The organism is Streptomyces sp. A18 (genome assembly GCF_059026065.1).
Genome location: NZ_JBWLKL010000046.1, coordinates 1 through 50,602 on the forward strand (window position 1 = coordinate 1; position 50,602 = coordinate 50,602).

A 50,602-nucleotide genomic window follows, 5' to 3' on the forward strand; every position below is an offset into this window, starting at 1 on the left:
ACCAGCCGTACCGATCCGGCCGAGTTGCTTGAGCCTCATGAGGTTCCCTTCCGATGTCCCGCGGCCGTTGGACGGCCATCGGGTCTCCAGCGCTGGCGACGGGAACGCTAGCCGGAGATCCGGGGTGAACCGTGAGGCGTGCGGTGCTGTTGCGCAGCCGTGACAACGTCCCGATTCGGCTGCCGCGGCCATGGCCGTCACCGGGTGGCTCACCGAACAGTGTTCTTCCCTTGGAGGATTGTTCTCCGGTCCTCCGGCGTTGTGCACCCGGCATGGTGATCGATCGGGCGTCGGCGAGCCCAAGTAGCCGTTGCCGGTAGGCGGTTCACGGCAGGTGGAGGAGCCGCTTCGGCCGGTGAGTATTCTGGACCGAGTTCTGTCGCTGCCTGTGCGTGTCCCCTCGGGCCAGGCCCGGACATTCGGGGATGTGAAGGACCGGTAGGTGAGTGACGCGCTGTCGGTGGCTTCTTCTACTGTTGCCTTATGGGGAATTACTTTCAGACAGTCGTCGATCTCGACGCCACGCATGCGGACGCCCGGACCCTGGCAGATAGCGGACTCGACTGGCTGGTCAGGGAGGGGATAGTTCGGGCCGAGCTCACCGACTGTGTTCTCGGGGCGCCGGCGGGGCATCCGCCCGGTCCCTCCTGGGCCAAGGCGGTCGGTCAGGAGGACTGGGAGCCCAGCGACGGACTCAGGATCGAGACCGGCCGCACCGTATTCAACTGCGGTCAAGGTGAACCCATGTTCGCGGTGTGCCCCCATTGTGCCGGGCGAGCGGATTTCTACACCGACCGGCTGGAGGAGATCGAGGGTGCGTGGGAACCCTTCGGTGAGGCCATCGGCGACTGGAGCAACACAGGCAGCGCGGCAGTCGCCTGCCTGCGTTGTCAACGCCGTGGAGACCTGACTGCGTGGGCCTGGTCGGATGACTACTTCGCCTTCGGGTATCTCGGTTTCGAGTTCTGGGACTGGCCCGACTTCAGCCCTGGCTTCCTCGCAGGTCTCTCCCGCGCGCTCGGGGGGCATCGCACGGTCCTCATGGAAGGCAAACTCTGAGGGCCCCTGCCGGGGGCGGCGCCGGGCCGGTAGAGGCCCTGATGGCGGACGTAAGTGCGGCCGGCGTGATGGGTGATTGCGCTATGCCGGACTGCGCGGGGGCAGCCGCTGGGTGATCCGGTTGAACAAGTCCGTCAGCGGTTCGCTGACGTCCTGCCCGAACTCGCTCAGTTCATAGGTGACTTGGGGCGGCGTCGTCGGCTCCACCGCCCGCCGGTCGACCATGTCCCGCGCGGGGCAGTCGGTGTGAAACACCTCATACCGGGGGCCCGCTTCGGCCAAGCACGGAAATCTGGCTCAGCACCCGCTCAAGCTGAGGGCCGTCACCGTAGTGTCCAGGTGTCAGGACGAAGGTGAGGGGTCTGGATCGTCCGGCGGGCCCGGGGGCGGCAGGCCGGCCCCGCAAGCCGCTGACCGCGTCGAGGGTGAGACCACCGGAGCCGGTGGTGGTCGACGGGCCTGATCCGCGGCCCGGAACGGTGGTGGTCGACCAGATCACTCCGTTACGGGCAGGCACTCGGCGAGCAGGTCGACGACGTCGCGCCAGGCTCGCTGCGCGTGCTGTGGGTGGTAGCCGACACCGGGGACCGCGGGGTGGTCGACCGGCGGGTGGTGGAAGGCGTGCAACGCGCCGCCGTAGACCACCAGGCGCCAGTCGATGCCCGCAGCCTGCATCTCGGCGGTGAATGCGTTTCGTTGCGCGGGCGGCATGATCGGGTCTTCGGACCCGACCCCGGCCCACACCGGGCAGCGGATGCGCGCTGCCTCGCCCGGTCGGCCCGTGGTCGTTGCGTTGACTGTCCCGATCGCGCGTAGGTCGACGCCGTCGCGCCCGAGTTCCAGCGCGATGGCGCCCCCGGTGCCGTAGCCGATGGCGGCGGTCCGGTCGGGGTCGGTCCGGGGCTCGGCGCGCAACACGTCGAGCGCCGCATGACCGATGCCCCGCATTCGGTCGGGGTCGGCGAGCAGTGGCATGCAACGGGCCAGCATCTCCGCGGGGTCGCCCAAGTAGCGCCCGCCGTGAAGGTCGAAGGCCAGCGCCACGTATCCCAGCTCGGCGAGAGCATCGGCCCGGCGACGCTCGACGTCGCTGAGCCCCATGCCCTCTGGCCCGAGCAGCACCGCGGGCCGACGATCGAATCCGGCCGGGAGTGCGAGGTGCCCGATCATCGTCAGACCGTCGGCCGGGTACTCGACCGTGCGCGTGGTAATCGTCGTCATGCCACTGGACCGTAGTGATCGGAGAGTCCGGGCGGGCCACTGTTCTGCCGCTGGCAGAACAGCGCGGGTGTTCCTCTGAAATGCGGCGATGGCCCACGATCCGCCGACCAGGCCGACGCCGATGGTGCGACCCCGGGCCGGGCATCCTGTTCGGGACCGGCACAGTGGTTGAGCCCCGTGTGACCGCATCGGTGGTGTCCGCCGGCTTGGCACAGCACAGGGCGCGGATGCCTGTCTCGCCCGCGATGGCTTCGGCACCAGCGGCCTGCATCACTGCGACACGGCCACCTCGACCAGGAGGTTTGCGCATGTGTGACGGCGACTGGATCGTGGGCAGCACGTTCGCGGTGGCCGCGGACCGGATCGAGGCGGCCACCATGGTCTTGGCCGCCGCCGCGACCGGCGGCACCAGGCTAACCTTCGAGCAAGTCGAAGCCGTTGAACTCGGATCGGTATGCGGGGTCATTGGTCCATAGGACCGCTGCGCCGTCCGCCGCCGTGCTGGCCGGACCGGGCAGAGGGCCGCGCCCTGGCCCGGTGCCGACGCGTTCTGACTTCGTCGGTCACCGCACCGCTGCCGGCCATCTCGACGAATCCGCCGGGCCTCGCCCTCAGCAGGTCAAGCGACGTTCGGCGCTTTCGTAGGTGGCGAGGTTGGAGTTACAAGATCAAGCCAGTGCCTCCACACCGTCAAACTCGCGCGCGATCCGCGGTGACTTGACGTCGACCACGCCCGTCAGCCCTGTCTCCTGGCGTATTGATTGTTTGGTCCCCGCGTCCCTCGGTCAGCACCCGGCCTGCGGCTTGCCCCTTGGACCGGACGTCGCCGGGCTCTCGCGGGCCCGGGGCTGTGGGGCGGTCTGCGGGGCGCAGCGTGAAGGCCCGCCCCGGTGGTGACTGGGGCGGGCCTCCTGCTGGGCGTTGGCGAGGGCCTGGGCCGCGTGCGCCGGTACTGGGCAACAATCTTCCACCAGGTCCAGCACAGCGTCGGCGAAAGCGGCTGCACAGGCTGTGATCAGGCGGCCTCGCCCCTCATCGTGCCAAGGGTCTTCAGTAGTCGATCAAGCCCGTGGCGCGGGTCGTTCCCTTGAACTGCACGAAGAACTTGGTGCCATCGAGCACGTCGGTGGCAGCCAGCCCCCAACGGCCCGCTGACAGCCACCGCCAGCCGTTGCAGTTCCAGCCCGACCCCTTCTTGAAGCAGGTCCTCACCTCACGGGTCGCGTCCAGCTTCAGGTTGATGTCCACGCACCTGGTGGTGGTGGTTGCGTAGGTTCCCCTGGCGGGCCAGAACGCGGGATCGTTGCTGCCTGTGCCCGGCGATCCGGTGAAACGCGGCGCGTTCTCGGCGCAGGCTCGGGCAGTGCTGACAGGTGTGTCGGAGGCTGCGGCTTGCCCTGCTGTCGCGGCCGTCATGCCGCTTCCGAGCAGCAAAGCAGAGGCCGCCAATGCTCCAAACTTGGCCTTTCGCACAGTGTTCCCCCTGTCTCATCACGGGTGTTGCGGTCAACACGGGAAGCTACCGACGGAGCCACTCGTCTCGCGTCCGGCGGTCGTATGGCTTTCGGCTCCGCCCAGCGCGGCAGCGGGTCAACCACAGCGGTACCCGGCGGCGGGCCATCCAACGAGCGCTGTCCTGGCAGGAATTCGAGGCGTACGTCGCTGATCCGTGCCGCAGGGACGGCTGAACGAACGTTGTCGCGACTGCGGTTGAGCGAGCGGGGGATGATGAGGCTTTGGGCCGGGCCGATAGCATCGGACGCCCAGGGGGAGGAACACAGTGATCATTCTTGATACGGGGGTCCTGCGCGGACTCGGGCTGAAGAGCAGCCTCGCGGAACTGCTGAGGGCGATCAAAGAGTCCGGGGTCGAGCGCGTGGCGGTGCCCTGGATGGTGCTGGAGGAGCTGGCAGCGCAGCAGGCGCTGAAGTATCTCGAGGCACACAACAAGGCTCGGGAGGCAATGGAACAGCTCATGAAGGCGACACCGTGGCCGACCGCGCGCACTCCCAAGGCGGATGTGGATGCGGTACGCGAACACTGGCGCCAGGAGTACCGCTCGCTGGTCGAGGTGGTCGAGCCGAGCCCGCAAGCTCTGCGGGACGGGCTGTACCGAGAGGCGAATCTGCTGGCTCCCGCGCATGCGGTGACGGCGAAGAACCGGCCGGTGAAGATCGGGGCACGCGACAGCGTCATCTGGCTGTCAGCCGTCGAGTACGCGCGCCGCCACGAGGACGAGACGGTCTACTTCGTCAGTGGCAACACCAGGGATTTCGGTGACGCCGAGAGCCGGCCATCTTTGCTGGACGATGACCTGGCTGGTCTCGAGGGTCGTTTTGTCCATCTGACCACCATCGATGAGGTGGCCCAGAAGTTCGCTCTGCCGGTCAAGCCCGACACGGCCTGGTACGAGGGAGCCCTGCGCCAGGACAGGCTGCGCGAGGCGTTGGGACTGGCCGCGATGGACCTCCTCGCCGGTGCGAGCGACGAAGTGATGTTGCAGCGGGGGCCTTACACCGGCATCCGAGAATCCCCCTGGGGCGGCCGCGCAGCCGACCCGTGGGAGCCGGAAGCGCCGGAGACTGACCAGGGTCAGCCCATCGAGTGGAGGGCGTGGGCTGACGCCCCGTCAGTTGACGCCTTCTCCGTGTCGGACGCGAAGTCGTATGAGATCGGCGGGCAGATCGGGCACATATGGTCAACCGCTGACGTTCGCCTGCTGCTCAGCGGCACGGTCTTCGACCGGACATACGACACCCAGCTGGTCTCGTGCCTGTGGGACACACGCATCATGTTTTCCTACGACGAGACCCCCGTCGTACTGAGCCACTCCCGGCCGCGTGCGTACACCGACGAGGAACGCTCGGAGACCACCGACATCTTCCCGCTGCCGTTCTGAACCTGGCGCACCTGTTCGCGAGAACCGGGCTGGCTGCGCTGGAGGCCAGCGCATGCCGCCGGACGCTAAGCAACTCTGGTGCGAGCGGCTGTTCTGCCGGGTCTGCAGCCGCGTCTACGGTCGCGCGAAAGGCGCCGGGCGATTCCGTCCGCCGGCGTTGGAGGGACCCGTGTCGTACCTCCGTGGTACTCATGTCCCATGAGTCAGTTCCGCGACTTCAACCTCAAGCTGCTCGTCATTGAGGAGCTCATGTACGGCCCCGAGCCGCTCCTCCCGGTTTACGACCTGCCCGCGCGGCTGGCCGAGCGGGGGATCGGCGACCCCGCGTCCTACGTCCTGGAGAACGGCTTCCACACGGAGGTGCTGCCGGAGCCCCGGGCCCATTTCGAGGCCCTGGAGATCCCGGCCTACCTTCTCGCCCGCGTCGAGGAACTGTGCTTCGACGCCGGGGCGGATGTCTTCCGGCACTGCGCCCCCGCCTGGGACGGCGAGGACGACCTGTTCGATGTCCGCTCGCTCGACGACCTCGCCCTGCTGCCCAACCTGCGGGAGGTCACCTTCATGGAGGACGGCGTCCTGGCGGTTCCGGACGCGGCGGAGGTCTTCGCGGCGCGCGGCATCGAAACCGACTGAGCGCCGGCAACCAATCGTTGCCCGCCGCCCACCGGTTCGGCGTCCGCCGCCTTAGCGGGCCGCGACAGCGCCCGCCTCAGCGCCACGTACGGGCGGCGCAGCCTCGTCCGATCGTCGGGCTTGCCCCTTCGCGCCGGAATGAATCATCTCGTCGACTCGTGCCGGGAGTTACGCAGTATCCACGCGGCTCACACACCTGCGAAGCGTGGCCCTCCTCCGATTTCCGACGCGTCTCGCTGGCCTGCCTACCCGAACCGCCCTGGCCCATCTGTCGACGCATCCGACGAAAGAAGGCCGGGCCACGGGAACGTCTCCCGTGGCCCGGCCTCATGACGTGGCTGATGGGCCTGCCATGGGTGTAGGACGCCTCGTCACTGAGCGAGCCGGTACGCGTTCGTGATCGTTTCAGTCACGGTGTTGCCGGCCGTGTCCTTCACATACACGCGGTATGACACGGCTTTGGCCGCAGCCGGGAGCTTTACGCGCGCGGTGCGCGCCCCTCTGGTGCCGGTCGTGACGGGGGCCGACTTCCAGGTGCTGCCGCCGTCGTAGGAGACCTTGACGGTGAGGGTGGCGATCCCGAGAGGTCCGGCTGCCGCGCCGGCCACCTTCAGCGGCACCGTGAGCGTGCTGCCTGCCGGGGTCGTGCCGTCCAGCGCAAGTTTCGGCGCGAGGCGGACGGTGGACAGGGGTAGCGCGGTGGGCGGGTCGTCGGGCGTCTTCGCCGACTTGAACGTCCAGACCGCTGCCACCTTGGTGCTGGTGGTGGCGATCGTAGCGGCACGGGCGGTCTCCATGATCAGGCGGTAGGGGGCGGAGCGGCCGGGAGTTCGGCGTTCACCGCGCCGGGGCCGCCCTCCGCGATGGTGCGGCCGCCCGACTCCAGACGGGTGAAGCCACCGGTCGTCAGGGAGCTGCCCGCGTGCCCAGCGCCGTCGCTGAAGAGCTGGACGTACGCGTCCATGGCGTTGCCCGCGCGACGTGCGCCCTGCCCGCCATCGGCGTTGAGGTTGGGGCGATGATGCCGGTGTTGAAGTTCAGCGTGTAGCGCTTCCCCGCCTTGTAGGCGACCGTGTCGGCACCGTAATCGATGGTCGAACTCCCCGTGCCGTCGAGCTGCGACATGGGCCAACTCCAGCGCACATCCTTGGTGTTGACGTAACTCGTGCCGGAGGCCGGAAGCAGCGTGGACTTGGCGAGCCCTTGACGTCGAGCCTTAGGGTGCACGCCAGGCGCAGGTGCGACCTTGTCCGTGGCGCGCCATGACCCTCTTTCCCGGGGTGGGGGGCCGGGCGCGGCCCCGCCGTGCCTCACGTGGGGGCGGGGCCGTACCTCCGGTGCGCGGGGCCCGAGGGCACACCTCCGGTGGGCAGGGTGGTTTCTTGGGCCCGGTGGTCTCGCCCGGAGCGATCCACGTGGCCCGTGGAGGAGAGAGCGGGATCGGGCGGGAGTTGAGCCGGTAGGTTGGGCGGGTGGATGTGGCATGGAATGCGTTTCGGGAGAGGCTGCGGCAGGCGGTGGCCGGGATGGATGCGGGGGAGACCTTGGTGGTTTCCGAGCCCGATCCGGAGCCTGATGCCGGGACGGGGCCAGGGCCGGGGAACGTTGCCGGTGAGTGGCGTCGGCTCTGGTGGAGGCTGTCGAAGTCCCGGCGACAGGTCGGGCGTTACGTGCAGTTCATCAGGTGGGACGAGGGGATCAGCGCGGAATGCGTGTCCCGTGCCCATCGGGACACGAGTGACGAGCGGGAGCGACAGCTGCTCGCGCTCGGCTGGTCCGACCCGAGGGCGCATCCGCGTCGTAGCGGGCGCTCGGAGAACCACGAGATGGTATTCGGCATCGACGAGGTCGACCGCCTCGCGGACATCTGCGCTCAGTCTCTTCGCGTACTGGATGAGGAACCGCCGGACGAGCGCTGGACTTGGCGGAAGGATCCGCCGGTGGGGGCTAGCTGAGGGCGGCGGGGGCGGCTTGAGTACCGTCCCCGGATCCCCGTGGTGGCGCGGAGACGTGAGCCCGTCGCGGTCAGGCGGCGTCAAGTGCTGCACGCAGGGCGGTCGCGAACGCCGCCGGGCGCTCGACGAAGCCCCTGTGGTCGCCTGCATCCTCTTGTCGGCACGCCGGATCTGCTCGCCAGAATTGGTCATCGAAACGCCGTCTGGGGCCTGTTCGGGCGGATCGGTGCAGACCTGTGCGTTGGGCGCTCTGTGGCAGGGCTCTGCCGATGCGGGGGTGAGCATCAACCGAAGGGCTCCCGATGGGGGCCCTTCGGCGTTTCCAGGACTACTCGGCGAAAGGCCGGCTGACGCCAGGGGACGCAGGTGTGACCACCGCGTGCGCCGTTCACGGAGCCGCCGCAGCTCAGCTGGCGGCGCAGTCCGGGGCGGGTGACGCGGCGGAGCAGGGCGGGCAGTGCGTCCGCGAGGGCCTTGGGGGTGCGGCGCTCCTCACCTTGCCTGTCGACGCCGTAGGGGCGAGGGAGGTGGGCACTCGGAGAGCGTCAGCTGGAGATGCGGACCGGCGGGGTACTTGGTTCGTTCCGGGTGTTGTGCACTGGTCGTGCCGGAGCAGGGTCGGCGGTATCACCGTGGCCCTTTGCGGCTGCCTCGGGCGCTCAGTGAGCGGATCGGTCCGATCAGCGCCCGGTAGACCGGCCGCACCGCACGGCCGGGAAGGTGGCGGTGACGTTCCTCCTGCCAGACCCTCGCCCTGTGGTGCGACGCGATGGGCGACCACCGGTCGGGATCCGGGGGTGGGGACGTGTGGAATTCGATGCGGCAGAGGTGCTTTGTACTGACGAAGCCGTACTGGCTGGGGCTGACCAGCCGCAGCGGAGCGCCGTGATCGCCATCGAGCGGCCGCCCGTCGAGACGGTCGGCGATGAGCACGTCGTCGGCCAAGGCGTCCTTGAGCAATACGATCGACCGGTAGGAGTCGAGCCCTTCGAAAACGACATGGCTGATCGACGCGTCGGCCTCGAGCAGCGGTTCGACTTGCGCGCGGTAGAGGGTCGCGAAGGCGACTCCTTCCCACAGCAGGTCGGTTGCCGACCATCCGGCGACGCAATGGAAGTCGGCTCCGACCTCTTGCCGTGGCAGTTTTGCGAGGTCGGTCACGGACAGGGTGACGGCCTCGGTCAGAGCTCCGCCGATCTCGATCATCGGGTCAGCGGGGACCGGCGGGGGCGGGTGATGGAGATGCGTGCCGAAGCGCGGGAATCCGTCGACGGCACGTTGGCCTGGGGGAAGCGTCATGTCGATCCTCCATTGAGCGCATGTCGAATGTTGCTCCAGGGACGGCATCCGGGTGCCGATGCCGTGTGTGGGCCCTGCCGAGCCCGGGGGGATCTCGTGGATGCGCCATCGCTGTGAGGCGCATGTGTCGCACGGAAGTTTCGTGACGCCCCCGATCCATACAGGCCTGTATGGAAGTCGATAGTAGGGTGATCCATACAGTGCTGTATAGAAGGCGGAGAGGTGACCTGCACCATGGCCGTTGCGCGTACTCCGCGTAGCAGTTGGATCTCCGCGGGCCTTCAATCCCTGACCTCCGGCGGGGTGGAAGCGGTGCGGATCGAAGCGCTGGCACTCGCACTCGGCGTCACCAGGGGCGGCTTCTACTGGCACTTCGCCGACCGTCAGGCCCTGCTCGAGGAAATGCTCGATGCCTGGGAACAGGACGTGACCACGGCGGTCATCGAGAAGGTCGAGGCCGCCGGCGGTGACGCGCGTACGAGACTATGGCGGCTGTTCGCCGTCGCAGCTTCAGGGGACGGCCTGCTCACGGACATCCACACCGACTACGCGGTACGCGACTGGTCGCGGCGTGACCCGGCGGTGGCGGAGCGGATGCGACGCGTCGACAACCGGCGGATGAACTACCTGCGCCAGCTGTTCGGCGAATTCTGCGCCGATCCCGACGAGGTCGAGGTCCGCTGCACGCTGTGCTTCGCGGTGTGGATCGGCAACCGTCTGCTGACCGTCGACCACGGCGAACGCAGCCCGGCCGAGGTCATGGAACTCATTCGACGCCGACTGTTGCAGTAGCGGCCGCGGCTCACCCCAGCGAGGCGTTCGCAGCAACCCGGATCAGCCGCACACTCGAGAAGTCCTCGGGAGCCATTGCCAAGGGGTACAGGTCCTTTGAAGGGAAGGGACCGACTTCACCAAGGCGGGACGCCTTCCCATCCCTGGCCCTGGCAGGCTCTAGCTAGGCGGTGTCTTCAATTGATCTTGCTTGGTGGATCATGGTCGGGTGATACGTCGTCATGAACTGTCCGATGAGGAGTGGGAGTTCGTCCGGCCGCTGCTGCCTGCGTCGCTGCGGGGGCGGATGAGGTTGGACGACCGAAGGGTGCTCAACGGGATCGTGTGGAAGTCTCGGACCGGCTCGGCCTGGCGGGATGTGCCCGAGCGGTACGGCTCCTGGCACACGCTGCACACGCGTTTTCGCCGGTGGGCCCTCGACGGACCTTCGAGCGGATGCTGCGGGCCGCCCAGGCCGGGGCGGACGCGACCGGTGACATCGACTGGCTGGTGTCGGTCGACTCCACGATCGTCCGCGCCCACCAGCATGCCGCCGGTGCCCGAAAAGGGGGCTCTCCAGCCCCTGTCTCGGACGCTCCCGGGGCGGCCTGACCAGCAAGATTCACCTGGCCTGCGATGCGATCGGCCGCCCGCTGGCCTTCACGCTCACCGGCGGAAACACCAACGACTGCACCCAGTTCACCACCGTCATGGAGGCGATCCGGGTGCCCCGCCTCGGACCGGGACGGCCTCGCGTGCCCAGCGGCCGACCGGGTGTCTTGCACTCCGGCCGGCGGGGGCGCGTACCAACGTGGGAGGGTCGACCCTCTGCCGCCGGCGGTTGCACGTCAGGGTGTCCGGCTGGTGATCAGGGGGAGATCTGTCGTCAGGTCGCGCAGATGGTCAGGCTGCTGGTGCGAAGGTCGTGATGGCGTCGACGAGGTCGGCCGGAGCTTCCAGCGGGATCAGGTGTCCGGTGGTCGGTATCACCGTGAACTCGGCCTGGGAGAGGTAGGGCACAAGGTTGTCGCGGAGCACGTCGACGGGCTCGACCTGGTCGTTCTCTCCGGCAACGACGAGGGCGGGAACGCTGACCACGCGGGTGTGCTCGGTGATGTCCTCCGCGATACCGTGTAGCGGCCACTCGGTGCGGCCGGCGTCGGCGCCGGCTCGCGAATCGGTCGCGACCTGTGCCTTGATGGACGCGGGCAGCTCGGTCGCGGTGAGGATGTGGTCCCGTGCCCCGGCTACGGACTCGTCGGAGTCGTAGGCGTGGGAAAGAGCTTCCTGGTACTCGGGAGTGATCTGTGTGGCGGGCTTCGCCGGGCCGGAGCCGACGAGGACGATGCCGCGCAGGCCGGCGGGCCGGGTTGCCGCGACCAGTTGCGCGACCTTGCCCCCCATCGAATGCCCGACGAGGACGTAGTCGGTGACGCCCGCATCGGCGAGTACGGCGAGCGTGTCGTCGGCGAGCTGACCGAGCGTGTAGGGGCCGGGCAGACCGCTCGACCGGCTCCACCCTCGGAAGTCGATCGTGAGCACGTCTCGGCCCGGGAGGCGGTCGACGACGAGGTCCCACGTGCGGGCGGAACCACCCCAGTAGTGCAGGAACACCAGGGTAGGTCCGGTCCCTGTCCGATGGTCGTAGGCGGGCAGTAGCATCGGCTGCGTTGCAGTCATCGTGGCTCTCCTGGTCACTGTTCTGGGCGATTTCCCTAGGCGTTCATTGAAACTTCCGCACCCAGGCGGGGGCATCGGCGTGGCTGGTCTCCTGATGGTGGAAACTGGACACGTGACCGTGATCCGGCAGATGGCCTACCAGTCCGCAGAGCGCCGTGCAGCCACGGTCGAGACGATGACGTTCGGCCGCCTTCGCGATCTGAACGACGGCGGCTGGCAGCGTGCCGACTTCCACGTCCTCGCCGTCGTTGACGCCGGGCACGGATCCGTCACGGTGGACTTCCTCCAGCACCCGTTCAAGGAGCGGTCCGCAGTGTGGATCCCTCCCGGCGCGGTGCACCGATGGGATGACATCGCAGACGTGACGGGACACCTCGTGCTGTTCGTGCCGACTGCTCCGGTCACTCACGCCACCCGTGAACTCGTCGCGTCCCCGGACTTGGTCGCGCAGTGGAGCATTCCTGACGCCGACTGGCCGTTCGTGGACGCCGCACGCAACCACCTCCTCCTTGAGGCATCCGCCCCACCTGGGGACATCTCGGGGGAGCTGCCCGACATCCTGCTCTCCGCGCTGATCGCCCGGCTCCGGCCACCGCACGCCCAAGCACGGATCTCACATCCGGTGTTCCGGCTGTTCCGGTCCAGCGTCGAAGCGCACTTCCGGGAACATCACGACGCCGGCTACTACGCCCGTGCGCTGGGATACGCGCCCCGCACCCTTTCACGAGCGGTGCAGCAGGTCAGTGGCCGCACGGCAAAGGGGTACATCGTCGACCGGATCCTCCTGGAAGCCAAACGGCTCCTCGCGCACGACCGCCTCACCGCGGCCCGCTGCGCCAACACGCTCGGCTTCTCCGACGCGTCCAACTTCTCAGTGTTCTTCCGGAAGGCGACAGGCATGAGTCCAGGCGCGTGGCAGGCGACGCTGGCCATCAAATGAGTAGGTGCACTGATGAAGGGCACTCGCATCCATGATCACAGAGCGTCACAACTCCATGAGCGCCACGACACTATTCCCGCCTCGCTGCTTCGGTACCACCGTGCCTATCTGCGCGACCTCTTAAGTGCCTTCTCGTCATGGCCGGCGGCAACGACGTGTCCGTTTCCACCATCCGCCGCTGGGTCCAGGAAGCGGTCGAACTCCTTGCCGCACGCTCCCAGCGCCTGGACCGCGCGCTGAAGAAGGTCGCTCGCTCCGGCGGGGTCGTGGTTCTGCTGGACGGCACCCTCATCCGCACCCGACGCCGCACCGGGAGGGACAACCGGAAGAACTACAGCGGCAGGAGCAAGGCTCATGGCCTGCTGTTTCTCGCACTTACCGATGAGAAGGGCAACCTGATCCGGATATCCGCGGCCAGGCCCGACGACGACCCAGTGATCATCACCGGCCGCAAAGCAACCCGCAACCACCGCCTCACCGCCACCGAGAAGGAGGCGAACCGCCTGGTCAGCCGCGAACGCGCCGCGAACGAACACGGCTTCGCCCGGAGGTCTGGCTCTCCGCCTGACCGACGCCTCGCTTGTCCTTGTGGGGAATCGCCGGGCTGCCGAGCGGTGCCGCTTGGAGCGTCGGCAGGCCGGGGGCTCAGATGGTCCTGGAGAGAGGCTGGGTGGGCGTGGCTCTCAACTGGTCGAGCAGTGCCAGTACTTCGTCGGTGTGCTCTCCTCGGGTCGGTGCTGTGCCGGGGGTGGAGCGCGGGTGGCGGGAGAAGCGCGGAGCGGGCATGGCCTGCAGGACGCCGTCGACGGTGACGAGACTGTTCCGGGCGGCGAGTTGGGGGTGCGCGGCAGCTTCGTGCAGGCTCAGCACGGGGGCGACGCAGGCGTCGGTGCCGGTGAAGACCTCGGTCCAGTCCTGCAGGGTGCGCCGGGCGAACGCGATGGTGAAAGCGGCGCGCATGTCGTTCCAGCGGGCGCGGTCGCCTTGGGACCCGGGCGGTACGTCGACTCCGAGGAGTCGGACGAAGGTCGCGAAGAACTGTGGTTCCAGGGCGCCGACCGCCATGTAGCGGTCGTCACGCGTGCGGTAGACGCCGTAGAAGGGTGCTCCACCGTCTACCAGGTTGCTCTCGCGCTGGTCGGTCCACCGGTTGTCGGCCAGGAGGCTGTGCACGATGGCGAGCATGTGGGCGGTGCCGTCCACGATGGCGGCGTCGACCACTTGGCCATGTCCACTGGAGCGGGCTTCCCACAGAGCCGCGAGGACCCCCATGACGAGGTAGTTCGCTCCGCCCCCGATGTCGCCGACGATGTTGAGGGGGATCTGTGGTGGTCCGTCGGCCGTGCCGATGGCGTGCAGGGCGCCGGTGGGGGCGATGTAGGTGATGTCGTGGCCGGCGGTAGCTGCCTCGGGCCCGTCCTGTCCCCATCCGGTCATCCGCCCGTACACCAGTCGCGGGTTGCGCTCCCACAACTGCTCGGGGCCGAGGCCCAGTCGCTCGGTGACTCCGGGCCGGTACCCCTCGATCAGTACGTCCGCCGTGGAGCACAGGTCGCGCAGAGTCTCGACGGCGTTAGCAGTTTTCAGGTCGAGGACGACGGAGCGTTTGCCGCGGCCGAGCAGGTCGGCTCGGGAATCGGTGACATCCAGCAGGCCACGGGTGGGCCGGTCGACGCATATGACGTCGGCGCCCATCTCGGCGAGGATCATCGCGGCGAACTGACAAGGCCCGAGCCCTGCCAGTTCGATCACCCGCACCCCGGCCAGCGGGCCGTCGCCCGGGTGGTGCGGGGGCGCGGGTGTGGTGTCGGTCGTGGTCACGGTGTCAGCTCCAGGGACCGGCCGACGATCTCTTTCATGATCTCGTTGGTGCCGCCGTAGATCCGGGAGATACGGGCGTCGATGTAGGCGCGGGCAATCGGGTACTCCAGCATGTATCCGTAACCGCCGTGCAGTTGGAGGCAGGCGTCCACGACACGTCCTTGCAGTTCGGTGGTCCACCATTTGGCCTTGGCGGCGTCGACAGGGGTGAGCGTGCCGGCGTTGAGTTCTTCCACGCACCGGTCGAGGTAGAGCTGGGCGAGGTCGAGTTCGGTGGACATCTCGGCCATGCGGAAGCGGGTGTTCTGCAGGGCTCCGATGGGGGCGCCGAAGACGCGTCGGCTGCGGACGTGGTCGAGGGTGTGCTGGAACGCGGCCTGGGCCTGGGCCAGGGCGGAGAGGGACACCGACAGACGTTCCTGTACGAGGTTGCCGGTCAGCCCCGTAAAGCCGTCGCCTTCGGCGCCCAGTAGGTTGACGGCGGGCGCGTGGACGTCGGTGAACGACAACTCGGCGGTGTCCTGGGCGTGCTGGCCGATCTTGTCGAGGTTGCGGCCGCGGTCGAAGCCGGGCATACCTCGTTCGAGGACCAGCAGGCTCAGGCCGCGGTGCGGGTGGTCTCCGGTGCGTACGGCGGTGACGACGAGGTCGGCGTTGATGCCGTTGGTGATGAACGTCTTGGCGCCGTTGACAATGTAGTGGTCGCCCTGGCGGCGGGCGGTGGTACGGATGCCGGACAGGTCCGAGCCGGTGCCCGGTTCGGTCATGGCGACGGCCGTGATGGTCTCGCCCTTGACGACGCCGGGCAGCCAGCGTTCACGCTGTTCGTCGTTGGTCAGGTGCAGCAGGTAGGGCAGGACGATGTCGGACTGGAGCGTGGGGCCGCCCATGATCGCGGCTACGCCGAGCTTGGCCGCCTCTTCCAGGACCACCGTGTTGAACCGGAAGTCGGTGATCCCGAGCCCGCCGTGGGATTCGGGGGCGGCGTCGAACATGCCGAGCTCGCCGGCTCTGGTGAACAACTCGCGCGGGACGATCCCGTCCTGGTCCCAGGCGTCGCGATGCGGTACGACTTCCCGCTCAAGGAGGGTGCGGACACTATTGCGGTACGCCTCGTGGTCGGCGGTGAACAGGGTGCGTTGCATGGTGAGAGGCCACCTCAGAGAGTCATGCCGCCGCCGCAGACGACGGTCTGGGCGCTGATGTAGTCGGATCCGGGCAGGCACAGCAGGTGGACGGCACCGGCGGCCTCCTCGGGCGTGCCGGTGCGGCCCAGCGGAATCATCTGCTCTGCGGCGGCGAGCAGTTGCGGGTTGACGCCGACCTTGATCTGCCGCCCAGCGACGTCGATGGTGCTGTCGGCGCCGGCGGCCACCTCGGTCAGGCGGGTGCGGATGAAGCCGAATGCGACCGCGTTGACGGTGACGTTGTAACGGCCCCACTCCTTGGCGAGGGTCTTGGTCATACCGATGACGCCGGCCTTGGCGGAGGCGTAGTTGGCCTGTCCCGGGTTGCCGCCGAGCCCGGCGACGGAGGAAATGTTGACGACCTTGCGGCAGATGACCGGCTCGCCGGCCTCCTTGGCCGCCCGCACGGCGGCGGAGATGACCGGCTGGGCGGCGCGCAGGATGCGGAACGGGGCCGTCAGGTGCACATCGATGATGGCCTCCCACTGCTCGTCGGTCATCCTCTGGATGACCGAGTCCCAGGTGAAACCGGCGTTGTTGATGATGATGTCGATGCCGCCGTAGTTCTCCACGGCGGTGGCGACGAACCGATCGGCGAATTGCGGGTCGGTGATGCTGCCGGAGCAGGCGACGGCCGTGCCGCCGCGGGCCTCGATCTCCTTGACGGTCTCGGTGGCGGGTTCGTCGTCCAGGTCGTTGACGACGACGCGGGCGCCGTCGGCGGCGAGTTTGAGCGCGATCTCCTGGCCGATGCCGCGTCCGGCACCGGTGACCAGTGCGGTGCGCCCGTCGAGCTGTCCCATGATGTGTTCTCTTTCCGTAGTGAGGAATGACTGGAGGAATGACTGGTCGATGTGTGCCGCACGGGAGCGGCTGCGGAACACGGTTGAGGGGGTACCGGTCAGGACAGCAGGTCGACGAGCTGGGTCAGTTTGTCCGGCGGCCTCGAAGCCGAGCCGGGCGAACGCCTCGTAGTGGAAGTTCGCCTCCTTGGCACAATGTCGGTGCGCAGCGGGTGCAGCGTCGAGCGCAGCGGCTTGCCCAGTCCGGTGCCGTCCGAGCGCGGGATCTCGTACTGGCGGCCGGCCAGGCGCACCGTGCCACGGCGGATCACCTGGCGGACTATGTCGAAGTACTCGCGGGTGCGCTGAAGCGGCCGCGCGGCCCGCGCTCCTCCTCGGCTTCGGCCTGCTCGCTGTGCGTCAGGGAGTCTCCTGCGTAGCCCAGACTCAACCCCAGTTTTATGACGTGCCCCCCTGCTCTGCTGAGGTACGGGTGTGGTGCGGGCGACGGATGGCCCAGCCGATCGCGGCGAGTGTCGCCGCGGCACACAGCCAGGCGAAGACGTCCCCGGTCACCCGGTAGACGGTGGTGGTGCCGCGGGTGGGCACGTCCGTGATCCAGGGCGGGTTGTCACCGGTCGTGGTGTCCTGCTGGGACAGCACATGGCCCTGGTGGTCGAAGGCTTGGGAGGAGCCATCGAAGTCGCTGCGGACCAGGGCGTACCCGTTCTCGATTGCCCGAAGGCTCGACATCTGTGTGTGGATACGGCCTATTTCGGGCCAGTCGCCGCCGGGCACCAGCATGATGTCGGCGTCCACGTGCATCAGGTCGGGGAAGTCCGCGTCGTAGCAGATGACGTTCGACAGGCGCCCGTAAGGCGTGTTGACCACCGGAATCGAGCCGGTGCCCGCCTTGTAGCGCTCCAGCCCCGGAATGGGGTGGTGCTTCTGGTAGGTCCACAGCACCTGACCGTCCGGACCGATCAGCACGGTCTGATCGCGGCCGAACGGTGCGGTGGGCGTGTACACGTTGGCGGCGACGTTAAGGTAGATCTTCTCCTCGCGGGCCAGGGCCTTGACCCGGTCCAAGAACTTCGGCTCGTCCGCGGACCGCATACGGGCGGAGTTCTCCGACCACATGACGATCTTGGCTCCTGCGCGGGCAGCCTGCCGGGTGTCCGCGATCAGCTGGTTGTTGATCACATCGGAGGCCTGCCGGACACTCATCGTGTCCTTGCCGGACACCGCTTCGAGATCGGTGGGTTCGGTGCCGAGGACCGTCCTGGCCTTGTCCATCGACACCCGGCTCGGGTTGATACCCGCGATCCGCACGGTGGGAGCTGTGGCCGCCGGGGCGACCGCGAGCAGCGCCTGCCCGCCGACAAGTACGGCCGTCACCACGGCTGCGGTGATGGCAGCCGGCCGGATGCCGAACCGCGAGATGCCGTGTTCCCAGGCGTGGTTGGCCGCTGTCGCCACCGCGCCGATCAGGAAGGTGATGACGTACGGGCCGGCGATACCGGTCACCTGGAGCAGGGCCAGGTTGTCGTGCTGAGTGACAGCGAGCAGTCCGTAGGCGGTGCCGAACGGATTGAAGGTACCCAGCAGGTACGCCATGGTCGCCGACGCGACGGGGAAGAGCAGCAGGCGGCCACCCCACACGAGGCGCGGGGCCACCAGCCGGTCCAATACGTAGGGGATCACCGCCATGGCGCCCAGGAAGAGGGAGCCGAATATCGTCAACGGTTCGAGGGGCAGGGCCACTTGCCAGGCCCAGAACATGCCTGCCCCGGCGAGTACGAGCAGGAGCAGCGGAATGCCGTGCCAGGGGCGGCTGGTCCGCAGGAACCGCAGCAGGAAGACCTGAAAGGCCCATGCGGTCAGCGGAATGTCCCAGCGGCCGCCGACCGCGAGCAACTGCAAGAGCGTACCGACCAGGAGCCATACGTAGGGGCTCCTGGCCCAGCCGCGCGGCGCTGATGACGATGCGGTGCGCTGGGGGATGTCGGCTGGGTGACCCGGTGCGGTCGGGGGTGGTTCGGCACGGCTCGTTTTGGAGGCCATGGGCCCTCCCGTTAGTGGACTTCACGACAAGGGGGTGGCGCATCGACCACGTGGGCCGACACCGGGGACCAGCGAGGCTGGTCGTGGCCTGCGTGGCGAGGCAGGGTCAGCGGTTGGCGGGCCGGTATGCGGTGACGACGGCCGCCCCGCCCAGCCCGATGTTGTGCGCCAGCGCGACACCGGATCGGCCGGTCGCACGCGGGACTTGGCGGGCCCCTGCCTGGCCGCGGAGTTGCCAGGTGAGCTCCGCGCATTGGGCGAGCCCGGTCGTGCCCAGCGGGTGTCCCTTGGAGATCAGGCCCCCCGAGGGGTTGACCACCCAGGTACCGCCGTAGGTCGTCTCGCCCGCGTCGATGAGCTTGCCGCCCTCACCTTCGGCACACAGTCCCAGGGCTTCGTAGGTGAGCAGTTCGTTCGTCGAGAAGCAGTCGTGCAGCTCGATGACGGCTATGTCCTCGGGGGCGATGCCGGCCTGTTCGTACACCCGTTGCGCCGCGGTGCGGGACATATGAGTGCCGACCAGCGCGGCGGCGCTGCCGTCGAAGGTGTCCTCGCCGTCGGTCACCAGGGATTGGCCAACGATCTCGACGGCCTGATCGGCCAGGTTGTGACGCTCGACGAAATCCTCGCCGGCCAGCACCGCGCTGGCTGAGCCGTCGGAGGTCGGTGAGCACTGCAGTTTGGTCAGCGGCTCCACGATCGTCGGCGCGGCCAGGATCTCCTCCAGGGAAAACTCACGCTGGAACTGCGCGTAGGGGTTGTTCACCGAATGCTTGTGGTTCTTGTGGCCGATCTTCGCGAACTGCTCCGCGGTGGTGCCGTAGCGCTCCATGTGTTCCTGGCCCGCCGCGGCGAACATCCAGGGAGCTATGGGTCCGCCGGGGCCGCGTAGTTCGGCCATGGCGGTGAGGTGCCGGCCGAGCGGAGCGGCCCGGTCGGGCCACACCTCCTGCAAGGGGCCAGGCGCCATCTTTTCGAAGCCCGTCGCCAGCACGCAGTCGGCGAGTCCACCCTTGATGGCGCGGGCGGCCAGCCACAACGCAGAGGAGCCGGTGGCGCAATTGTTGTTCACGTTGACCACCGGCACGCCGGTCATGCCCAGCTCGTACACGGCGCGCTGGCCACTGGTGGAATCACCGTAGACGTAGGCGGCATACACCTCCTGCACGTCGCGGTAGTCGACGGCGGCGTCCTTGAGGGCCGCCCCCACGGACTCGGCGGCCATGGCCGGGTAGTCCCAGCCCTCGCGGCGTCCGGGCTTCTCGAACTTCGTCATCCCCACTCCGATGACGAATGCCTTGCGTGACATGTACAGCTCCCTTGCCGGCTGGTGGAGAGGGGGTCAGTTGGCAAACTCGGCGTGGCCGCCCGTGAGGACCCCTGCGCCGTGGTCATTGATCGTGTCGAAGGAGTACTGGCCCATGGCCGACTGCCGCAGCGTTGTGGTGATCTCCTCGCCCGGCTGGGCCGGCGCACTGAAGCGCACCGTCAGACGGCGGAGGCGGTCCGGGGCACCGGGCGCAACGTGGGAGATGAGTGCGTGCGAGGCGAACGCCATCGTGCACAGGCCGTGCACGATGATCCCGGACAGGCCGACGCTCCGCGCGAAGTCATCGTCAAGGTGGACCGGCATGGTGTCGCCGGACGCCTCCGCATACCGGAATGTCTGGTCCAGGTCGATCTTCTGCACCATGGCGACAGCCGCCCCGGTGTCTGTTTCGGCGTCCGGTGCCTGCGGCGCCGTACGCCCGGCATTGCCCTCGTGCTCGGAGCCACGAAAGAAGCCGGTGAAGTACTGCTCGTTGACCAGCTCGCCCGTGACGTCCTGCGTCTCGACGAAGGTGGTCACCACGACGCCGGAGCTGCGCGTGTGCACGCCGATCACCTGGGCGCGCGTGGTCAGAATGTCGCCGGGCGCGATGGGCCGGGCGATGTACAGGTCGTGCCGGCCGTGCAGGATCTTGCCCGCGTCCTCCTTCGGCGCGACAGCCAGGGTCTGCTCCGCCATGACGGCAAAGCCCGGGACGACTGCGAAGACGGGCGGCGCCAGCGTTCCGTCGAGATGGGCCGCGATGGGGTCGTTGGTGGCCTCTGCGTAGGCCACGGTCCGCTCACGTGTCACGGTGAACTGGGATGGGGCGCTCCACACGCCGATCTGCGATGTGGTGAACATGTCGTGGACGCTACTGACCAGGATCGGGCCTGCTAAGAACCGTAGCTAGCACATGTGATGACCCTCGCGCGCACCGGCGAAGAAAGGTTGGACTGTGGGCGAATCCGTTGATCACAGGTGGGTTCCGTGCCCGGCCGGCCACCCTATGGTGAGGCTGTGAGTAACAAGTCGCTGCCGGGCAACGTCGCCCTTCGCATGGCGCAGGCCGCCGAACGGCGCGGCCTCGATGTCACCTCGCTCCTGCGCCGCGCGGGTATCACCACGGATACAGCAGGACGGCCACTCGCGGACGAGATCACGCCGGTGCAGGTGGCCGAGCTGACCCAGGAACTGTGGATACTGACCGGCGACGAGCTGCTGGGCCTGGGCCCTCCCCTTCCGCTGGGTTCCTTCCAGCTGGTCATGCGCTCGATCATTCACGTACCTGATCTGCGCTCGGCCCTTCAGCGGCTGGCCGAGGCCAGCGCAGTCCTGCCGGGTTGTCCGCGCATTCGCGTCGCACCGGATCAGCGCCTCATCAACCTCGACATCGACGTCAGCCTGCTCGACGACCCTGATCACCTGGGCGGCGAGATGCTCGCCTCATCGATCCACCGGACGCTGAGCTGGCTGGTGGGGCGGCGCATCCCCCTTCGATCGCTCGATCTGCCGTGGCCGGCACCGAAGGACGCGGCCGACTACGAGATCGTCTTCGGCGTACACCCTCGTTTTCAGGCCGATCGTCTGGCCCTGGTCTTCGACAGTCGGCTGCTGACCGTCCCGCTGATTCGTGACGAACAGGATCTGGCCGACTATTTGCGCGATCAGCCCAACATCTGGTTCACGACGCGTGATTACGGATCTTCTACCGCCGACCAGGTCCGCAAGATCCTTCAGAGAGGGCTGCGCGGGCACTGGCCGGCGCCCGATGACATTGCGGCGCAGCTGAGTATCAGCACGCAGCACTTGCGCAGGCTGCTGCGCGCGGAGCACACGTCCATCGGGCAAATCAAGGAAGACATCCTGCGGGATGCCGCCATCGCCAGCCTCACCCGGGGTGAGGAGCCCATGGAGAGCCTGGCCGACCGCCTGGGCTTCTCCGAGGCCAGCGCATTTCGTCGAGCGTTTCGCCGGTGGACCGGACAGCCGCCCGGCGCATTTCGGCAGGAGCCCAGTTCTTCATCGCCCGCGCCGGGGACGGTCCCTCCCTGATCGATGATCGATCCAGCCCTGCGTCACTCACGTAGAAGGACGATCTGGCGGCTTCCCTCTGCCTGGGAGCACCTGCCCGGGCGCCACCCCGCCTCTGCCAGGACCGGATCAGCTCGCCGGGCCGGACGCATGTCGATAGAGCGCGTCGATCTCGTCCGCATAGTTCGCCATGATGGCGCGGCGTCGCAGCTTGTTCGTCGGGGTGAGTTCCTCGCTGCCCGGTGTCCATGCGGCGGGCAGGATGCGGACGTACTTGACCTGCTCGACCCGCGACAGTGTTGTGTTCGCCTGGGCGATGCCGGCCTCCACCTCAGCCTGGATCTGCGGGAGTTGGGCCAGTGTTTCGAGGTCGTTGTGGTCGCCGGGCAGGTCCTGGACCTCGGCGAACGTGCGAGCCGCAACCGGGTCGAGCGTGACCAGCGCCGTGATGTAGGGCCGCCGGTCCCCGACCGCGACCACCGATGAGACGAGAGGGCAGGCCACGGCGACCGCACTCTCGATGGCCGCGGGGGACAGGTTCTTGCCGTAGGAGTTGATGATCAGTTCCTTCTTGCGGTCGACGACGGTGACGTAGCCGTCCTCCGACACGACGCCGACATCGCCGGTGTGCAGCCAGCCCTCGGCGTCGATCGTCTGCGCACTCTGCTCGGAGTCGGCCCGGTAGCCGCGCATCAACGTCGGGCTGCGCAGCAGCAGTTCGCCGTCCTCGGCGACCTTGACCTCGACGCCAGGCATCGGTCTACCCACGGTTCCCGGACGGATGCCGCCGGGCCGATTGATGGATCCCGCTGCGGCGGACTCCGACATGGCCCAGCCATCGCACAGCTGGATGCCGATCGACATGAAGAACCAGACGGTCCCGGCGTTGATGGGAGCAGCGCCTGTGAAGGCGGCCTCGGCCTGGTCAAGGCCGATCATTTCGCGCAGATTACGCAATACGGCCCGGTCCGCCAGCGCATGTTGCGCGGCGAGGTACGCGGAGACGGGCCGACCACTGGTCCGGCGCTGCGCCACGGCGCGGCCGATGCCGACGGCCCACCGCACCAGGCTGCCACGCAACCTCGATTGAGCAGCGATGGCCTCGTCGAGGGTGACCTGCATTTTGTACCAGAATGCCGGAACGCCCAGGAACACCGTAGGCCGCAGGCCAGGCAGCACCTGGGCCATCGACTTCAGGTTCGCGACCGTGGTGATCGACGCACCGCTGGCCATCCCCAGATAGTGGCCGAAGAACCGGTTCGCCACGTGGGCGTCCGGCAGGTAGGAGACCAGGCGGCCGGCGCGGGCGGCCGCCGCCAAGTGCGGCAGCGACAATCCACTGCGGAGACAGGCGATCAGTGCCCGGTGTTCCAACTCGACGCCCTTGGGGTGCCCCGTCGTCCCCGAGGTGTAGATGATCGTGGCCAGATCCTCGGGTTCGACAGCCTTCCAAGCGGCCTCGAAATCGAATCCACCGTCCGGCCCGATCCCGACCTCCAGGTCGGCCAGACTGGTAGTGCCATCGACGCCGGCGTCGACACACACGATGTGCTCCACGGCCCCGCCCGCTCGGCGGACGGTGTCCGTCCACTGCCGTTCGGTCACCGCCACTCGGTTGCCCGCGTTGGCGAACAGACGGGCCACCTGCGGAACGGAGCTGGTGTTGTAGACCGAAACCGGCGTGGCCCCCAGGTGCAGTACAGCCGTGTCCACAAGGTGGAACTCAGGGCAGTTGGTCAGCATCAGCGCCACAGTGTCCCCGCGCTGCACGCCCAGGCGGGCCAGCCCACGGGCGATTCGCTGGACGCGAACCGCGTACTGACGCCACGTCAACTCCGTTACTCCCTCGGAATCGCGCAGTGCGACCTGGTCGGGGTGCGCGCGGACCGTCTGCTGGAAGAGTTCCGGCAGAGTTGCAACCGACTTCAGTGCCTCTTCGCTCGCCATGAGTGGTAAGCCCTCCTTGCCCCAGGCTGCCTCGACCCGTCACTTGCGTTGCCGTAGACCACCTGAACCCTTTGCATCATCAAGCTCATCGCTCGCTCCGCTCAGGACCCCTCCGCTCCGGTTGCGGGACCCCTGCGCGCACGATGCCTCATCCACGAAGGGAGAAGGTCCTGGACCACGGCAGATACGAAAGGACAGTGCCGCGGTTGACGCGGCATGGCTGCCGATCGGAGAAGCAGTTGGCTGCTCCGGCGCGCGCCGGCCCGGAGGACGGGGCGGGCGGAAGGCCAGTGGTGCACATCAGGGCTCGGTGACCTGCTAAGTGAGGGGCTCGACACCCAGGAGGGAGGCCGTCTTGTCGTAAATGCGGAGGGCCAGGTCGTCGTCCTCGGACAGGCGGGAGGGTGTGTCCGGCTGGGACTTGCTGAAGAAGCCCCCGTTGGGCTGCGGGGCGGGTTCCGCGTCGGCCAGGTGGACGGGCGTCCGTACACCCTCCTCGATGGAGATGGCGAAAGGCTTGAACAAGGGAGCGGTCAGGCGCATGAGGCCACCGGCGTTCTTGTTGATGGCGGTTCCCTTCACCATGCCGGGGTTGGCGTTGTAGGCGTGCATACCTTCGGGCAGCCGACGCGCGAGCTCCCTGGTGGCCAGCAGGCTCACCAATTTGCTGGTGCCGTAGACGCGCAGCTGGTTGTAGCCGTTACTCCACGATGTGCCGGCAACGTCCGGGGTGGCGGTATCCAACTTGCCGCGCTTCTCGACGAACGTGGAGAGATTGATGATCCGTGCCTCAGGTGCGAACACGCCCTCACTCAGTAGCGCGTGCGTGAGCAGGAACGGTGCGTGGTGGTTGAGGGCGTAGGTGCGTTCCGCTCCGTCTGTGGTCCGCACGTACTTGGGGAAGGCTGCTCCGGCGTTGTTGACGAGGACGTCCACCGGTACGCCGTCGGCGGCGAGCCTGGTGGCGAGGGAGCGGACCTGGGACCAGTGCTCCAAGTCGGCCGTGTAGGTCTGCGGCGCACGTGCGTTGCTCCCGGCCGGAGTCAGGGCGCGCAAGCTGTCGGCCGCGGCTTTCGTGCGGGCCGAGTCGCGGCCCACAAGGACGACGCTGTGGCCGGCCTCGGCCAGGTGGCGTGCGATGGCCAGGCCCAGGCCCGAGCCGCCGCCGGTGATGACAGTGGTCTTGCTCATCGCTCTTCCTCGCCGTGGTTGTCCGTGTGGGGAGAACTCGTGTCTGCTTCAGGCGCGCCGGTGACAACTTTGCGCAACAGCGCATGCAGACTTCGTCTGCTTTCGCCGTCGAGGCATGCGAACGGGGAGTGCTCGGTGGTGTGTTGGATGACGCGGTCGCGCAGGGCGCACCCCTCGTCGGTGAGCTGGATGACTTTCGCCCGCCGGTCGGTGGGGTGCGGGATGCGGCGCACCAGGCCGTGCTTCTCCAGCCGGTCGATCATCGACGTCGCAGTCGACGCGTCGCACTGCAGCCGGTCGGCCAGGCGGCCCGCGGTCATTTCCTCCCCCCGACTCAGCCGCCACAGCACGTCGGTCTGCGCATCAGTCAGCCCCACTTCGCGGGCCAGAGCCTTCAGCTCACCGCCGACCTTGGTGCGTATAGCGAACAGGTAATCGATCAGCTCTTCGTCAAGCCGTGGGTCATCCATGCCATCCACCTTATATGGAACTTCCAATTATTGGAAGTTCCATATACTTTCGGTATCTGCTGAGGGCCGAACCCCAGGGCGGCACCGCATCCGTACGGGGAACGGTCCCGCCCATGGGCGGGCTCCTGCGGGCGCTTGCTTGCACGAGCCGAGGGCGCGGACGGGAACTTCAGCCGGGGGTGAACGGCATCAGCTCGTCGAGGCCGCTATCGGTGAGGGCGGTGCGGACGGAGGCGCTACGCCGTCTGCTGATGACTGAGGTCGCGCAGGAGGCAGTGTTCTGGACCGACGACTCGTCGGTCTGCGCGCCCATGGCGCACGGTGAGGACATCGCTGCGCACTTCCGTGACTACGGTCAGCTGAGGTACGCCGCCCTGACGAACAGGGAATCGAGCGGATCGCCCTCGTACCCGATGATGAGGCAGACCGCGGCGACCGGCCCTCGGGAGAGCTCCACGAGCCGGGCCAGGGCTGCCGCCTCGGACGGCAGTCCGGCCGGATCGAGGCCGAGCGCCCGGGCCGCGCGGTCGCGTCGCCGGTCGAGGTCGGGCATGTCCTCCCGGTACTCGTCGGCGATCGTCTGGAGTTCTCCGGCCGTCCGTCCGGGAGCATCCCGCCACCACGGTGCCACCAGACGCAGCCGCACCAACTCTGGCAGTCCGAGGGCGAGCGGTCCGGCTTCGCCGTCGAGGCTGACGTACACCACGGGGCGTCCCTCTCCGCCCTCACCGACAAAGCAGAACGCGTCACCTGAGCCCGCCCGCGCAAACTGCTCCAGCCTGGCTCCAGAGGCAAGCCGGATCCCGTCTTCCAGCTCCTGGTCGGCCGGGTCCGTCGCGTCGAGATCCGCAACCCCGGCGAAGAAGTCGATGACCTCCTGCTCGGCACCCAGGAGAGGCAACAACGCGCCGTGGTGGGCGGGTGCGTCGGCTGGTGCATTCGATCCGTTCACCTGGCAACCGTGACTGGGCCTCCGACGGCGGCGGCGTCAGACCGCCGGGGGCCTGGGCGGGGACAAGGTGGCGAGGCCCGCAGGCGTGGGTGCGCGGCCTCTCTCCAGATCTCATCCTGCTGAGCCGGCGAAAACCCGTAGTCACGCACCTGTGCCTCCACGAATCACATGATCATCCGTGGGTGGTGCGTTGATCACTTGAGGGTGCCATCGTTTGTCGACAGGCGCGGCTCGGTGGACGGCGACCGGGTCAGGTCGAGCGCAGGCAGAAGGGATGTCCGGCCGGGCTGGCGTAGACGCGGCTACCGGTGCGGGTTTCCGGGGTGATCTCGTCGGTGGGCCGCAAGTCGGGTGGCGCCGGCGTCGGTGGCCGTGCAGTCGGCGGTTGCGAGGTCGTCGACGCCGAAGTCGAGGTGCATCTGCTGGGAGGTGCCGTCCGGCCAGTTCGGTGCGGTGTGTCCGGGGGCGGACTGGACGACGATCACCGGGAGGCCGGGGGCCTGAACGAAGTGGTGAGTTGGCGTGGGGGTGAGGGAGCCGCCGAGCAGCCGGTGCCAGAAGGAGCTCTCCTTCTCGATGTCGGCGGCGTCGATGATCACGGAGGTCAGGGTGAGGGGCATGGGGGTGTCCTGTTCGTGCTGTCGGTGGTTGCTCAGACGGTCGGGATGATGCCGCCGTCGACGCGGAACTGTGCTCCGGTGAGCCATTTCGCGCGGCCGGAGGCGAGGAAGGCGATCATCTCGGCGACGTCCTCGGGATCTCCGGGGCGGCCCATGGGGACCTTCAGGTGGTCCACGATCTGCTGCGTGACCTCTTCGGTGGTCATGCCCTGCTTCTCGGCCATGTGCTTCAGGTGGGCGGTGGCACCGTCGGTGACGACGAAGCCGGGCAGGACGCAGACCACGCGCACCCCGTGCTCGCCGACCTCGGTGGCCAGTTCGCGGCTGTAGGTGTTGAGCGCGGCCTTGGCGGCGGCGTAGGACGCCTCGGTGCGCTGAGGCAGTTGGCTGGCGATCGAGGAGACGTGCACGACGACGCCGGAGCCCCGCTCGACCATTCCCGGCACCAGGGCCCGGTCCAGGCGCACGGCGCTGAGGAGGTTCATCTCCAGATCCGCCTGCCAGGATTCGTCCGACCGGCTCAGGGTCGGCGCCGGGGCGCTCGCCGCGCCCGCGTTGTTCACGAGCACGTCCACGCCGCCCACCTGCTCGACGACGCGGCGGCCGAGTTCGGCCACACCCTGCTGCGTGGAGAGGTCGGCCGCGAGGAATGCGGCACCGCTGTCCTCCTCGGGTCGGCTGCGGGAGGCCGTCAGCACGGTCGCGCCCGCGGCGACGAAGCGGCGCACGGTCGCCGCGCCCAGGCCCCGGCTGCCGCCGGTGACCAGTACCCGAAGGCCGTCGAGGCTGTTGTCCGTGATGGGCATGGGGTCTCTTTTCCGTAAGATGAACCTGACTCCGGAAACGGTACACGTAAACGGAGCCGGACTCACCTTATGGAGGTTCTCTTGCCGGCATCACGCCCGCTGCGCGCCGACGCGCGACGCAACCGCGAGGCACTGCTGTCCGCGGCCCGCCAGGCGTTCCTCGGCGGCGACACCGACGCGCACGTCGAGGACATCGCCCGCAGCGCCGGCGTCGCCGTCGGAACGCTCTACCGCCACTTCGATACCCGCGAAGCGCTGATCGAGGAGGTCTACCGCAAAGAGGTCGACGAACTGTGCGCCGCGCCCGGCGTCCTGCTGGACCAACACGCCCCGGAGGAGGCGCTGCGGCGCTTCCTGCTGCTGCTCGTGGACCACGCGGCGGTGGGCAAAGGGATGTCCAGTGTGCTGGAAAGCATCATGGCGACGGACTCACCGGTCTTCGACGACGCACGCACCCGTATGGCCAACGCCCTCTCCCTGCTGCTCGAAGCCGGCAGCGCGGCCGGCACCGTCCGTGACGACGTCACAGGCTCCACCCTGTTGCGCGCCCTGGGCGGCATCTGCGGAATGCGCGCCACGGAGGGCTGGTTGGTCGAGGCCCGGCAGATCACCGCCCTCCTCTTCGACGGCCTGCGACACGGCGCCCCGCAGTCACCCTGAGCCGGGGGCCGCGCGCCGCCGGCCGCCCGATGTACCTCACCGTGCACATCTGGAGGGCGAAACCGAGGCGATTGTGGGCACCACGCCGCTTCGCGATCAGCTTCCGCCGAACAGGAGGGGCGGTGGACGAGCCTCTGCTCCCCCTTCATGGATCTCGAGTTCGAGTTCGCGCGTGATTCTGCCCTTCTCGGGAGCCCTCGACTGTCCGGGCCGCTGCTCGGCACGGGGAAGCAGCAACCCGGACCAAGCGGCGGTCTGCCGTCGGTGGCGGGATGCGTCAGGCGGCGGTGCGTTCGCTGACGGGTCGGCGGCGGAGGCTCGCCTGCTGGAGAGCGGGCGGCACGTATGCCTGGTCGAGTGTGCCGACGTCGGTGCCCGGCGCGACGATCTCGTCGATCCGGTCGAGGACGTCGTCGGTGAGTGCCACGTCGATGCCGGCGAGAAGGTCGTCGAGGTGGCTCATCGTGCGCGGCCCAACGATTGCGCTGGTCACGCCGGGATGAGCGATCGCGAACGCCATGGCGAGGTGGGTCAGCGGCAAGCCCGCCTCCTCGGCGAGCGAGATGAACTGCTCGACGACGTCGAGACGACGCTCGTCGTTGAGGTGCTTGAAGAAGCCGACGCGGCGGAGTTCGTTCTGCTGGCCCTTGCGGACGCGCCCCGTGAGCAGTCCCTGCCCGAGCGGGCCCCACACCAGCGTGCCCACCCCATAGCGCTGAGCGACCGGCAGCACCTCGCGTTCGATGCTGCGGCTGAGCAGCGAGTACGGCGGCTGCTCTGTGTGGAACCGTGCCAGTCCGCGCCGCTCGGCGACCCACCGGGCTTCGATGATGTCGGACGCCGGCATCCCGGACGTCCCGATCGCACGGACTTTCCCGCTGTGGATCAGGTCGGAGAGCACGGAGAGCGTCTCCTCGATGTCCGTGTCGGGGTCGGGTCGCTGGATCTGGTAGAGGTCGATGTGGTCGGTCTGCAGGCGGCGCAGCGAGTTCTCGACCGCGGTCACGATCCAGCGCCGCGAGGCGCCCTGTTGATTGGGGTCGTCACCGATCGGGCGGCTCACCTTGGTCGCGAGGACGACGTTGTCCCGTCGCCCCTTGAGCGCCTTGCCGACGACCTCTTCGGAGTCGCCGTAGGCGTCGGCGGTGTCGATGAGGTTGATTCCCGCGTCCAGGGCTTTGTGGATGATGCGGGCCGCGTCGTCGGGGTCGGGATTGCCGACGGACGTGGCGAACATCAATGCGCCGAGCGCATAAGGGCTGACTTTGATCCCGGTCCGGCCGAGCGTGCGGTACTGCATGCGAAATCGTCCTTTCTTCGCAAAAAGATCTAAATAGCCTGTAACGCTGACAAATCCTCGGAAGGCGCATGTAGCTGTCGTGCAGATGCCGCATGCGGCACGCGACACCTCTCCGATGCTCGTCTCGTGGCACCTGCGGGGCGCCGCCGGTCCGCCGAGTCGGCTTCCAGCGTGCGGCGGTGCGGCCGTCGGCGGGAGAGACGTCCTTATCCGGGGACGGGCAGTCCCTGGCTGCGTCCGGCGTCCCGGGGCATGGTGGAGGTGTGGACAGAACCGAACTGGCCGACTTCCTGCGCCACTGCCGTACCCGACTTGCCCCTGCCGACGTGGGGCTGTCGCAGGGCGCGCGGCGCCGCACCCCGGGACTGCGCCGCGAGGAGGTGGCGCAGCTGGCAGGCATGTCCACCGACCACTACACGCGGCTGGAGCAGGCCAGGGGCTCACGCCCGTCCCGCCAGATGCTCGCCGCCGTCGCCCGCGCGCTGCGGCTGACCGGCGACGAACGGGACCACCTCTTCCATCTGGCCGGCGAGGAGCCCCCGCGCAACCGGCTGACCACGGATCATGTCCGCCCCGGCCTGCTTCTCGTCCTCGACCGACTGACCGACACTCCCGCCCAGGTGGTGAGCGACCGCGGCGACATCCTCGCGCAGAACGCGATGGCCATGGCGCTCCACGGTGACGCGTCCGCCCGCCCCGAGGCGGAGCACAACATGGCCTGGCGCTACTTCACGGACCCCTCCGCGCGGGAACTCTTCCCGGCCGAGGACCGTGACCGTGCCGCCCGCGCAGCAGTGGCGGATCTGCGTGCCACACTCGCCCGCCGCCCGGACGACGCGCGTCTGGCAGGGCTCGTACGCCGGCTCCGCGCCCGCAGCGAGGAGTTCTCGGTGCTGTGGGACACCCACCACGTCGCCGTACGCCGCGCCGACACCAAACGCTTCCTGCACCCGGTCGTCGGCCTACTGGAGCTGGACTGCGAGGTATTGCTGAACCCGGAACACGACCAGCGGCTGGTCGTCTACACCGCCCGTCCGGGCAGCAGGTCCTACGAGCGGCTGGAACTGCTGCGCGTGGTCGGCCTCCAGGATCTGACCCGTGGCTGAACCGCTCTGCCGGAGCCGTCGGCGCCCGCAGCAGCGATACCGCTTGGGCCCGGCGGTCGGTCGTGGCGATCCGTGTCGCGGCGATCTGGGCGTCCTTGCGCGAGCTGGCCGGTCCTGCCGCGGCGAGTTGGTGCAGGCGCGCGAACCCGTCCGGGTCCCGGATCTCGGCCATCGCGGAAGCGAGATACCGGTGGGTGCGGGTGAGCATCCATGGCAGGCCAGGGCGGATGACATCTCCGCAGATGAGCATGAGCAGCCCGGAAGGCAGGTCATCGCGGTCATGGGACGGCGAGGGCCCGTGCTCGCGCAGCCACCGCAACGGGATCTCCACCCCGGCGGCCCCGGGTCGGTCTTCCGCCCCGGAAGCCTTCCATCGCTCCTACGGACCCGAGCCGGGGCGTCGGCGGCACCCCCATTGGCCCCCTCCGGGGGTAAGCCGACAGACCGGGCTGTGACCGGTGCGTCAGGGGCGTACGGCCAGCACGTCCACCTCGATGAGAGCCCCGGGTGCCAGGCCCGCGGTGACTGTCGTCCGCGGGGGGAACGGTTCCGTGAGCACGCTGCGGTAGGCGGCGTCCATCGCGTCGAAGTCGTCGTCGGAGGCAAGGTAGATGCGGACCATCAGGACGTCGTCCCAGTCGGCGCCGTCGGCAGCGAGGATCGCCTCGATCTGTTCGAGCACGCGCCGGGTCTGACCTGTCGCGTCGGCTTCCAGAAGTGCTCCAGTTTCGGGGTCGGTAGCCAGCTGGCCACAGACTTGGAGGAAGGCTCCGATGCGGCGCCCCTGGCTGTAGGCGCCGAGTGGGGCGGGGGCCGCCGGGGTGGTGACGGTGGTGAAGGACATGGTGTCTCCGAGGGTTCGAGATGCTGCCGCCGGGCCGGCGCAGGCTGGCCCGGCACTGAGAGGTCAGCGCGTGTGGATCGCGCTCATGACGTGCTTGACGCGGGTGTAGTCGGCGAGGGCGTATGCGGACAGGTCCTTGCCGTGTCCGGAGTGCTTGAAGCCGCCGTGCGGCATCTCCGCGGCGAGGACTCCGTGGGTGTTGACCCACACCGCGCCGAAGTCGAGTTCGGCCATCGCGCGCATGGTCCGGGAGTGGCTGGTGGTCCAGACGGAGGCGGCGAGGCCGTACGGCTGGTCATTGGCCAGCCGGATCCCCTCGGCCTCGGTGGCGAACTCCTGCACTGTCAGGACGGGGGCGAAGATCTCCTCCTGGACGACCTCGTCCTCCTGCCGCAGCCCCGAGACGACGGTTGGCGCAAGGTGATAGCCGCGGTCACCGACCCGGTGACCGCCGGTGTGCACCGTGGCGCGGCCGGGCAGCCGCTCCAGCAGGCCCAGTACGCGGTCGAGTTGGGCGGCGCTGTTGAGAGGCCCGATGTCGAGTTCTCCTTCCGGGTGCGGGGCAGGTCCGCTGGTCAGTGCCTCGGCCCGGTTGATCAGCGCGCTCACCAGGGCCTCGTGGACATCCGCGTGGGCGAGCACGCGCGTGGCGGCGGTGCAGTCCTGACCGGCGTTGTAGAAGCCGGCAGCGACGATGCTCTCGGCCGCAGCCTGGACGTCTGCGTCCTCGAAGACCAGGACGGGGGCGTTACCGCCGGAGCGACCTCGACGACGTCGGCACCGACCAGGTTGGTGTCACGCAGTCCGCGCAGGATCTCCAGCAGTTCGCGGCTGGTCAGGCCGCCGGCCTCGGGGGTTCCTGTGCCGGGCGCGTGTGCCGGGTCCAGGACGTCGATGTCGATGGAGATGTGCAGCGGGCGACTGCCGATGCGCTGGCGCAGAGCATCGACCGTCTCGTCGAGGCCGCGCCGCAAGACGTCGGCGGCGGTGTGGATACCGAAGCCGAGACGTCGGTCCTCCTCCAGGTCCCGGTTGCCGTACAGCGGACCGCGCGTAGCGACATGGGACAGCGCCTCGGTGTCGAGAATGCCCTCCTCGACCGCGCGGCGGAAGGGGGTCCCGTGGGTGTACGGCTCGCCGAAGTAGGTGTCCCAGGTGTCCAGATGAGCGTCGAAGTGCAGCAGGGCGACCGGGCCGTGCTGCCGGGCAACGGCGCGCAGCAAGGGCAGGGCGATGGTGTGATCGCTGCCGATGGTGACCAGGCGGGTACCGGATGCCAGCAGTTCCTCGGAGCCGTGCTGCAGTGGCTCGATGGCCTCACCGATGTTGAACGGGTTGACGGCGATGTCACCGCCGTCGGCCACCTGCACCTCGGCGAACGGTGAGACGTCCAGTGCGGGGTGGTAGGGGTGCAGCAGCCGGGATGCCTCACGCACGGCGGTCGGAGCGAACCGCGCACCGGGACGGTAGGGGACACCCGAGTCGAAGGGGACGCCGACCTCCGCGATGTCCGCGTGCGCCACCTGGTCGGTGCGCGGGAGGCGGGCGAAGGTGGCGGATCCGGCATAAGGCGGGGTGCGGCTGCTGTCGACGGGTCTGACAGGGGCCCGCCGCGGCCGCTCGGCCTCAGAGGAGAGCAGGGAAGTCATGGAGGGCGGCTTCTTTCTGTTGCCGTTCGGAGAGGCGGCTCAGTGGTCGGTGAGGAAGCGGTGCAACGCCCGTGCACCGAAGCGGAGGCTGTCGAGAGGTATGCGCTCGTCCACGCCATGGAACATGCGTGCGAAGTCGAATTCGGCGGGCAGCCGGAGGGGGACGAAACCGAAGCCCTCGATGCCCAGAGGGGCGAAGGCGGCGTTGTCGGTCGAGGCGGAGGAGCAGTAGGGAACCACGGCCGCCCCGGGATCCTCAGCCCGCAGAGCGCGGTGCATGGCACCGATCAGCGCACTGTTCGGATCGGATTCGGCCGAGGCCGTCAGATCGACAACCTCGACGTCGATGTCCGGCCCCACGATCGCGGCGACGGTGCGCAGGAAGTCCTCGTCACGGCCCGGCACGAACCTGCCGTCCACCAGGGCCTCCGCCTCGGCCGGGATGACGTTGACGGTGTCTCCGGCGCGTACGACGGTGGGGTTGGCGACGTGCCGCAGCGAGGAGGCGACCAGTCCCGCGACCGGGGCCAGTGGCGTGCCCTCGAGAGAGTCCGCACGGACGTCTATCCCGGTGAGCCGCTGCAACTCGGTCGCCATGCGCGTGCTGGTCGCCGTGAGGTCGAGCGGCCAGACGTATTCCCCGATCCGGGTCAGGGCGGCGGCCAGCCGCACGGTGGCGTTGTCCTGGGTGATCATCGACCCGTGGCCGCGCGTGCCGCGCGCCCGCAGGCGCAGCCACGCCACGCCCTTTCGCGCGGTCTCGATCAGGTAGACGCGCCGGGTGGCGGACGGACCGGACCACTGGACCGAGAACCCACCGATCTCGCTGACGGCCTGGTCGCAGTCGTCGAGCAGGTCACGATGATTCTCGGCGAGCCAGCGCGAGCCGAGCGCGCCACCGGCCTCCTCGTCGGCGAGGAACATCAGGGCGATGTCCCGCGCGGGCAGTTCGCCGTTGCGGGCCAGCCGCCGCACGGCGGCCAGCATCATCGCGTTCATGTTCTTCATGTCCACCGCGCCGCGGCCCCACAGGCAGCCGTCGCGGATCTCCCCGGCGAAGGGATCCACCGACCACGCGTGCCGGTCCGCGGGAACCACGTCCAGGTGGCCGTGCAAGAGCAGGGCCGGGCGCGACCGGTCCCGCCCGGGGATCCTCGCCACCACGCTCGTGCGGCGCGGTGCGGATTCGAGCAGCGTGCTGCCGATGCCCACCTCGTCGAGGCGGCCGGCGACATACTCGGCCGCCGTGCGCTCCCCGGGACCGGAGCCGTCGAAGTGGTTGCTGGTGTCGATCCGGATCAGGTCCCGGCACAACTCCACCACCTCGTCCAGCCCGCACTCCGGCCCGGTCGCTGTCGCGGCACCGTCCAGTGTCGTCATCGCCCCTCCTACAGGACCTGGGCGAGGAACGCGCGGGTGCGTTCATGGCTGGGCTGGGCGAGAACCTCCCGGGGAGTGCCGTGCTCGACGACACGGCCGCCATCGAGGAACGCCACTTGGTCCGCCACTTCACGGGCGAAGCCCATCTCGTGGGTGACCACGACCATGGTCATTCCGGACTTCGCCAGATCCCGCATCACCTGGAGCACCTCGCCCACCAACTCCGGGTCGAGGGCGGAGGTCGGCTCGTCGAAGAGCATCAGTTCCGGCCTCATCGCCAGGGCCCGGGCGATCGCCACCCGCTGCTGCTGGCCGCCCGACAGCTGTGCCGGGTACTGGCGTTCCCGGCCGGCGAGTCCGACGCGGGCCAGCAGCTCCCCGGCCTCCTGTTCCGCCTCGCTCCGCGAACGGCCCAGTACGCGCTGCGGGGCCTCGGTGATGTTCTCCAGCGCGGTCATGTGCGGGAACAGGTTGAAGCGCTGGAAGACCATGCCGATCCTGCTGCGCTGCCCGGCGATCTCCTTCTCCGACAGCTCCTGCAGATGGCCGCCGTTCCGGCGGTAGCCGATGAGTTCTCCGGCGACGTACAGCCTGCCCGAGTCGATGCGCTCCAGGTGGTTGATGCACCGCAGGAAGGTGCTCTTGCCCGAGCCGCTGGGGCCGATCAGACAGGCCACCTCACCCTTCCGGACGGTGAGGTCGACTCCCTTCAGGACCTCGGTGTGGCCGAATGTCTTGCGCACGTCGACGGCGGTGACCATGGGGGTGCTCATTTCGAACTCCTGGAGACATCGGACTCCTTGTGCTTCCTGGACCGCACTGCGCGGGCGGAGCCCGGCAGGGTGCCGCGGCCGAAGCGTTTCTCCAACTGCCGCTGCACGAGCGTGAAGACCGAGGTGAGCGCCAGATACCAGGCCGAGGCCACCACGAGCAGCGGGATGACCTTGTAGTTCTGGGAGTAGACCTGCTGCAGGTTGGTCATCAGGTCGTTCCCGGCGATCACCGACACCAGGGCCGAGGTCTTGAGCAGGGTGATGACCTCGTTGCCCATGGGCGGCACGATCACCCGCATCGCCTGCGGGAGCACGATGCGGCGCATCGTCGTGGCCGGGCGCAAGCCGAGCGCGGACGCCGCCTCCTGCTGACCGGGGTCTACGGACTTGATTCCACCGCGGACGATCTCCGCCGCGTAGGCAACCTCGTTGAGGCCCAACGCCAGGATGGCTGCCGTCGTCGCCGAAACCAGACTGCTCGTGGGAGCGGAGTACAGTTCGATCCCCGTGAACGGGATCCCGAGGGTGACCCTGGGAAAGAACGCCCCGATGAAGCCCCAGAAAATGATCTGAACGAGGACGGGCGTTCCCCGGAACAGTGCGGTGTAGGAGGTGGCGAGGGCGCGCAGGACGTAGTTGTCGGAGAGGGCCATCACCGCGACGAGGGTGCCGCCGACGACGCCGATCACCATGCTCACGATGGTGAGGTAGAACGTCACCCACACGCCCTGGAGGGTGAGTTGGGCGAAGAGGTATGCCCCGACTGTCCCCCAGTCCAGGTTGGGGTTGGTGGCGAAGCTCCAGGCGAGGCCCAGGGCGCAGACCGACGCCAGGACGGCTGCCACGGTACGGCCGGGCCTGCGCAGCCGGCGGATGGGGAGATCCTCGTCCGCGATCCCGGTGTGGGCGGTCGTGGGGGACGGGTCGGAGGTCATCCGGTCACCCCTCGCTCTGGTTGACGGACGGCTTGTCCATGGCGATTTGTTCGACGTCGTAGCTGGCGAGGATCTTGACGTAGGACCCGTCGTTCATAAGATCCGCCAGTGCGAGTCGGATCGCTTCACGCAGCCTGGGCTGGTCCTTCGGCAAACCGATGCCGAGGATGGATGGGTCGTAGCCGTCCGGTGCAGCCGGATCCTCGACCGTCTCTAGAAAGCCGGCCTGCTTGGCGGCGTATCGCAGTGCGGGGAGGTCACCCACGATGGTCTGCGCCTTGCCGGTTCTCAGCGCGAGCAGCGCGTCGGAGAACTGCGGGAAGGTCTTGATGGAGACGGGCTTCTTTCCCTGTGCGGTACATCGTGCGCTCTGCTGCTTCACCAGGGCGATCTGCGGAGCGCCGGTCTGGGCGGCAGACTGGTGCCCGCACAGATCCCCCAGCTTCTTCAACTTCTCGGGGTTTCCCTCGCTCACGAGCAGAGCTGAGCCGCTGCGTCCGTAATTGACGAAGTCAACAGTCTTCTCGCGTTCCTCCGTGTCGAAGAGGCCGGCCATGAGGATGTCGTACTTCTTTGCCTGCAGGCCGGGCAGAAGGCCGTCGAACGGCTGCTGCGAGAACTCGAACGGCACGCCCAGCCGCTTACCCAGCGCCTTGCCGAGGTCGATCTCCAGTCCGGCCAGGTTCGTGTTTCCGGAACCCGCGAACATCACGAACGGTGGGAAGGGTGCATTGGTGGCGACCCGGATGCGGCCGGCCTTCTTGTAGGAGTCCGGCACCATCGCATGCAGCTGGGCGTCACGCTCGACAGCCACATCGGCTTTGGCCGTATCGGAGCCGGCAATCGGAGGATTGGTACACCCGGAGGTGAGAGTGAGACACGCGCCGAGGGCGACGGCGGCATAGAGCGGCGGAGGAACGCGTCGTATGAAGGCGCGATGGGTGGGTGATCTCATGGACTTCTCCCTGGGGAGCGGAATAGAGAGGTGTGGGAGCGCGAGGGAATTCCTGGGGTGTGGGGGAGGGGCAAGAGAAGAAGCGATCAGTCGAGCACGGCGGCGAGTGTCGGCAGGGTGATGTTGCGACCCGATACCACCGCCACTGCGCGACCGTGGGTCCGGACCTTGCCCGCCAGCAAAGCGGCGGTGGGCGCGGCGCCTGCGCCCTCGGCGACGAAGCCGCGTGCGGAGGCTAGGTAGCGGATCGCCTCGCGGATCTCCTTCTCGCTCACGGTCACCAGGTCGTCGACATGCCGACTGATCAGTTCCGGGGTCACCGCACCGGTCTCGATGTTTCCGGCCATACCGTCGGCCAGGCTCTCGCCGATCTCGACGGTCACCTTCTCTCCCGCCGTGATCGAGGCGCTCACCGCCGTGGAAACCTCCGCTTCCACGCCCACGACGCGCACACCGGGTCGAGCAGAAGCCCACAGGCCCAGGCCGGATGCGAGCCCGCCGCCACCGACGCCGCACACCACGGTCAGCTCGTCCCTGCTGTCTCGGAGCTGGTCGTCGAGCTCGAAGCCGATCGTTCCCTGCCCCGCGATCACGTGCGGATCGTTGTACGAGGAGAGGTAGTGGGCGCCCTTGCCGGCCAGCTCCAGCGCGTGTGCCTCGGCCTCGTCATACGAGGTGCCCACCTGAACCAGGTCGCCGCCGAAGCCCCGCAGCAGTGCCACCTTGGCGGGCGAGGCGTTCTCGGCGACCACGACGGTGGCCGGGCGGCCGAGGACGCGTGCCGCGTAAGCGATCCCCAGACCGTGGTTGCCCGCGGACGCGGTGACGACCCGGGTCCCATCTGCCAAGGCGGAGAGGGCGGCGAGCGCGCCGCGGACCTTGAAGGAACCGGTGGGCTGAAGGGACTCCAGCTTGAGGGCGAAGTCCGACCTTGACGGCCCGCCCGTGCCGAGGTCGACGGGCGAGGGCGGCAGATGGCCGCTCACGGTACGCCAGGCCCGCTCCACATCACGGAACGTCGGGACGCGCACGAGGCGCGGGGCCGCGGATGGCAGCGGATCGTCGGCTGAGGAAAGCATGGAATCTCCCGGGAGTTCGTCGCGGTGTCGAGTAAGGCTCCACCGCGGCGAGGCCCCCGAGAAGATGGGCTTTCTTCGCCTGAGCGTAGGATTTTCTTATGCTCGATCCTCGAAGGCTGAGTTTGCTCAGGGACGTCGCGCGGACCGGTTCGATTGCCGGGGCCGCGCAGCAGGCGGGGTGCACGGCCTCAGCGGCGTCCCAGCAGTTGTCGTCCCTGGAACAGGAACTCGGTGTCGCGCTGCTGGAGCGTTCCCCGCGCAGCGTGCGCCTCACCGAGGCGGGCCGGGTCCTGGTCGAGCACACCTACCGCGTGCTGGCTGAACTGGAGGATGCCGTGCAGGCCGTGCAGGCCGTGGCCGGAGTGCGCGGCGGTAAGCTCCGCGTCGCTGCGTTCAGCACCGCGGCGACCAGCCTGGTCATCCCCGCACTCGTCGCGTTCCGGCAAAAGCACCGCTATGTACGTGTCTCCTTCACGGAGACCGAGCCCGAGGACGCCATACCGGCGGTGGCAGCCGGAGACCTCGATCTGGCAGTCACCCACCAGTACGACCACCTGCCCCGCCCCGAGCTACGGGGGCTGCGCCAAACCCTCCTGCACCGCGACCGGCTGCTGCTCGCCGTGCCACCGCACCTGCATCGCACTGGGCAGACCACGGCGCGGTTGCAGGACTACGCCGACGCGACGTGGGCGTCGATCCTGCCCACCGAGGGCTTCCAGGCCGTCACCGAACTCCTGTGCCGTACACAGCACTTCGAACCCGACATCGCCTATCGCTCGGACAGTTACGACCTGCTCCTGGCGCTAGTGGCGGCCGACTTCGGTGTGGCCTTGGTCCCGGGACTGGCAGCCCAGCCCCGTGCCGGTGTCACCTTCCTGGAGGTGACCGAACCAGAGGGGGCCGCCCGCAAAATCCACATCACCACGCGGGCCGCCGACCCGTCACCCGGCACTCAGGCCCTGGCCAGCCTGCTCCTGCGGCGCCAGACCGGCCACGGGAGGAGCTGACAGCCGCGCGGACTGCTGCTGTTCCGGCCTGGATCAAGGAGAAACTGCGGTTGCGAGGTCACGGCGTGTGCGCCAGGCCGAGTTCGACGACACGAATGGAGGTGACCCGTCCGCCTTCCGCACAGACTGAGACATCGAGTTGGCCGTTGACGGCCAACGTTCATACAGCACCGACGAGGCCACGGTCGATGAGGATGGGGTTCCGGTAGCGGCAGCCGAGAAACCAATGCCTAGAGATCATCTCATTTGGCGAGCCTCCGGTAGCAAATGAGGGTGCTGGCGATGCTGGCGAAGGCAAGGAAGTGGATGGCCTGGCGCTCGTAGCGGCGGTGAAGTCGGCGACAGCCGGCGAGCCAGGCCATCGTGCGCTGGATGGTCCAGCGGTGACGGCCCAGCTTCTGCGATGTCTCAACGCCCTTGCGGGCGATCCGCGGTGTGATGTGGCGTGAACGGAGCCATCTCCGCAGGTGACGGTTGTCGTAAGCCTTGTCCGCGTGCAACTTGGCGGGACGGCGCCGACGAGGACCGCGCCGGGACCTGATCGTTCGCGCTGACAGAATCCTGGACGAGGCCCGCGAGACCGAAGATCCCGTCCACCTCGTCCATGTCTTCGGGATCTCCATCACCGCTGCCATGAAGTACATCCACACGGCCCACCCCCACCGCGTCGGTCCTGTTCCTCTCTGAGGCAGACGGTCGTCCCCGGGAAGCACGTGCACCCCCAAATAGCGTCACTCCAGGACACTGACCTGCCTTCACGATGGCGGCACCTCAGTGTTGAGAGCCTCGGCAGGCACTCGCTCGATGCGGGTCCAGCCCCTCCAGCCTCGTTCCTCCAGAATCGCCAACAGCCGTGCGGCGTGCGGTGAGGACTCCATGGTTGAGTCCAGCAGGTCGACGAACTGGTCGTCGATGCCGTCGTGGGCACCCACCTCGCCGGCCTCCACAGCGCGAACCATCAAGCGCTCCATGATGTCGGCGACCTCGACGATCCGCGGATCGTCGGCCGGCCAGTCGAGTGCCCTGCTGAGAAGGCTGTAGAGCTTCACCATGTCGGGGTTGTCCAGCTCCTCGTGCTTCTTGGCGATCACGGAGTCGATCGAATGCGGCACCTGGGCGGCGATCATGATCCAGGCGTCCCGCTCCATCTCGATGTACCGCTCCTCGACGCCGAGACCGCGCAGCCGGTCGAGGTAGTCCACAACGCTCTGCGGAAGCGCCAGGTGCTCTCCTGCAGCGAGCCTGGCGAGTCGGCTGCGAGTGTCCTGTAGTCGCCGGATCTCGGCACGCAGGGCCTTGTCGATCTCCTGGACGCCGCCGGCGAATTCCTCCAGGCCGGCGGCCAGAAGTTCCTGCACCCGGGCCAGCGGTACGCCGGCGTCTGCGAGGGTGCGGATCCGGATCAGTCGCACGACCGCGACAGCGTCGTAGGTCCGGTATCCGGACCGGTCGCGCTCGGGCTCCGGCAGCAACCCGATCCGGTGGTAGTGACGTACCGCCCGCACCGTCACCCCGGCATACGCCGCAAGCTGGCTGATGGTGAGCATGGGTCTCAGCCTGCCTCAGGCGATCTTCCGGCGATAGGCGGCCATCGCGAAGACGTACCCCACGACGAGGATGCCGACGCACCACGCGAGGGCGGTCCAGATGTCGTCACCGACCGGCTGCTGGGCGAACAGATTGCGGATCGTGTTGACGATCGACGTCACCGGCTGATGCTCGGCGAACCAGCGTACCGGGCCGGGCATCGTCTTTGTGGGCACGAACGCCGAACTGACGAACGGCAGGAAGATGAGCGGGTAGGCGAACGCGCCAGCGCCCTCGACCGACGACGCAGAGAGCCCGGGGATCACGGCGAGCCAGGTCAGCGCCAGGGTGAACAGGAGCAGGATGCCGGTGACCGCGAGCCATGCCGAGACTCCTGCCCCTGAGCGGAAGCCCATGAGGACAGCGACGCCCACGACGAGGACGAGCGCGATCAGGTTGGCGACCACAGAGGTGACGACGTGGGCCCACAGCACACCCGACCGCGCGATCGGCATGGACTGGAATCGTTCGAAGATCCCGCTCTTCACATCGGTGAACAGCCGGAACGCGGTGTAGGAGATGCCTGAGGCGATGGTCATGAGCAGGATGCCGGGCAGCATGTAGTTCACATACGAAACCGATCCGGTTTCGATGGCGCCGCCGAACACGTAGACGAACATCAACATCATGGCGACCGGCGTGATGGCGGTCGTGATGATGGTGTCCATGCTGCGGGTGACATGGCGCAGGGTTCGCCCCGTGAGCGCGGCAGTGTCGTTATAGAAGTACGCGGTCATCCTCGTCCCCCAGTTGTTGATCCAGTGGTGTCGCTCGTGTCGCTGCCGCCGATGACTGCGAGGAAGATCTCCTCGAGAGTCGGCTGCTTCTCGACGTACTCGACTTTGGCGGGCGGGAAGAGCTGCTTGAGCTCGGCGAGGGTGCCGTTCACGATGATCCGACCCTGATGAAGGATCGCGATCCGGTCGGCCAATTGCTCGGCCTCGTTCAGATACTGCGTGGTGAGCAGCACCGTCGTTCCGTGGCCGGCGAGCTCCTTGACCGCGTCCCACACCTCGATGCGTGCCTCGGGGTCAAGACCGGCCGTCGGCTCGTCCAGGAATATCACCGGCGAATTCCCGATGAGGCTCATTGCGATGTCCAGCCTGCGGCGCATCCCACCCGAATACGTGGACACTCTCCGGCCGCCCGCCTCGCTCAGCGAGAAACGCCTCAGCAGGTTGTCCGCGGTCGCGCCAGGGTCCTTGATGTGGCGCAGCCTGGCGACGAGGGCGAGGTTCTCCCGACCGCTGAGGATCTCGTCGACGGCCGCGAACTGCCCGGTGAGACTGATGGATTCCCGCACGTTCGCCGGTTGCGTGGCAACGTCGAAGCCATTGACGCTCGCCGCCCCCGCGTCGGCTTTCAGGAGCGTGGCGAGAACCCTCACGGTCGTGGTCTTGCCCGCCCCGTTGGAACCGAGCAGGGCGAAGATGCTGCCCGGCGCCACGTCGAAGTCCACACTGCGCAGCACTTCGAGCTTCCCGTACGACTTCTTGAGACCTTGCACGCGAATCGCCGGACCGGCGATCGATTGGACTGTCATGGTCATTTTCCTCCTTCGCGGAGCTGTTCCGGGCGACTGCGCGGAAGCTCCTCCGGGAGGATGGAGGGTTGACCCAGCGTCAAGGTCAAGCCCGTTCCGACCATGGCACCCAGATCGCCGGTCAGTCAGACACATCACAGCAATGACGGACTGCTCGTCCCGAGCTCGTACGGCCGCGAACCCGCCATACTCAGAGCTGTCGGTGAACCACTCACGCGTCGGTTCCTGCGACTCACCGGCCAGAAATCAACGAACCCGCCTGCTTCGGTCGGTGGCGCCGTGGATGTTGGTGAGTCCGATGAACAGGCCTCCGTGCGGGCGCTGGCCGAAGAGCTGGGCATTGGGGAAGGCGGACAACGGATGATGGGACCCCGTGCTCGGCAAGACCGAGGTCATGATCGACGGCCTCGATGCGCTTACCCGCAGGCCCGTGTGCAACTGCTCGGTCGGTTTCTGCTGCTACCTGCCCCTTGGGGAGACCTGCGAGGCCGACGGCCATGACGAAAGGCCGCTGGGTTCCGGCCAGGGCTTCACCCATGGCTGTCACGGCCTTGTATTCCGTCTCGGCTGCACCTGCTGGGTCAGTGGTGAACGCAACGTCGTGGCGGTATGCGAGGTGGATCACCCCGCCGCTTGCTTCAGCGGCACGGCGCAGCGATTCGGGGTCCTCGAGGTCTGCTCGGACGGGCTCAGCACCGAGTGCTCGCACTGTGTCCGCGGCGGGGTCGGACCGCGTCGTTGCGGTGACTCGATGGCCTGCGGCGATGAGTTGGGGGATGAGCAGAGCCGATCCAGCCGGTGGCACCGGTGAGAAGAATGTGCGTTGTTTTCCTCGTTTTCCTCGCAGCGGTTGAGAATCCGGCCGATGAGTTCGCGGTCACCAGGCAACGGGGCCGTTGACATCGGTGAAGGTCCCGGTGGGGCCATCGACATCGATGGTGGCCATGGCAACCGCCTGGCGAGCGCCGTCCTGTGGAGTCCCGGTCCCGTGGTGGTTGTTCAGGTCGGTGGCGATGAATCCGGGGCAGACCGCGTTGACGAGGATGTTCTCGGAGGCGAGGTCACGGGCGTACATCATGGTCACCGCGGTCAGCGCGGTCTTGGAGGGGACGTAGCCCAGTGCGATGGGATCGGTGTTGGCGAAGTCGGAGATCGCCGCGAGGGAGCCGGCGCTGCTGGACACGTTGACGATCCGCGGGTTGCCGGAGTTGCGCAGCAGCGGCAGGAATGCGCTGCTGACGGTGATGACACCGAACACGTTCGTCTCGAACACGTAGCGGACGTGGTCGACGTCGGCGGAGCGAGGCAGCTGCCCGGCGAAGTCGGCGCCGGGCTGGTGGCTGATACCGGCGTTGTTGATCAGTGCGTCAAGACGGCCGAAGCGGGAGCGGACCGTATCGGCAGCGGCGGATGCCGAGACGGGGTCGGTGACGTCGAGGGCGACGGCGGTGACGTCGCCGCCTGCTCCGCGCAGTTCGGCGGCGGCCTCTTCACCGCGCTCGATGCTTCGTGCACCGATCACGACGGTGTGGCCGAGTTCGGTGAGCTGGGCTGCGATCTCGCGGCCGATGCCTTTGTTGCCGCCGGTGACCAGGGCGATCATGGGGTGATTCATGGAAATCCTTCAGTGCTGGTGTTTGGTCTGTTACCAGGGAAGAGGGCCGTCGTCGCCGGAGAACGTGCCCGTCGGACCGTCAGGTCCGATGAGCGCCATCCGGACGATGTGCCGGGCGCCTTCTTCGACGGTCTTTGTGCCCTGGAAGTTGTTGAGGGCAGTCGCAGTGAAACCGGGGTCTGCGACGTTGACCTTGATGCCGGTCGGCTCCAGGGCGGTGGCGAATCCGAGCGTGGCGGCGTGCAGCGCGGACTTCGAGGTCGGATAGATGCCGAACATGGAACGCTCCGGGTTGCGCTCGTCGGCGTTCAGCGTGAGTGAGCTGCCGGAGCTTCCCACGTTGACGATCCGTGCCGCCGGGGCCTCGCGGAGCAGCGGAAGCAGCGCCTGCGTCAGTGCGATCGGCCCGATGACGTTCGTCTCGAAGAACTGGCGGACGACGTCGAGTGACACCTCGGTGAGCAGGCCCGAGCGGGCACGCTCCTCCAGCGGAGTGTCGGCATCACCGATGAACGAGATACGGGCGTTGTTGACCAGCGCGTCGAGGCGGCCGAACTCGATTCGGACCCGCTGCGCGGCGGCCGCGATCGACACCTCGTCGGTGATGTCGAGTTGCACCGCGTGGGCGTCCCCGTCGACCTGGGCCGCAGCGGCTTCGCCGCGGCCCAGGTCCCGGGAGCCGACGAGCACGGTGAACCCGTGCCCGGCGAGTTCCCTCGCCACCTGCTGGCCGATACCTGCGTTCGCCCCGGTGACCAGTGCTACGGGAGTGTTCTGCATGAGTGTGCTCCACCCCCACCCCGAGAGCTGGTTGCCCAGTCCTCGGGGTGGGGTCTCGGGGACTACTTGGATTCGACGTGGCCGAAGGCGTCGGGACCGGTGGCGAGTGCGTCCTGCGCCGTCTGCCAGGCGTTGTTGTCGGAGTCGAACGCCGTGCGCAGGTAGGCGGCGGTCAGTTCGGCGATCGCGGCGACCCGGTCGGGGCTCTCGTCCGTGGTCCCGACGCTGTCGTGGCCCTGGATCCCGCCGAAGAGGTGCTCACCGTTGAAGACGGTGAGCAGGGTCTTGGGCCCGGGAGTCAGGTGATAGGGGTCGGCGTGCCAGTCCGGGCCCATGGTCGTCCAGTGCTGGGAGTCGTCCTTGTCGCCGGCGACGACGAGTGCGGGCGTGGTCATCGTGGTGAGGTTCATGGTGCGGAAGACCGGCACCTGGGCGGCCGCGAACCCGTCGAAGGTGTCGCCGCCCCGGCCGGTCGCCCCGATCAGCACGCCCTGCGTGATCCGGGGCTCGAGGAGGTTCACCTCTTCGCCGGTGTCGGGGTCGGTGATCCGGGCGCCGAGGAGGAGTTCGGCGGTGAATCCACCGAGCGAGTGACCGGCCACCGCGACCTTGCTGCGGTCGATGCGCCCGGCGAGTTGCGGCACGGCCTGCTCGATCTCGTCGAGCCGGTCGAGGATATGGCTCATGTCCTCGGCGCGTGAGCGCCAGAAGAACGGCGCTTCGGGCCTGTCGCCGACCAGGTGGCTCAGCCTGGGGGCGCTGAGGTGGTTGGGCTGGATCACGACGAAGCCGCGGGCCGCCCAGACCTTGGCGAGGGGGAGGTAGCCGTCGAGCGAGGACGGGCCGTAGGTCCCGCCGTGGCCGTGCGACAGGAGGACGACCGGCAGGTCGGTGCCGGTCAGGGGTGCGGAGACACGCACTTCGAGGTCCAAGGGGCGTCCGGGCACGCTCAGCGTGATGGGGCTGACCGATATCACGGGCGGGGCGGAGGGGTGGAGGTAGGTGTCGGCGACGGAAGTCCACTCAGGCATGGCGCATGTTCCCTTCGGAGATTTGCCGCATACCAACCGGGACACGGCACGTAAGCACTCAGAGGTGTCCGGATCGACTAAGCTGACACCGAGGCGGAACCTTGCTCCGTTTCACAATACGGAGCGCTGCTCCGTATTGCAAACGGAGCAGCACGCACGGAAGGACCATGTGGTGACCACTACGGGTAAGCCCCGATCGGATGCGGCTCAGAGCACGCGGCCCGATGCGGTGCGCAGTCGGCAGAAGCTGCTTGCGGCCGCCGCGGAGGTGTTCGTCGAATCCGGCGTCGACGCGCCGGTCCGTGAGGTCGCGGCCAGAGCAGGCGTCGGCATGGGTACCCTCTACCGCCACTTCCCCACACGGCCGGACCTCGTCGTCGCCGTCTTTCGCCACCAGGTCGAGGAGTGTGCCGAGGCGGGCCCTCAGTTGCTCGCCAACAACGACTCCCCCTTGGAGGCGCTGCGGCAGTGGGTCGACATCTTCGTTGACTTCCTCGTCACCAAGCACGGACTGGCCCATACAGAGCAGCCCGACAGCAGTGGCTTCGGTGCGCTGCACACGTTCTTTCTCGAGCGTCTACGGCCCGTGGCCGAGGAACTGGTCGGTGCTGCGGCCGACGCCGGAGAGATCCAGAGCGGGATCCAGCCTTACGAACTCATGCGGGGTATCGGCAACCTCTGCATCGCACCCGACCATGACCCCCGCTATGACCCGCGCCGCCTGATCGATCTGCTCCTGCGCGGCATCCAGCAACCGAAGACATCCTGAGTTCGTTCCCCGGGTCGAGCGCCCCGACCAGCGCCACCGAAACATGGTGAGCGGGCACGGTTACCCCCGCGCCGCACGCATGAGTTCCCGTACGTTCTCCACGCCAGCAGCCTGGGGGCAGGTGACGCGGGAGTCCGGGAAGGCCGTGGTGGCGAGGCGGGCCGGCGAGTCGCCGGGCAGAGCTTGTACGAACAGGTGGGCCCCGTGTTCGTAGAGCACGCTGGTGGCGTCGTGCCAGCGGACGGGCCGGGTGAGGGAGTGGACCAGGTCTTCGGCGATGGCGGCAGCGGCGGTTCGCAGTGTGCGGCCGCCGACGTTTCCGGCGAAGGAGATGGCAGGGCGGGACACGGGCAACTTGCTAATGAAGGAAGCAAGTTCACTGAAGGACTCTGTCGGGAATCTTGAAGACGAGCCGTAAACGATCGTGACGCTGCGTCAGGCTCGTTGGGAGGTTCCACCCGTAGTCTCCAGTAGCCCGAGATGTTTCAGCAGTCGCCGACCGCAGTCCTCATGGGCGTTGAGATCCAGGCAGCGCGGCACAAGTAGACGCTGAGCGCACGGTCGGCATCGCGAAGTCTGTGAACGAGCGGTCGTCGGCGCGGACCGGGCAGGGTGACAGCGGCCGTGGCAGCGTCCAGGTACGCGGTCAGTCGAGTCCAGGCTGGTGGTCACGGGAAGTACCAGTGGGTGGCCGTCTGCCCTGTTGCGATCGGCGGCGCGCAATGGCGGTGCCTTGAGTCCTTATGCGCCCTGAGACGTGTCGGGCGCTGCCATGTTCTCGCTGGCCAGGATGGACAGCAGGCGCAGTTTGGTGGCGGCCTCGCTGCCGGGGTCGGCGGTGAAGACGACGATGCGGACGTCCGAGCCGTGCGCGGAGAGCACGTCGCAGTCCAGCTCGATCGGCCCGACGTGCGGGTGGTCGATGGTTTTGCGCGCGGTGTTGTGATGGCCGACGGCGCTGCCGGCCCATAGCCCCGCGAATTCTTCGCTTCTCCTGCGCAGCTCGTCGATCATTTCTTTGAGCTCGCGGTCGGCCGGGTAGCGTCCGGCGACATCCCGTAGGTCTGCTACCAGCGACGCCTTGTGCTCATCCGGGTAGGGGTGTCGCACGGAGACGACCTCTTCGATGAAGGTCATCCAGACGATGTTCGCGGTCCGTCCGCGCCGTCCCTGCCAGTCGACCCCGGTCAGGGCGGGCCACAGATCGTTGTGATCCAGATGGGTCCAGGCGGCGTCGAACACGGCGATCGGAGCATTGCCCAGGCGGTCGATCAGCCTCTGCACGCTCGGGCCGATCCGCTGGGGGACCAGGCCCTGCCGGTCGGAGGCCAGCCCGGCCAGGCGGCAGGCCAGTTCGTACTCGGCCGGTGACAGCCGTAGCGCCTCCGCCAGCGCCCGCAGTACCGGGCCGCTGGGGTGTGCGCGCCCCTGCTCGATGCGCTTGATGTAGTCCGGGGAGATCAGCGCCAGTGCGGCGACTTCCTCACGGCGCAGCCCCGCGGTGCGTCGCGCACCCGGCGGGGTCGGCAGTCCCACATCGCTGGGCTGCAGTCGCGCGCGCCATGAACGCAGCAGGATGGCCAGCGTCGGAGTTTCGTTCATGCCTTCATTGTCTCCCTCGCCCCACCCATTCGGCCCCGAGAGCATCCATTCAGCCTGGCACAGACAGGGCCACGCTCCTGGCACGCATTCACACAAGTGTGGATATCTAATGGATGGCGGGGGTGGTCTCGGAAAGGTGTTTCATGAGCGGCACGGAAATAGACAGACCTATTGCGCTGGTCACCGGTGCGAACAAGGGAATCGGCCTGGAAACGGTGCGCCGCCTTGTCGGCCAGGGTTTCCGGGTCTACCTGGGAGCGAGGAATCCGGAGCGCGGGCAGCCTGCCGCGGACCTGGTGAAGGCGCAGTTTCTACAGGTCGACGTCACGTCAGACGTGTCGGTTCAGCAGGCCGTCGCGTTCATTCACCGGGAGCACGGGCGCCTGGACGTGCTCGTCAATAACGCTGGTATCGGAGGCCCGCGGCGTGAGCCGCAGGATTACACCGCCGATGACATGGCCGAGGTGCTGATGACGAACGTCGTCGGATATATGCGCCTCATTCACGCATGCCTGTCGCTCTTGGAGAAGAGCAGCAATCCGCGGGTCGTGAATGTCAGCAGCGGGCTGGGATCGTTCGCGCTCTTCCACGACCTGGACCGCATCGAATCCCGCGCCGGCACCGTGCCGTACGCGGCGTCAAAGGCGGCGATCAACATGATGACCGCCCGGATGGCGCGCCTGCTGCCGCACATCCGCATCAACGCCGCCGACCCCGGCCAGACCGCCACCGACCTGAGCGGCGACCAGGGCCACTCGATCCAGGACGGCACCGACGCCATCCTCACCTTCGCCCTCGCCGGCCCGGACGGTCCCAGCGGCACGTACGCCGACCGCAACGGCGAACTCCCCTGGTAGCAGGGCACACACCTGCGGTCACACTCATCACTCCAAAGGAACTACACGCATGATTCTCGTCACCGGAGCCACCGGAAACGTCGGCAGCGAACTCGTCAAGCAGCTCGTCGATGGCGGACACGACGTCCGTGCCTACATCCGCAACCCCGACAAGGCCGGCATGCTGCCGGACGCGGCCGAGATCGCGATCGGCGACCTCGACGACACCGCGGCTCTCCACAAGGCGGCCGAGGGGGTGGACGTCGTCTTCTTCCTGCAGGCCGCCCCCTTGCCCGCCCAGGCGCAGAAGGTCGTGGACGCCGCGAAGGCGAGCGGGGTGAACCGGATCGTGGTGCTGTCCTCGATCGGCACTGTCCTGCATCCTCGGCCGATCATCGGCGAAATGATCAACACCCGCGACGACGTGCTCCGCGCCTCGGGAATCACGATCACCTACCTGCGACCCAACACCCTGTCCACCAACGCACAGTGGTGGAAGGACAGCATCACCAGTGAAGGCAAGGTCTACGACCCGACAGACCCGGGCCTGACCTCCCCGATCGACCCCTACGACATCGCCCGCGTCGCCGCCACCGTCCTGACCGAGAGCGGCCACGACAACCGCGGCTACATCCTCAACGGCCCCGAGGCACTCAGCGCCAAGCAGCAGGTCGAGATCCTTGCCGACGTCCTGGGCCGAGACATCGAATTCGTGTCCGTCACCCCGGAGCGGTTCGCCGAAACCAACATTCAGCGCGGCACCCCCGAAGGACAGGCGCGCGGCCTGCAGAATCTGCACGAGCTGTTCCGCGCCGGCCGATCCGGCTTCCTCGCCGACGACGTACACAACCTCACCGGCACCCCCGCCCGCACATTCCGCCAGTGGTGCGAGGAGCACCGCGCCGACTTCAACTGACGCACACGCAGGGTGCAGCACCGTGTGAGTGCATGCGCGACGGCGCGCCCGCTCTCACGGTTGCGGGTCTGCCGCGTGGACGCCTGTGTCCACGCGTCAGCCCCATATCGGTGCTCATGGTTACGCAGACGTGATCGCGGATCTGTGAAGCCTAGAGGGTATGTGGCAAAATCTGACAAAGAGATCATGGAAACCCTTGAGGCGTACGACCTGACCGGGACGGTCTGGTCGGCAGCGACCTTGACGGGGCACGACCCGAAGACGGTCAAGAGGTATGTCGAAGCCCGCAACGGCGGGCGCAATCCTTATGAACGAGAGCCGCGGCCGAAGATGATCGACGCGTTTCTGGAGAAGGTCGAGGAGTGGGTCGAGCAGTCGAAGGCGACGATCCGCGCCGATGTGGTCCACGAAAAGCTCGTGAAGATGGGCTACCGGGGCAGCGAACGCTCGACGAGACGGGCGGTGAACGCGGCAAAGGCCGCGTGGAAGGCGGGCAAGCGCCGAACGTACCGGCCGTGGGCGTGTTGACTGAACTACGGGAGGTCTCCTCGTTGTTCTGGAGACGGGGAGGTGGTGGGCTGTCTACCTTCACGTG

The 50,602-nt window shown here is 68.0% G+C and carries 54 protein-coding genes and 4 pseudogenes; 16 read left to right on the plus strand and 42 right to left on the minus strand.

The window, feature by feature from the left end; translation table 11 throughout:
- The first annotated feature begins 483 nt into the window (after positions 1–483).
- A complete protein-coding gene (locus AC5P1C_RS38040) occupies positions 484–1,059 on the plus strand; it encodes a hypothetical protein (RefSeq protein WP_493870543.1) in 576 nt (191 codons plus the stop codon).
- Between the two features lie 81 nt (positions 1,060–1,140).
- Here the strand turns inward: AC5P1C_RS38040 and AC5P1C_RS38045 are convergent, their stop codons facing one another.
- Together AC5P1C_RS38045 and AC5P1C_RS38050 are read right to left on the minus strand one after the other, a co-directional pair.
- On the minus strand, positions 1,141–1,284 hold the full coding sequence (locus AC5P1C_RS38045; protein WP_493870595.1) for a winged helix-turn-helix transcriptional regulator: 144 nt from the start codon (positions 1,282–1,284) through the stop codon (positions 1,141–1,143).
- Positions 1,285–1,554: 270 nt separating this feature from the next.
- The gene (locus AC5P1C_RS38050) at positions 1,555–2,280 is read right to left on the minus strand and encodes a dienelactone hydrolase family protein (protein ID WP_493870544.1); all 726 of its coding nucleotides are present in this window, start codon (positions 2,278–2,280) and stop codon (positions 1,555–1,557) included.
- Positions 2,281–2,588: 308 nt separating this feature from the next.
- Between AC5P1C_RS38050 and AC5P1C_RS38055 the strand changes: the two genes are divergently transcribed.
- On the plus strand, positions 2,589–2,756 hold the full coding sequence (locus tag AC5P1C_RS38055) for a hypothetical protein (protein WP_493870545.1): 168 nt from the start codon (positions 2,589–2,591) through the stop codon (positions 2,754–2,756).
- 574 nt (positions 2,757–3,330) lie between these two features.
- Here the strand turns inward: AC5P1C_RS38055 and AC5P1C_RS38060 are convergent.
- On the minus strand, positions 3,331–3,753 hold the full coding sequence (locus tag AC5P1C_RS38060; RefSeq protein ID WP_493870546.1) for a hypothetical protein: 423 nt from the start codon (positions 3,751–3,753) through the stop codon (positions 3,331–3,333).
- A 307-nt stretch (positions 3,754–4,060) separates the two neighbouring features.
- Between AC5P1C_RS38060 and AC5P1C_RS38065 the strand changes: the two genes are divergently transcribed.
- Positions 4,061–5,179 (plus strand): PIN domain-containing protein, encoded by a 1,119-nt coding sequence (locus AC5P1C_RS38065; RefSeq protein WP_493870547.1) that lies wholly within the window; start codon positions 4,061–4,063, stop codon positions 5,177–5,179.
- Positions 5,180–5,377: 198 nt separating this feature from the next.
- Positions 5,378–5,812, plus strand: coding sequence for a DUF6892 domain-containing protein (locus AC5P1C_RS38070; protein WP_493870548.1), 435 nt, complete (start codon positions 5,378–5,380; stop codon positions 5,810–5,812).
- Between the two features lie 371 nt (positions 5,813–6,183).
- Here AC5P1C_RS38070 and AC5P1C_RS38075 read toward each other — a convergent pair whose 3' ends face one another.
- Together AC5P1C_RS38075 and AC5P1C_RS38080 are read right to left on the minus strand one after the other, a co-directional pair.
- On the minus strand, positions 6,184–6,609 hold the full coding sequence (locus AC5P1C_RS38075) for a hypothetical protein (RefSeq protein WP_493870549.1): 426 nt from the start codon (positions 6,607–6,609) through the stop codon (positions 6,184–6,186).
- A 2-nt stretch (positions 6,610–6,611) separates the two neighbouring features.
- Positions 6,612–6,776 carry a hypothetical protein gene (locus tag AC5P1C_RS38080; RefSeq protein ID WP_493870550.1) on the minus strand — a complete coding sequence of 55 codons (165 nt, stop codon included), beginning with the start codon at positions 6,774–6,776 and terminating at the stop codon, positions 6,612–6,614.
- 508 nt (positions 6,777–7,284) lie between these two features.
- Here AC5P1C_RS38080 and AC5P1C_RS38085 point away from each other — a divergent pair.
- Entirely contained in the window at positions 7,285–7,767 is a 483-nt protein-coding gene (locus tag AC5P1C_RS38085; protein WP_493870551.1) for a TY-Chap domain-containing protein, read from the plus strand.
- Positions 7,768–8,394: 627 nt separating this feature from the next.
- Here AC5P1C_RS38085 and AC5P1C_RS38090 read toward each other — a convergent pair.
- Entirely contained in the window at positions 8,395–8,973 is a 579-nt protein-coding gene (locus tag AC5P1C_RS38090) for a molybdopterin-dependent oxidoreductase (protein WP_493870552.1), read from the minus strand.
- A 327-nt stretch (positions 8,974–9,300) separates the two neighbouring features.
- Between AC5P1C_RS38090 and AC5P1C_RS38095 the strand changes: the two genes are divergently transcribed.
- On the plus strand, positions 9,301–9,858 hold the full coding sequence (locus AC5P1C_RS38095; protein ID WP_493870553.1) for a TetR/AcrR family transcriptional regulator: 558 nt from the start codon (positions 9,301–9,303) through the stop codon (positions 9,856–9,858).
- A gap of 190 nt (positions 9,859–10,048) precedes the next feature.
- Positions 10,049–10,592, plus strand: a pseudogene (locus AC5P1C_RS38100) (IS5 family transposase); the annotation flags it as partial.
- A gap of 148 nt (positions 10,593–10,740) precedes the next feature.
- Here AC5P1C_RS38100 and AC5P1C_RS38105 read toward each other — a convergent pair.
- Positions 10,741–11,517 (minus strand): alpha/beta fold hydrolase, encoded by a 777-nt coding sequence (locus AC5P1C_RS38105; protein ID WP_493870554.1) that lies wholly within the window; start codon positions 11,515–11,517, stop codon positions 10,741–10,743.
- Between the two features lie 112 nt (positions 11,518–11,629).
- Between AC5P1C_RS38105 and AC5P1C_RS38110 the strand changes: the two genes are divergently transcribed.
- Positions 11,630–12,457 carry a helix-turn-helix domain-containing protein gene (locus AC5P1C_RS38110; protein WP_493870555.1) on the plus strand — a complete coding sequence of 276 codons (828 nt, stop codon included), beginning with the start codon at positions 11,630–11,632 and terminating at the stop codon, positions 12,455–12,457.
- 104 nt (positions 12,458–12,561) lie between these two features.
- On the opposite strand, the gene AC5P1C_RS38115 is transcribed toward AC5P1C_RS38110, so the two are convergent.
- The 8 genes from AC5P1C_RS38115 to AC5P1C_RS38150 all read right to left on the minus strand — a co-directional run bounded on the left by AC5P1C_RS38115 (position 12,562) and on the right by AC5P1C_RS38150 (position 20,484).
- On the minus strand, positions 12,562–12,993 hold the full coding sequence (locus AC5P1C_RS38115) for a hypothetical protein (protein WP_493870556.1): 432 nt from the start codon (positions 12,991–12,993) through the stop codon (positions 12,562–12,564).
- Positions 12,994–13,102: 109 nt separating this feature from the next.
- The gene (locus AC5P1C_RS38120; RefSeq protein WP_493870557.1) at positions 13,103–14,278 is read right to left on the minus strand and encodes a CaiB/BaiF CoA transferase family protein; all 1,176 of its coding nucleotides are present in this window, start codon (positions 14,276–14,278) and stop codon (positions 13,103–13,105) included.
- The gene (locus AC5P1C_RS38125) at positions 14,275–15,423 is read right to left on the minus strand and encodes an acyl-CoA dehydrogenase family protein (protein ID WP_493870558.1); all 1,149 of its coding nucleotides are present in this window, start codon (positions 15,421–15,423) and stop codon (positions 14,275–14,277) included. The genes AC5P1C_RS38120 and AC5P1C_RS38125 overlap by 4 nt, the downstream gene beginning before the upstream one ends.
- Before the next feature lie 14 nt (positions 15,424–15,437).
- Positions 15,438–16,268, minus strand: a complete 831-nt coding sequence (locus AC5P1C_RS38130) for an SDR family NAD(P)-dependent oxidoreductase (protein WP_493870559.1) — start codon at positions 16,266–16,268, stop codon at positions 15,438–15,440.
- A 98-nt stretch (positions 16,269–16,366) separates the two neighbouring features.
- Complete coding sequence (locus AC5P1C_RS38135) at positions 16,367–16,579, minus strand: hypothetical protein (protein ID WP_493870560.1); 213 nt, start codon at positions 16,577–16,579, stop codon at positions 16,367–16,369.
- Between the two features lie 127 nt (positions 16,580–16,706).
- Complete coding sequence (locus AC5P1C_RS38140; RefSeq protein ID WP_493870561.1) at positions 16,707–18,311, minus strand: nitrilase-related carbon-nitrogen hydrolase; 1,605 nt, start codon at positions 18,309–18,311, stop codon at positions 16,707–16,709.
- Between the two features lie 106 nt (positions 18,312–18,417).
- Complete coding sequence (locus AC5P1C_RS38145; protein ID WP_493870562.1) at positions 18,418–19,620, minus strand: lipid-transfer protein; 1,203 nt, start codon at positions 19,618–19,620, stop codon at positions 18,418–18,420.
- A 33-nt stretch (positions 19,621–19,653) separates the two neighbouring features.
- The gene (locus AC5P1C_RS38150; RefSeq protein ID WP_493870563.1) at positions 19,654–20,484 is read right to left on the minus strand and encodes a MaoC/PaaZ C-terminal domain-containing protein; all 831 of its coding nucleotides are present in this window, start codon (positions 20,482–20,484) and stop codon (positions 19,654–19,656) included.
- Positions 20,485–20,640: 156 nt separating this feature from the next.
- Between AC5P1C_RS38150 and AC5P1C_RS38155 the strand changes: the two genes are divergently transcribed.
- The gene (locus AC5P1C_RS38155; protein ID WP_493870564.1) at positions 20,641–21,675 is read left to right on the plus strand and encodes an AraC family transcriptional regulator; all 1,035 of its coding nucleotides are present in this window, start codon (positions 20,641–20,643) and stop codon (positions 21,673–21,675) included.
- A 108-nt stretch (positions 21,676–21,783) separates the two neighbouring features.
- On the opposite strand, the gene AC5P1C_RS38160 is transcribed toward AC5P1C_RS38155, so the two are convergent.
- The 7 genes and pseudogenes from AC5P1C_RS38160 to AC5P1C_RS38190 form a co-directional block, all read right to left on the minus strand.
- A complete protein-coding gene (locus AC5P1C_RS38160; RefSeq protein ID WP_493870565.1) occupies positions 21,784–23,601 on the minus strand; it encodes an AMP-dependent synthetase/ligase in 1,818 nt (605 codons plus the stop codon).
- 318 nt (positions 23,602–23,919) lie between these two features.
- Positions 23,920–24,792, minus strand: coding sequence for an SDR family NAD(P)-dependent oxidoreductase (locus tag AC5P1C_RS38165; RefSeq protein WP_493870566.1), 873 nt, complete (start codon positions 24,790–24,792; stop codon positions 23,920–23,922).
- The gene (locus AC5P1C_RS38170) at positions 24,789–25,262 is read right to left on the minus strand and encodes a MarR family winged helix-turn-helix transcriptional regulator (RefSeq protein WP_493870567.1); all 474 of its coding nucleotides are present in this window, start codon (positions 25,260–25,262) and stop codon (positions 24,789–24,791) included. Before AC5P1C_RS38170 ends, AC5P1C_RS38165 begins: the two co-directional genes overlap by 4 nt.
- Positions 25,263–25,431: 169 nt before the next feature.
- Positions 25,432–25,593, minus strand: coding sequence for a hypothetical protein (locus tag AC5P1C_RS38175; RefSeq protein WP_493870568.1), 162 nt, complete (start codon positions 25,591–25,593; stop codon positions 25,432–25,434).
- Between the two features lie 24 nt (positions 25,594–25,617).
- Complete coding sequence (locus AC5P1C_RS38180; RefSeq protein WP_493870569.1) at positions 25,618–26,214, minus strand: hypothetical protein; 597 nt, start codon at positions 26,212–26,214, stop codon at positions 25,618–25,620.
- A 250-nt stretch (positions 26,215–26,464) separates the two neighbouring features.
- A pseudogene (locus AC5P1C_RS38185) lies at positions 26,465–26,834 on the minus strand (VOC family protein).
- Positions 26,835–26,866: 32 nt separating this feature from the next.
- Positions 26,867–27,640, minus strand: a complete 774-nt coding sequence (locus AC5P1C_RS38190; protein ID WP_493870570.1) for an SDR family oxidoreductase — start codon at positions 27,638–27,640, stop codon at positions 26,867–26,869.
- Positions 27,641–27,721: 81 nt separating this feature from the next.
- Here AC5P1C_RS38190 and AC5P1C_RS38195 point away from each other — a divergent pair, with 81 nt between their 5' ends.
- Complete coding sequence (locus AC5P1C_RS38195; protein ID WP_493870571.1) at positions 27,722–28,300, plus strand: TetR/AcrR family transcriptional regulator; 579 nt, start codon at positions 27,722–27,724, stop codon at positions 28,298–28,300.
- Between the two features lie 22 nt (positions 28,301–28,322).
- Here AC5P1C_RS38195 and AC5P1C_RS38200 read toward each other — a convergent pair.
- Both AC5P1C_RS38200 and AC5P1C_RS38205 read right to left on the minus strand, forming a co-directional pair.
- Positions 28,323–28,412, minus strand: a pseudogene (locus tag AC5P1C_RS38200) (DUF4158 domain-containing protein); the annotation flags it as partial.
- 165 nt (positions 28,413–28,577) lie between these two features.
- Positions 28,578–29,600 (minus strand): aldo/keto reductase, encoded by a 1,023-nt coding sequence (locus AC5P1C_RS38205; RefSeq protein WP_493870572.1) that lies wholly within the window; start codon positions 29,598–29,600, stop codon positions 28,578–28,580.
- A 263-nt stretch (positions 29,601–29,863) separates the two neighbouring features.
- On the opposite strand from AC5P1C_RS38205, the gene AC5P1C_RS38210 reads away from it, so the two are divergent.
- Entirely contained in the window at positions 29,864–30,706 is an 843-nt protein-coding gene (locus tag AC5P1C_RS38210; RefSeq protein ID WP_493870573.1) for a helix-turn-helix transcriptional regulator, read from the plus strand.
- A 463-nt stretch (positions 30,707–31,169) separates the two neighbouring features.
- On the opposite strand, the gene AC5P1C_RS38215 is transcribed toward AC5P1C_RS38210, so the two are convergent.
- The 8 genes from AC5P1C_RS38215 to AC5P1C_RS38250 all read right to left on the minus strand — a co-directional run bounded on the left by AC5P1C_RS38215 (position 31,170) and on the right by AC5P1C_RS38250 (position 38,321).
- The gene (locus AC5P1C_RS38215; protein ID WP_493870574.1) at positions 31,170–31,550 is read right to left on the minus strand and encodes a RidA family protein; all 381 of its coding nucleotides are present in this window, start codon (positions 31,548–31,550) and stop codon (positions 31,170–31,172) included.
- A 63-nt stretch (positions 31,551–31,613) separates the two neighbouring features.
- Positions 31,614–32,246, minus strand: coding sequence for an aldehyde dehydrogenase family protein (locus AC5P1C_RS38220; RefSeq protein WP_493870596.1), 633 nt, complete (start codon positions 32,244–32,246; stop codon positions 31,614–31,616).
- A complete protein-coding gene (gene speB, locus AC5P1C_RS38225; protein WP_493870575.1) occupies positions 32,156–33,199 on the minus strand; it encodes an agmatinase in 1,044 nt (347 codons plus the stop codon). Before speB ends, AC5P1C_RS38220 begins: the two co-directional genes overlap by 91 nt.
- 39 nt (positions 33,200–33,238) lie before the next feature.
- Entirely contained in the window at positions 33,239–34,579 is a 1,341-nt protein-coding gene (locus AC5P1C_RS38230) for a M20/M25/M40 family metallo-hydrolase (RefSeq protein ID WP_493870576.1), read from the minus strand.
- 8 nt (positions 34,580–34,587) lie between these two features.
- Complete coding sequence (locus AC5P1C_RS38235) at positions 34,588–35,352, minus strand: amino acid ABC transporter ATP-binding protein (RefSeq protein ID WP_493870577.1); 765 nt, start codon at positions 35,350–35,352, stop codon at positions 34,588–34,590.
- Positions 35,349–36,287: an amino acid ABC transporter permease gene (locus AC5P1C_RS38240; RefSeq protein ID WP_493870578.1), complete on the minus strand. Its 939-nt coding sequence runs from the start codon at positions 36,285–36,287 to the stop codon at positions 35,349–35,351. The genes AC5P1C_RS38235 and AC5P1C_RS38240 overlap by 4 nt, the downstream gene beginning before the upstream one ends.
- 4 nt (positions 36,288–36,291) lie before the next feature.
- Positions 36,292–37,242, minus strand: a complete 951-nt coding sequence (locus tag AC5P1C_RS38245) for an ABC transporter substrate-binding protein (RefSeq protein WP_493870579.1) — start codon at positions 37,240–37,242, stop codon at positions 36,292–36,294.
- Positions 37,243–37,328: 86 nt separating this feature from the next.
- Positions 37,329–38,321 carry a threonine ammonia-lyase gene (locus AC5P1C_RS38250; RefSeq protein ID WP_493870580.1) on the minus strand — a complete coding sequence of 331 codons (993 nt, stop codon included), beginning with the start codon at positions 38,319–38,321 and terminating at the stop codon, positions 37,329–37,331.
- 98 nt (positions 38,322–38,419) lie between these two features.
- Between AC5P1C_RS38250 and AC5P1C_RS38255 the strand changes: the two genes are divergently transcribed.
- The gene (locus AC5P1C_RS38255; protein ID WP_493870581.1) at positions 38,420–39,328 is read left to right on the plus strand and encodes a LysR family transcriptional regulator; all 909 of its coding nucleotides are present in this window, start codon (positions 38,420–38,422) and stop codon (positions 39,326–39,328) included.
- A gap of 242 nt (positions 39,329–39,570) precedes the next feature.
- Here the strand turns inward: AC5P1C_RS38255 and AC5P1C_RS38260 are convergent.
- From AC5P1C_RS38260 to AC5P1C_RS38295, 8 genes and pseudogenes are all read right to left on the minus strand, one after another.
- A pseudogene (locus AC5P1C_RS38260) lies at positions 39,571–39,861 on the minus strand (transposase); the annotation flags it as partial.
- A gap of 222 nt (positions 39,862–40,083) precedes the next feature.
- A complete protein-coding gene (locus tag AC5P1C_RS38265) occupies positions 40,084–40,875 on the minus strand; it encodes a MerR family transcriptional regulator (RefSeq protein ID WP_493870582.1) in 792 nt (263 codons plus the stop codon).
- 15 nt (positions 40,876–40,890) lie between these two features.
- Positions 40,891–41,652 carry an ABC transporter permease gene (locus tag AC5P1C_RS38270; protein ID WP_493870583.1) on the minus strand — a complete coding sequence of 254 codons (762 nt, stop codon included), beginning with the start codon at positions 41,650–41,652 and terminating at the stop codon, positions 40,891–40,893.
- On the minus strand, positions 41,649–42,458 hold the full coding sequence (locus AC5P1C_RS38275) for an ABC transporter ATP-binding protein (RefSeq protein ID WP_493870584.1): 810 nt from the start codon (positions 42,456–42,458) through the stop codon (positions 41,649–41,651). Before AC5P1C_RS38275 ends, AC5P1C_RS38270 begins: the two co-directional genes overlap by 4 nt.
- Before the next feature lie 232 nt (positions 42,459–42,690).
- The gene (locus AC5P1C_RS38280) at positions 42,691–43,263 is read right to left on the minus strand and encodes an NAD(P)H-binding protein (RefSeq protein WP_493870585.1); all 573 of its coding nucleotides are present in this window, start codon (positions 43,261–43,263) and stop codon (positions 42,691–42,693) included.
- Positions 43,264–43,335: 72 nt separating this feature from the next.
- Positions 43,336–44,073 (minus strand): SDR family NAD(P)-dependent oxidoreductase, encoded by a 738-nt coding sequence (locus tag AC5P1C_RS38285; RefSeq protein WP_493870586.1) that lies wholly within the window; start codon positions 44,071–44,073, stop codon positions 43,336–43,338.
- Between the two features lie 30 nt (positions 44,074–44,103).
- On the minus strand, positions 44,104–44,853 hold the full coding sequence (locus AC5P1C_RS38290; RefSeq protein ID WP_493870587.1) for an SDR family NAD(P)-dependent oxidoreductase: 750 nt from the start codon (positions 44,851–44,853) through the stop codon (positions 44,104–44,106).
- 62 nt (positions 44,854–44,915) lie between these two features.
- On the minus strand, positions 44,916–45,884 hold the full coding sequence (locus tag AC5P1C_RS38295; protein ID WP_493870588.1) for an alpha/beta hydrolase family protein: 969 nt from the start codon (positions 45,882–45,884) through the stop codon (positions 44,916–44,918).
- A gap of 172 nt (positions 45,885–46,056) precedes the next feature.
- On the opposite strand from AC5P1C_RS38295, the gene AC5P1C_RS38300 reads away from it, so the two are divergent.
- Entirely contained in the window at positions 46,057–46,653 is a 597-nt protein-coding gene (locus tag AC5P1C_RS38300) for a TetR/AcrR family transcriptional regulator (protein WP_493870589.1), read from the plus strand.
- 60 nt (positions 46,654–46,713) lie between these two features.
- On the opposite strand, the gene AC5P1C_RS38305 is transcribed toward AC5P1C_RS38300, so the two are convergent.
- Positions 46,714–47,001: a hypothetical protein gene (locus AC5P1C_RS38305; protein ID WP_493870590.1), complete on the minus strand. Its 288-nt coding sequence runs from the start codon at positions 46,999–47,001 to the stop codon at positions 46,714–46,716.
- Positions 47,002–47,394: 393 nt separating this feature from the next.
- A complete protein-coding gene (locus AC5P1C_RS38310) occupies positions 47,395–48,255 on the minus strand; it encodes a helix-turn-helix domain-containing protein (RefSeq protein ID WP_493870591.1) in 861 nt (286 codons plus the stop codon).
- Between the two features lie 143 nt (positions 48,256–48,398).
- On the opposite strand from AC5P1C_RS38310, the gene AC5P1C_RS38315 reads away from it, so the two are divergent.
- The 3 genes from AC5P1C_RS38315 (at position 48,399) to AC5P1C_RS38325 (ending at position 50,535) form a co-directional block, all read left to right on the plus strand.
- Complete coding sequence (locus tag AC5P1C_RS38315; RefSeq protein ID WP_493870592.1) at positions 48,399–49,112, plus strand: SDR family NAD(P)-dependent oxidoreductase; 714 nt, start codon at positions 48,399–48,401, stop codon at positions 49,110–49,112.
- A gap of 49 nt (positions 49,113–49,161) precedes the next feature.
- Positions 49,162–50,007 (plus strand): NAD(P)H-binding protein, encoded by an 846-nt coding sequence (locus AC5P1C_RS38320; protein WP_493870593.1) that lies wholly within the window; start codon positions 49,162–49,164, stop codon positions 50,005–50,007.
- Between the two features lie 186 nt (positions 50,008–50,193).
- The gene (locus tag AC5P1C_RS38325) at positions 50,194–50,535 is read left to right on the plus strand and encodes a hypothetical protein (RefSeq protein ID WP_493870594.1); all 342 of its coding nucleotides are present in this window, start codon (positions 50,194–50,196) and stop codon (positions 50,533–50,535) included.
- Positions 50,536–50,602: the final 67 nt, after the last annotated feature.

What these genes read in the sequence shown, in the direction of transcription:
- AC5P1C_RS38070 (WP_493870548.1), top strand. Translation starts at nt 5,378, where the DNA reads ATGAGTCAGTTCCGCGACTTCAACCTCAAGCTGCTCGTCATTGAGGAG.
- AC5P1C_RS38240 (WP_493870578.1), bottom strand. Translation starts at nt 36,287, where the DNA reads ATGACCTCCGACCCGTCCCCCACGACCGCCCACACCGGGATCGCGGAC.
- AC5P1C_RS38250 (WP_493870580.1), bottom strand. Translation starts at nt 38,321, where the DNA reads ATGCTTTCCTCAGCCGACGATCCGCTGCCATCCGCGGCCCCGCGCCTC.
- AC5P1C_RS38235 (WP_493870577.1), bottom strand. Translation starts at nt 35,352, where the DNA reads ATGAGCACCCCCATGGTCACCGCCGTCGACGTGCGCAAGACATTCGGC.
- AC5P1C_RS38105 (WP_493870554.1), bottom strand. Translation starts at nt 11,517, where the DNA reads ATGACTGCAACGCAGCCGATGCTACTGCCCGCCTACGACCATCGGACA.
- AC5P1C_RS38320 (WP_493870593.1), top strand. Translation starts at nt 49,162, where the DNA reads ATGATTCTCGTCACCGGAGCCACCGGAAACGTCGGCAGCGAACTCGTC.
- AC5P1C_RS38090 (WP_493870552.1), bottom strand. Translation starts at nt 8,973, where the DNA reads ATGATCGAGATCGGCGGAGCTCTGACCGAGGCCGTCACCCTGTCCGTG.
- AC5P1C_RS38140 (WP_493870561.1), bottom strand. Translation starts at nt 18,311, where the DNA reads ATGGCCTCCAAAACGAGCCGTGCCGAACCACCCCCGACCGCACCGGGT.
- AC5P1C_RS38175 (WP_493870568.1), bottom strand. Translation starts at nt 25,593, where the DNA reads ATGTCCTCACCGTGCGCCATGGGCGCGCAGACCGACGAGTCGTCGGTC.
- AC5P1C_RS38040 (WP_493870543.1), top strand. Translation starts at nt 484, where the DNA reads ATGGGGAATTACTTTCAGACAGTCGTCGATCTCGACGCCACGCATGCG.
- AC5P1C_RS38230 (WP_493870576.1), bottom strand. Translation starts at nt 34,579, where the DNA reads ATGACGACACTGGACGGTGCCGCGACAGCGACCGGGCCGGAGTGCGGG.
- AC5P1C_RS38150 (WP_493870563.1), bottom strand. Translation starts at nt 20,484, where the DNA reads ATGTTCACCACATCGCAGATCGGCGTGTGGAGCGCCCCATCCCAGTTC.
- speB (WP_493870575.1), bottom strand. Translation starts at nt 33,199, where the DNA reads ATGACTTCCCTGCTCTCCTCTGAGGCCGAGCGGCCGCGGCGGGCCCCT.
- AC5P1C_RS38050 (WP_493870544.1), bottom strand. Translation starts at nt 2,280, where the DNA reads ATGACGACGATTACCACGCGCACGGTCGAGTACCCGGCCGACGGTCTG.
- AC5P1C_RS38265 (WP_493870582.1), bottom strand. Translation starts at nt 40,875, where the DNA reads ATGCTCACCATCAGCCAGCTTGCGGCGTATGCCGGGGTGACGGTGCGG.
- AC5P1C_RS38145 (WP_493870562.1), bottom strand. Translation starts at nt 19,620, where the DNA reads ATGTCACGCAAGGCATTCGTCATCGGAGTGGGGATGACGAAGTTCGAG.
- AC5P1C_RS38125 (WP_493870558.1), bottom strand. Translation starts at nt 15,423, where the DNA reads ATGCAACGCACCCTGTTCACCGCCGACCACGAGGCGTACCGCAATAGT.
- AC5P1C_RS38290 (WP_493870587.1), bottom strand. Translation starts at nt 44,853, where the DNA reads ATGCAGAACACTCCCGTAGCACTGGTCACCGGGGCGAACGCAGGTATC.
- AC5P1C_RS38245 (WP_493870579.1), bottom strand. Translation starts at nt 37,242, where the DNA reads ATGAGATCACCCACCCATCGCGCCTTCATACGACGCGTTCCTCCGCCG.
- AC5P1C_RS38165 (WP_493870566.1), bottom strand. Translation starts at nt 24,792, where the DNA reads ATGAGCAAGACCACTGTCATCACCGGCGGCGGCTCGGGCCTGGGCCTG.
- AC5P1C_RS38325 (WP_493870594.1), top strand. Translation starts at nt 50,194, where the DNA reads ATGGAAACCCTTGAGGCGTACGACCTGACCGGGACGGTCTGGTCGGCA.
- AC5P1C_RS38205 (WP_493870572.1), bottom strand. Translation starts at nt 29,600, where the DNA reads ATGCAGTACCGCACGCTCGGCCGGACCGGGATCAAAGTCAGCCCTTAT.
- AC5P1C_RS38315 (WP_493870592.1), top strand. Translation starts at nt 48,399, where the DNA reads ATGAGCGGCACGGAAATAGACAGACCTATTGCGCTGGTCACCGGTGCG.
- AC5P1C_RS38045 (WP_493870595.1), bottom strand. Translation starts at nt 1,284, where the DNA reads ATGGTCGACCGGCGGGCGGTGGAGCCGACGACGCCGCCCCAAGTCACC.
- AC5P1C_RS38190 (WP_493870570.1), bottom strand. Translation starts at nt 27,640, where the DNA reads ATGCCCATCACGGACAACAGCCTCGACGGCCTTCGGGTACTGGTCACC.
- AC5P1C_RS38080 (WP_493870550.1), bottom strand. Translation starts at nt 6,776, where the DNA reads ATGGACGCGTACGTCCAGCTCTTCAGCGACGGCGCTGGGCACGCGGGC.
- AC5P1C_RS38255 (WP_493870581.1), top strand. Translation starts at nt 38,420, where the DNA reads ATGCTCGATCCTCGAAGGCTGAGTTTGCTCAGGGACGTCGCGCGGACC.
- AC5P1C_RS38270 (WP_493870583.1), bottom strand. Translation starts at nt 41,652, where the DNA reads ATGACCGCGTACTTCTATAACGACACTGCCGCGCTCACGGGGCGAACC.
- AC5P1C_RS38275 (WP_493870584.1), bottom strand. Translation starts at nt 42,458, where the DNA reads ATGACAGTCCAATCGATCGCCGGTCCGGCGATTCGCGTGCAAGGTCTC.
- AC5P1C_RS38295 (WP_493870588.1), bottom strand. Translation starts at nt 45,884, where the DNA reads ATGCCTGAGTGGACTTCCGTCGCCGACACCTACCTCCACCCCTCCGCC.
- AC5P1C_RS38095 (WP_493870553.1), top strand. Translation starts at nt 9,301, where the DNA reads ATGGCCGTTGCGCGTACTCCGCGTAGCAGTTGGATCTCCGCGGGCCTT.
- AC5P1C_RS38215 (WP_493870574.1), bottom strand. Translation starts at nt 31,550, where the DNA reads ATGTCCTTCACCACCGTCACCACCCCGGCGGCCCCCGCCCCACTCGGC.
- AC5P1C_RS38160 (WP_493870565.1), bottom strand. Translation starts at nt 23,601, where the DNA reads ATGGCGAGCGAAGAGGCACTGAAGTCGGTTGCAACTCTGCCGGAACTC.
- AC5P1C_RS38055 (WP_493870545.1), top strand. Translation starts at nt 2,589, where the DNA reads ATGTGTGACGGCGACTGGATCGTGGGCAGCACGTTCGCGGTGGCCGCG.
- AC5P1C_RS38170 (WP_493870567.1), bottom strand. Translation starts at nt 25,262, where the DNA reads ATGGATGACCCACGGCTTGACGAAGAGCTGATCGATTACCTGTTCGCT.
- AC5P1C_RS38075 (WP_493870549.1), bottom strand. Translation starts at nt 6,609, where the DNA reads ATGGAGACCGCCCGTGCCGCTACGATCGCCACCACCAGCACCAAGGTG.
- AC5P1C_RS38310 (WP_493870591.1), bottom strand. Translation starts at nt 48,255, where the DNA reads ATGAACGAAACTCCGACGCTGGCCATCCTGCTGCGTTCATGGCGCGCG.
- AC5P1C_RS38130 (WP_493870559.1), bottom strand. Translation starts at nt 16,268, where the DNA reads ATGGGACAGCTCGACGGGCGCACCGCACTGGTCACCGGTGCCGGACGC.
- AC5P1C_RS38285 (WP_493870586.1), bottom strand. Translation starts at nt 44,073, where the DNA reads ATGAATCACCCCATGATCGCCCTGGTCACCGGCGGCAACAAAGGCATC.